At 38.4% G+C, this 57,671-nt stretch carries 55 protein-coding genes, 2 tRNA genes, 1 other RNA gene and 1 pseudogene (2 of these 59 running past the window's edge); 33 read left to right on the forward strand and 26 right to left on the reverse strand.

The features are described 5' to 3' along the window. Window positions 1-1,548 carry the 3' portion of an ABC-F family ATP-binding cassette domain-containing protein gene (locus V3565_RS04100; RefSeq protein WP_455477944.1) on the forward strand. It extends 270 nt beyond the left edge of the window, so only the last 1,548 of its 1,818 coding nucleotides appear in the window; the start codon falls outside the window, past its left edge; it ends in the stop codon at window positions 1,546-1,548. Window positions 1,549-1,550: 2 nt separating this feature from the next. Here V3565_RS04100 and V3565_RS04105 read toward each other — a convergent pair whose 3' ends face one another. Beyond that, on the reverse strand, window positions 1,551-1,808 hold the full coding sequence (locus V3565_RS04105) for a DUF2312 domain-containing protein (RefSeq protein WP_455477945.1): 258 nt from the start codon (window positions 1,806-1,808) through the stop codon (window positions 1,551-1,553). A gap of 233 nt (window positions 1,809-2,041) precedes the next feature. On the opposite strand from V3565_RS04105, the gene V3565_RS04110 reads away from it, so the two are divergent. Together V3565_RS04110 and pyk are read left to right on the forward strand one after the other, a co-directional pair. Continuing rightward, the gene (locus V3565_RS04110; protein ID WP_455477946.1) at window positions 2,042-2,575 is read left to right on the forward strand and encodes a DUF1036 domain-containing protein; all 534 of its coding nucleotides are present in this window, start codon (window positions 2,042-2,044) and stop codon (window positions 2,573-2,575) included. Further along, window positions 2,572-4,008 carry a pyruvate kinase gene (gene pyk, locus V3565_RS04115; protein ID WP_455477947.1) on the forward strand — a complete coding sequence of 479 codons (1,437 nt, stop codon included), beginning with the start codon at window positions 2,572-2,574 and terminating at the stop codon, window positions 4,006-4,008. Before V3565_RS04110 ends, pyk begins: the two co-directional genes overlap by 4 nt. Window positions 4,009-4,143: 135 nt before the next feature. Here pyk and V3565_RS04120 read toward each other — a convergent pair whose 3' ends face one another. Together V3565_RS04120 and V3565_RS04125 are read right to left on the reverse strand one after the other, a co-directional pair. After that, entirely contained in the window at window positions 4,144-4,521 is a 378-nt protein-coding gene (locus V3565_RS04120; RefSeq protein ID WP_455477948.1) for a cell division protein ZapA, read from the reverse strand. A gap of 12 nt (window positions 4,522-4,533) precedes the next feature. Continuing rightward, window positions 4,534-4,809 (reverse strand): DUF4164 domain-containing protein, encoded by a 276-nt coding sequence (locus tag V3565_RS04125; protein ID WP_455477949.1) that lies wholly within the window; start codon window positions 4,807-4,809, stop codon window positions 4,534-4,536. 304 nt (window positions 4,810-5,113) lie between these two features. Here V3565_RS04125 and tkt point away from each other — a divergent pair. The 4 genes and pseudogenes from tkt (at window position 5,114) to V3565_RS04145 (ending at window position 10,681) form a co-directional block, all read left to right on the forward strand. Beyond that, window positions 5,114-7,119: pseudogene (gene tkt / locus V3565_RS04130) on the forward strand (transketolase). After that, complete coding sequence (gene gap / locus V3565_RS04135; protein ID WP_455477950.1) at window positions 7,116-8,123, forward strand: type I glyceraldehyde-3-phosphate dehydrogenase; 1,008 nt, start codon at window positions 7,116-7,118, stop codon at window positions 8,121-8,123. The pseudogene tkt and the gene gap overlap by 4 nt, the downstream one beginning before the upstream one ends. Window positions 8,124-8,367: 244 nt before the next feature. After that, window positions 8,368-9,561, forward strand: coding sequence for a phosphoglycerate kinase (locus V3565_RS04140; RefSeq protein WP_455477951.1), 1,194 nt, complete (start codon window positions 8,368-8,370; stop codon window positions 9,559-9,561). An 88-nt stretch (window positions 9,562-9,649) separates the two neighbouring features. Further along, window positions 9,650-10,681 (forward strand): class I fructose-bisphosphate aldolase, encoded by a 1,032-nt coding sequence (locus V3565_RS04145; RefSeq protein WP_455477952.1) that lies wholly within the window; start codon window positions 9,650-9,652, stop codon window positions 10,679-10,681. 621 nt (window positions 10,682-11,302) lie between these two features. On the opposite strand, the gene rpmE is transcribed toward V3565_RS04145, so the two are convergent. Further along, window positions 11,303-11,524, reverse strand: coding sequence for a 50S ribosomal protein L31 (gene rpmE, locus V3565_RS04150; RefSeq protein WP_455477953.1), 222 nt, complete (start codon window positions 11,522-11,524; stop codon window positions 11,303-11,305). A 190-nt stretch (window positions 11,525-11,714) separates the two neighbouring features. Here rpmE and V3565_RS04155 point away from each other — a divergent pair, with 190 nt between their 5' ends. Further along, complete coding sequence (locus tag V3565_RS04155) at window positions 11,715-13,505, forward strand: ABC transporter transmembrane domain-containing protein (protein WP_455477954.1); 1,791 nt, start codon at window positions 11,715-11,717, stop codon at window positions 13,503-13,505. An 80-nt stretch (window positions 13,506-13,585) separates the two neighbouring features. On the opposite strand, the gene V3565_RS04160 is transcribed toward V3565_RS04155, so the two are convergent. The 4 genes from V3565_RS04160 to V3565_RS04175 all read right to left on the reverse strand — a co-directional run bounded on the left by V3565_RS04160 (window position 13,586) and on the right by V3565_RS04175 (window position 16,912). After that, window positions 13,586-14,377 (reverse strand): inositol monophosphatase family protein, encoded by a 792-nt coding sequence (locus tag V3565_RS04160; RefSeq protein WP_455477955.1) that lies wholly within the window; start codon window positions 14,375-14,377, stop codon window positions 13,586-13,588. An 11-nt stretch (window positions 14,378-14,388) separates the two neighbouring features. Continuing rightward, on the reverse strand, window positions 14,389-14,964 hold the full coding sequence (efp, locus tag V3565_RS04165; protein ID WP_455477956.1) for an elongation factor P: 576 nt from the start codon (window positions 14,962-14,964) through the stop codon (window positions 14,389-14,391). A 224-nt stretch (window positions 14,965-15,188) separates the two neighbouring features. Further along, complete coding sequence (locus tag V3565_RS04170; protein WP_455477957.1) at window positions 15,189-16,232, reverse strand: tetratricopeptide repeat protein; 1,044 nt, start codon at window positions 16,230-16,232, stop codon at window positions 15,189-15,191. Then, entirely contained in the window at window positions 16,229-16,912 is a 684-nt protein-coding gene (locus tag V3565_RS04175) for a thiamine phosphate synthase (RefSeq protein ID WP_455477958.1), read from the reverse strand. The genes V3565_RS04170 and V3565_RS04175 overlap by 4 nt, the downstream gene beginning before the upstream one ends. Window positions 16,913-17,355: 443 nt before the next feature. Between V3565_RS04175 and V3565_RS04180 the strand changes: the two genes are divergently transcribed. The 9 genes from V3565_RS04180 to tolB all read left to right on the forward strand — a co-directional run bounded on the left by V3565_RS04180 (window position 17,356) and on the right by tolB (window position 24,993). Beyond that, window positions 17,356-17,874: a DUF1465 family protein gene (locus V3565_RS04180; protein ID WP_455477959.1), complete on the forward strand. Its 519-nt coding sequence runs from the start codon at window positions 17,356-17,358 to the stop codon at window positions 17,872-17,874. A 184-nt stretch (window positions 17,875-18,058) separates the two neighbouring features. After that, window positions 18,059-18,568, forward strand: coding sequence for a crossover junction endodeoxyribonuclease RuvC (gene ruvC / locus V3565_RS04185; RefSeq protein ID WP_455477960.1), 510 nt, complete (start codon window positions 18,059-18,061; stop codon window positions 18,566-18,568). Then, window positions 18,565-19,182 carry a Holliday junction branch migration protein RuvA gene (ruvA, locus tag V3565_RS04190; RefSeq protein ID WP_455477961.1) on the forward strand — a complete coding sequence of 206 codons (618 nt, stop codon included), beginning with the start codon at window positions 18,565-18,567 and terminating at the stop codon, window positions 19,180-19,182. Before ruvC ends, ruvA begins: the two co-directional genes overlap by 4 nt. 12 nt (window positions 19,183-19,194) lie before the next feature. Then, on the forward strand, window positions 19,195-20,289 hold the full coding sequence (gene ruvB / locus V3565_RS04195) for a Holliday junction branch migration DNA helicase RuvB (RefSeq protein WP_455477962.1): 1,095 nt from the start codon (window positions 19,195-19,197) through the stop codon (window positions 20,287-20,289). Beyond that, the gene (gene ybgC, locus V3565_RS04200; protein WP_455477963.1) at window positions 20,282-20,722 is read left to right on the forward strand and encodes a tol-pal system-associated acyl-CoA thioesterase; all 441 of its coding nucleotides are present in this window, start codon (window positions 20,282-20,284) and stop codon (window positions 20,720-20,722) included. The genes ruvB and ybgC overlap by 8 nt, the downstream gene beginning before the upstream one ends. A 162-nt stretch (window positions 20,723-20,884) precedes the next feature. Further along, entirely contained in the window at window positions 20,885-21,598 is a 714-nt protein-coding gene (gene tolQ, locus V3565_RS04205; protein ID WP_455477964.1) for a protein TolQ, read from the forward strand. 13 nt (window positions 21,599-21,611) lie between these two features. After that, window positions 21,612-22,064 (forward strand): protein TolR, encoded by a 453-nt coding sequence (tolR, locus tag V3565_RS04210; RefSeq protein ID WP_455477965.1) that lies wholly within the window; start codon window positions 21,612-21,614, stop codon window positions 22,062-22,064. A 92-nt stretch (window positions 22,065-22,156) separates the two neighbouring features. Next, complete coding sequence (locus V3565_RS04215; RefSeq protein ID WP_455477966.1) at window positions 22,157-23,626, forward strand: cell envelope biogenesis protein TolA; 1,470 nt, start codon at window positions 22,157-22,159, stop codon at window positions 23,624-23,626. Between the two features lie 44 nt (window positions 23,627-23,670). Then, window positions 23,671-24,993 carry a Tol-Pal system beta propeller repeat protein TolB gene (gene tolB / locus V3565_RS04220; RefSeq protein WP_455477967.1) on the forward strand — a complete coding sequence of 441 codons (1,323 nt, stop codon included), beginning with the start codon at window positions 23,671-23,673 and terminating at the stop codon, window positions 24,991-24,993. Between the two features lie 256 nt (window positions 24,994-25,249). On the opposite strand, the gene V3565_RS04225 is transcribed toward tolB, so the two are convergent. Continuing rightward, on the reverse strand, window positions 25,250-25,996 hold the full coding sequence (locus V3565_RS04225; RefSeq protein ID WP_455477968.1) for a YebC/PmpR family DNA-binding transcriptional regulator: 747 nt from the start codon (window positions 25,994-25,996) through the stop codon (window positions 25,250-25,252). 366 nt (window positions 25,997-26,362) lie between these two features. Here V3565_RS04225 and V3565_RS04230 point away from each other — a divergent pair, with 366 nt between their 5' ends. From V3565_RS04230 to glmM, 6 genes are all read left to right on the forward strand, one after another. Beyond that, on the forward strand, window positions 26,363-27,052 hold the full coding sequence (locus V3565_RS04230; RefSeq protein ID WP_455477969.1) for a DUF1013 domain-containing protein: 690 nt from the start codon (window positions 26,363-26,365) through the stop codon (window positions 27,050-27,052). Window positions 27,053-27,272: 220 nt separating this feature from the next. Continuing rightward, a complete protein-coding gene (gene pal, locus V3565_RS04235; RefSeq protein WP_455477970.1) occupies window positions 27,273-27,797 on the forward strand; it encodes a peptidoglycan-associated lipoprotein Pal in 525 nt (174 codons plus the stop codon). An 83-nt stretch (window positions 27,798-27,880) separates the two neighbouring features. Continuing rightward, window positions 27,881-28,288 carry a hypothetical protein gene (locus tag V3565_RS04240; RefSeq protein ID WP_455477971.1) on the forward strand — a complete coding sequence of 136 codons (408 nt, stop codon included), beginning with the start codon at window positions 27,881-27,883 and terminating at the stop codon, window positions 28,286-28,288. 73 nt (window positions 28,289-28,361) lie between these two features. Continuing rightward, a complete protein-coding gene (tilS, locus tag V3565_RS04245; RefSeq protein WP_455477972.1) occupies window positions 28,362-29,792 on the forward strand; it encodes a tRNA lysidine(34) synthetase TilS in 1,431 nt (476 codons plus the stop codon). A gap of 115 nt (window positions 29,793-29,907) precedes the next feature. After that, entirely contained in the window at window positions 29,908-32,007 is a 2,100-nt protein-coding gene (ftsH, locus tag V3565_RS04250) for an ATP-dependent zinc metalloprotease FtsH (RefSeq protein WP_455477973.1), read from the forward strand. 504 nt (window positions 32,008-32,511) lie between these two features. Further along, entirely contained in the window at window positions 32,512-33,867 is a 1,356-nt protein-coding gene (gene glmM / locus V3565_RS04255) for a phosphoglucosamine mutase (RefSeq protein ID WP_455477974.1), read from the forward strand. A gap of 381 nt (window positions 33,868-34,248) precedes the next feature. Here the strand turns inward: glmM and V3565_RS04260 are convergent, their stop codons facing one another. Both V3565_RS04260 and V3565_RS04265 read right to left on the reverse strand, forming a co-directional pair. Further along, complete coding sequence (locus V3565_RS04260; RefSeq protein WP_455477975.1) at window positions 34,249-34,686, reverse strand: hypothetical protein; 438 nt, start codon at window positions 34,684-34,686, stop codon at window positions 34,249-34,251. 3 nt (window positions 34,687-34,689) lie between these two features. Continuing rightward, complete coding sequence (locus V3565_RS04265; protein WP_455477976.1) at window positions 34,690-35,016, reverse strand: DUF883 family protein; 327 nt, start codon at window positions 35,014-35,016, stop codon at window positions 34,690-34,692. Between the two features lie 474 nt (window positions 35,017-35,490). Between V3565_RS04265 and V3565_RS04270 the strand changes: the two genes are divergently transcribed. Then, window positions 35,491-36,333: a MotA/TolQ/ExbB proton channel family protein gene (locus V3565_RS04270; RefSeq protein ID WP_455477977.1), complete on the forward strand. Its 843-nt coding sequence runs from the start codon at window positions 35,491-35,493 to the stop codon at window positions 36,331-36,333. Continuing rightward, window positions 36,330-36,890 carry a biopolymer transporter ExbD gene (locus tag V3565_RS04275; protein ID WP_455477978.1) on the forward strand — a complete coding sequence of 187 codons (561 nt, stop codon included), beginning with the start codon at window positions 36,330-36,332 and terminating at the stop codon, window positions 36,888-36,890. Before V3565_RS04270 ends, V3565_RS04275 begins: the two co-directional genes overlap by 4 nt. 187 nt (window positions 36,891-37,077) lie before the next feature. Here V3565_RS04275 and dut read toward each other — a convergent pair whose 3' ends face one another. From dut to V3565_RS04295, 4 genes are all read right to left on the reverse strand, one after another. Next, window positions 37,078-37,638, reverse strand: coding sequence for a dUTP diphosphatase (dut, locus tag V3565_RS04280; RefSeq protein ID WP_455477979.1), 561 nt, complete (start codon window positions 37,636-37,638; stop codon window positions 37,078-37,080). A 137-nt stretch (window positions 37,639-37,775) separates the two neighbouring features. Beyond that, the gene (locus tag V3565_RS04285) at window positions 37,776-38,621 is read right to left on the reverse strand and encodes a VIT1/CCC1 transporter family protein (protein WP_455477980.1); all 846 of its coding nucleotides are present in this window, start codon (window positions 38,619-38,621) and stop codon (window positions 37,776-37,778) included. A 719-nt stretch (window positions 38,622-39,340) separates the two neighbouring features. Further along, window positions 39,341-39,913 carry a disulfide bond formation protein B gene (locus tag V3565_RS04290; protein ID WP_455477981.1) on the reverse strand — a complete coding sequence of 191 codons (573 nt, stop codon included), beginning with the start codon at window positions 39,911-39,913 and terminating at the stop codon, window positions 39,341-39,343. Window positions 39,914-39,926: 13 nt separating this feature from the next. Then, window positions 39,927-40,535 carry a YqaA family protein gene (locus V3565_RS04295; protein ID WP_455477982.1) on the reverse strand — a complete coding sequence of 203 codons (609 nt, stop codon included), beginning with the start codon at window positions 40,533-40,535 and terminating at the stop codon, window positions 39,927-39,929. 178 nt (window positions 40,536-40,713) lie between these two features. Here V3565_RS04295 and V3565_RS04300 point away from each other — a divergent pair. After that, a tRNA-Leu gene (locus V3565_RS04300) sits at window positions 40,714-40,798 on the forward strand. A 966-nt stretch (window positions 40,799-41,764) separates the two neighbouring features. After that, the gene (locus V3565_RS04305; protein ID WP_455477983.1) at window positions 41,765-42,355 is read left to right on the forward strand and encodes a hypothetical protein; all 591 of its coding nucleotides are present in this window, start codon (window positions 41,765-41,767) and stop codon (window positions 42,353-42,355) included. Window positions 42,356-43,415: 1,060 nt separating this feature from the next. Here the strand turns inward: V3565_RS04305 and V3565_RS04310 are convergent. From V3565_RS04310 to V3565_RS04325, 4 genes are all read right to left on the reverse strand, one after another. Continuing rightward, entirely contained in the window at window positions 43,416-43,640 is a 225-nt protein-coding gene (locus tag V3565_RS04310; RefSeq protein WP_455477984.1) for a hypothetical protein, read from the reverse strand. A 944-nt stretch (window positions 43,641-44,584) separates the two neighbouring features. After that, window positions 44,585-45,172 (reverse strand): hypothetical protein, encoded by a 588-nt coding sequence (locus tag V3565_RS04315; protein ID WP_455477985.1) that lies wholly within the window; start codon window positions 45,170-45,172, stop codon window positions 44,585-44,587. 109 nt (window positions 45,173-45,281) lie between these two features. After that, complete coding sequence (locus V3565_RS04320) at window positions 45,282-47,267, reverse strand: toprim domain-containing protein (protein WP_455477986.1); 1,986 nt, start codon at window positions 47,265-47,267, stop codon at window positions 45,282-45,284. Between the two features lies 1 nt (window position 47,268). Then, the gene (locus tag V3565_RS04325; protein ID WP_455477987.1) at window positions 47,269-48,303 is read right to left on the reverse strand and encodes a YdaU family protein; all 1,035 of its coding nucleotides are present in this window, start codon (window positions 48,301-48,303) and stop codon (window positions 47,269-47,271) included. 455 nt (window positions 48,304-48,758) lie between these two features. Between V3565_RS04325 and V3565_RS04330 the strand changes: the two genes are divergently transcribed. The 4 genes from V3565_RS04330 to V3565_RS04345 all read left to right on the forward strand — a co-directional run bounded on the left by V3565_RS04330 (window position 48,759) and on the right by V3565_RS04345 (window position 51,316). After that, on the forward strand, window positions 48,759-49,076 hold the full coding sequence (locus tag V3565_RS04330) for an XRE family transcriptional regulator (protein ID WP_455477988.1): 318 nt from the start codon (window positions 48,759-48,761) through the stop codon (window positions 49,074-49,076). Window positions 49,077-49,394: 318 nt separating this feature from the next. Then, window positions 49,395-49,784: a hypothetical protein gene (locus V3565_RS04335; RefSeq protein WP_455477989.1), complete on the forward strand. Its 390-nt coding sequence runs from the start codon at window positions 49,395-49,397 to the stop codon at window positions 49,782-49,784. 6 nt (window positions 49,785-49,790) lie between these two features. Then, the gene (locus tag V3565_RS04340; protein ID WP_455477990.1) at window positions 49,791-49,988 is read left to right on the forward strand and encodes a hypothetical protein; all 198 of its coding nucleotides are present in this window, start codon (window positions 49,791-49,793) and stop codon (window positions 49,986-49,988) included. A 560-nt stretch (window positions 49,989-50,548) separates the two neighbouring features. Next, entirely contained in the window at window positions 50,549-51,316 is a 768-nt protein-coding gene (locus tag V3565_RS04345) for a lambda exonuclease family protein (protein ID WP_455477991.1), read from the forward strand. Window positions 51,317-51,330: 14 nt separating this feature from the next. Here the strand turns inward: V3565_RS04345 and V3565_RS04350 are convergent. Next, window positions 51,331-51,405, reverse strand: a tRNA-Thr gene (locus tag V3565_RS04350). 165 nt (window positions 51,406-51,570) lie between these two features. Between V3565_RS04350 and V3565_RS04355 the strand changes: the two genes are divergently transcribed. Beyond that, entirely contained in the window at window positions 51,571-51,723 is a 153-nt protein-coding gene (locus tag V3565_RS04355) for a hypothetical protein (protein ID WP_455477992.1), read from the forward strand. 143 nt (window positions 51,724-51,866) lie between these two features. Then, window positions 51,867-53,162 (forward strand): UDP-N-acetylglucosamine 1-carboxyvinyltransferase, encoded by a 1,296-nt coding sequence (gene murA, locus V3565_RS04360; protein ID WP_455477993.1) that lies wholly within the window; start codon window positions 51,867-51,869, stop codon window positions 53,160-53,162. A gap of 343 nt (window positions 53,163-53,505) precedes the next feature. Here the strand turns inward: murA and V3565_RS04365 are convergent, their stop codons facing one another. The 6 genes from V3565_RS04365 to V3565_RS04390 all read right to left on the reverse strand — a co-directional run. Beyond that, entirely contained in the window at window positions 53,506-54,327 is an 822-nt protein-coding gene (locus V3565_RS04365; protein WP_455477994.1) for a TIGR00282 family metallophosphoesterase, read from the reverse strand. A gap of 10 nt (window positions 54,328-54,337) precedes the next feature. Beyond that, a complete protein-coding gene (locus V3565_RS04370; protein WP_455477995.1) occupies window positions 54,338-54,952 on the reverse strand; it encodes a 5-formyltetrahydrofolate cyclo-ligase in 615 nt (204 codons plus the stop codon). Window positions 54,953-55,084: 132 nt separating this feature from the next. After that, window positions 55,085-55,245, reverse strand: a non-coding RNA gene (gene ssrS, locus V3565_RS04375) — 6S RNA. A 123-nt stretch (window positions 55,246-55,368) separates the two neighbouring features. Then, window positions 55,369-56,139 (reverse strand): tetratricopeptide repeat protein, encoded by a 771-nt coding sequence (locus V3565_RS04380; RefSeq protein ID WP_455477996.1) that lies wholly within the window; start codon window positions 56,137-56,139, stop codon window positions 55,369-55,371. Between the two features lie 128 nt (window positions 56,140-56,267). Further along, on the reverse strand, window positions 56,268-56,393 hold the full coding sequence (gene ykgO, locus V3565_RS04385; RefSeq protein ID WP_332065818.1) for a type B 50S ribosomal protein L36: 126 nt from the start codon (window positions 56,391-56,393) through the stop codon (window positions 56,268-56,270). A 555-nt stretch (window positions 56,394-56,948) separates the two neighbouring features. Continuing rightward, window positions 56,949-57,671 carry the 3' portion of a 5-(carboxyamino)imidazole ribonucleotide synthase gene (locus V3565_RS04390; protein WP_455477997.1) on the reverse strand. It continues 438 nt past the right edge of the window, so the window shows 723 of its 1,161 coding nt (coding positions 439-1,161); its start codon lies beyond the right edge, outside the window; its stop codon occupies window positions 56,949-56,951.

The raw sequence follows: 57,671 nt of genomic DNA on the forward strand, positions 1-57,671 counted from the left end.
GCTGGTTTAGGCGATATACCAGATATACAATGGGTTAACACACTTCTGACAGATCTTGGTTTTTCAGGTGCCGAGAAGTTGGCATCACTTTCTGGTGGTGAAAAACGGCGTGTTTCATTATTGCAGGCAATTGCTGCAAAGCCAGATATTCTTCTGTTGGATGAACCAACCAATCATCTTGATTTATTGACTATTGAATGGCTTGAGGGTGTTTTGTGTTCTTTGCGTTCAGCAATTGTAGTCATTTCACATGATCGGCGTTTTTTAGAAAATGTTACACGTTCAACGGTGTGGCTTGATCGTGGTACGACAAAAAGATTGGAAAAGAGTTTCTCTGAGTTTGAAAATTGGCGTGACAAGGTGCTCGAAGAAGAAATAAGGGAGCAGCATAAATTAGGGAGACAGATTGCACGTGAAGAACAGTGGTTGCGCTATGGAGTAACAGGACGTCGTAAGCGTAATGTGCGGCGTTTGGGTGAATTAAAAGAATTGCGACAGCTTCATAGAACTTATCAAGGGCCATCTGGAGGTGTGCTTTTAGCAGCTGCTAAAAGTCATGATTCTGGTCAATTGGTACTTGAAGCTAAGCGGATTTCTAAATCTTATGGTGATCGCGTTGTCGTAAAAGATTTATCTTTGCGTATTCAGCGTGGCGATAGGATTGGTTTAGTTGGCCCTAACGGTATAGGAAAAACAACGTTGCTTTCCGTTTTGATCGGACAAGAAGCAGTTGATAGTGGGACAGTTAAGCATGGATATAATTTATCTTTAGCGCTTCTCGATCAGCAACGGACTTTGAATGAAGAAGAAACTCTAGCACAATATTTAACAGGTGGTAGGGGTGATAGTCTCTTGATCAATGGGCAAGAGCGGCATGTTGTTTCTTACATGAAAGACTTTTTGTTTTTGCCTGAACAAGCACGCACACCACTCAAAGAATTGTCAGGTGGAGAAAGAGCGCGTTTAATGCTGGCTCGGCTTTTTTCACAGCCTGCAAATTTTTTGGTTTTAGATGAGCCAACTAATGATTTGGATATGGAAACATTAGATTTATTGCAAGAATTTATTGCTGATTTTGTTGGGACGGTATTGTTGGTAAGCCATGACAGGGATTTCTTAGATCGGACCATGACCCATATTTTGGCGCCTCATGGTGATGGCCAATGGATTTTGTATGCTGGTGGCTATAGTGATATGATGGCACAAGGCAAGAAAGAGGCATTGTTACGTCGTAAAGATCCATCACATATTCATGCACGAGAGAATATAAGACACATTTCACCACAAGAAAGAATAAAATCGCGCAAATTGTCTTACAAACAAGTTTATGCACTAGAAAAGTTGCCTGAACAAATTACTGTTTTGCAAAACGAAATAAAACAGATTGAACAAGAACTCTCTGATCCGACACTGTATCACTGTGATAAAGCTCGTTTTGAGTGTTTATCGATAGCGCTAGAAAGGAAGAAAAATTCCTGTACGCAAAAAGAAGAAGAATGGTTAGAACTTGAACTTTTACGTGAAGAAATAGAAAAGCAAAAGAATTAATCTTAATCCATACCGAGTGCATTCTTATACAGTTGGATAATTGCTTCTTCTTCCATCCTCTCATGGTCTTCTTTTTTGCGTAATCGTATAATGCTCCGTACAGCTTTGCTATCAAAACCAGATCCTTTAAGTTCAGCATAAACCTCTTTAATATCATCAGAAATTGTTTTTTTCTCTTCTTCCAATCGTTCAATGCGTTCGATAAAAGAACGCAGTTGGTTTGCGGATATGGCGTGTGTTTGATCAGTCACTGTGTCCATTGTCTTTTTCTCCGGATTATGTATTTTGAAGCTATTTTTTTGACGATAAATTTGTTTTTGGATACTTGATAAACGGGCAATGAATCAAGATGTATGCTTTTTACAAATTGATCTTAAATATTTTGTAAAAATTTAGGATATGCACATTGACAAAAAAGACAGACAGAAGAAGAAATAGATTGAAGATATGTCTTCAAATATTGAAAATTTCTTAAAAAAATATAAGAAGAGATATGTCTTGTTTTAAGATTTTACGTTATAAAGGTGGCTGTGTGGTTATCAAAGAACAGGAATGGATATTTCAAAGAGCGTTTAGAATTTTCTTTTTTGTTGTTCTTCTCTTGTTTTTGTTTGTTAATTTTGCAAAAGCTGATTTCCGAGTTTGTAATACGACGCAGAATCCTGTTGGTGTTGCCCTTGGCTATCGTACGCTTTCTGGCTGGGTGAGTGAGGGTTGGTGGGTCGTTCCAATCACGGGATGTAAAACTTTAATAGAGGGGCCTCTTTCTTCACGGTTTTATTATTTTTATGCTGAAAGCGCACAGAAAAAGGGTGGTTGGCCAGGTTCTGTAGCTATGTGTGTGCAAGACAGTCAGTTTACTATTCAAGGAGTTCATGATTGCTTTGCTAGGGGATTTCAAAAAGTTGGGTTTAAAGAAATTGATACAGGCAATCAAATAAGTTGGATGGTGCAGTTGACTGATATGGATTTGTTTAGTGATTCGGTTTTACCATCTTCTGCTTTTACAGGAATTTCTTCGCCGTGAAACGTGCACGTAAAGTAAAAATTATTGCTACTCTTGGTCCTTCTTCTTTTTCAGTTTCGATGATTGAAAAGCTTTTTATGGCAGGAGCAGATGTTTTTCGTATAAATATGAGCCATACTGATAGTGAAATGATGTGCAGTTTGGTAAAGCGAATTCGGGAAGTCGAGCAGGTTGTCCGTCGGCCAATTGGTATTCTGGTAGATTTGCAGGGAAGAAAATTGCGAGTTGGCTGTTTTGCTAATGGTCAAGAAGAGCTTGTAATTGGGCAAAAATTTACATTGGATGATCGTGAGGTTCTCGGCGATGCACAGCGTGTTTTTTTTCCACATAAGGAAGTTATAGCAGCTGTCAGACCAGGTGATCGTTTGTTGATTAATGATGGAAAGTTAGAACTACGCGCTGAAGTGTGTGACGGTCATTCTCTTCAGTGTCGTGTAGTTGCTGGAACTCATATTTCTGATCGCAAAGGAGTTAGCTTTCCTGATACAGTTTTGCCTTTTGGCTCTATGGCTCCAAAGGATAAAGCTGATCTTCAGGTTATTTTAGAACAGCCAGTTGATTGGGTTGCGCTCTCTTTTATCCAGCATCCCGAAGATATTATTGCAGTGCGTCAGTTAACAAAGAGCAAAGTGTCTTTGATGGCTAAGATCGAAAAACCTCAAGCCTTGGAGCATATAGAAAAAATTATTGATATTTCTGATGGCATCATGATTGCTCGTGGAGACCTTGGGATAGAAATGCCGTTGGAAAAAGTTCCCGCTATTCAGATGGAGCTGATAAAAGCTTGCCGTTTGGCGGGAAAGCCTGTTGTTGTCGCTACGCAAATGCTTGAAACAATGATTACATCATCTGTGCCAACACGAGCAGAAGTTTCTGATGTAGCTACGGCAGTTTATGCTGGAACTGATGCTGTTATGTTGTCTGCTGAATCAGCATCTGGTCTTTATCCTGAAGAAGCAGTAGGTATGATGGATCGGATTGCTCGTCAAATTGAACAAGATCGTTCTTATGCAGTTATGATCAGCGCGCAACATCCTGTTCCGGAATCAACCGGTACGGATGCAATTTCCTTAGCGGCGCGCCAAATTGCTGAGACGCTTCAATTGTCTGCTATTGTTGCTTATACAGCTTCAGGCAAAACAGGGATACGTATCTCTCGTGAGCGTCCCAATAGGCCAATTATTGTACTATCACCAGTCGTAGAAACAGCGCGACGGTTAGCTTTAGTTTGGGGTCTTCATTGTTTAGTTACGGAAGATGCAAAGAATTTAGAGGATATGGTTGATCGTGCCGCTGCAATTTCTTTTCAAGAAGGTTTTTGTTGTGAAGGGGATAAGTTTATCGTTACAGCTGGATTTCCGTTTGGAACACCTGGTGCTACGAATTTGTTGCGGATTGCTGCTGTTTCGCAAGATGGGACAAAAAGTGTTTAATAGGTGTATATGCTATTCTTTTTTTTCCAAGAGAATATTTAAGCGCGTTTGTTGATTTCTGGTTTATATAATTTTTTTATATCCGCGTTTTGGTCAAATTATGCAATTGCCAATTCTTTAAGAATTGGATCATTTTTACGAACTTTTATTTTCTTGAAGATCAATATTATTTTGCTCATATTTGAGCAGTTGGTTGGTAAGATCCTTAATCCGCTCTGTTGTATCGCGTATAATTTTGTCCATGATGCGATTTTTTTCATTATGTTGTCGTAAGAGAATATTGTAATTTTCTTGTAATTTTTTATTTTCTCGCGTTATTTCTTCCATTTCATCGATAACCATTATTCCAGCCATAACAGATAAACGATGATCACCGATTTCACCAAAATTTGTCTTGAGATGTGTGATATACTGATCTAATTTAGCTGCAAGCTCAATCAGATGATCTTCTTGTCCTTTATCGCAAGCCATACGATAAACTTTACCATCAATTGTGACAGAAACGGTTTCCATATTTTCAAACCTTTATCTATCAATTACAACACGAATTGTTTCCATGACTTTAACCAATCGTTTAGAAACTTCTTTGTTAGCGATTTCTAGCCGTTCGATGTGTGCTTCGGCTTTGTCAAGCGCTTGTGCAAGTCGGCTGCGATCAGTATTCATTCGTTGAATTTCTTCTTCGCATTCGTTCGTTTTATCAATGACGGCACCACGATTTACAATAGTTATTTCTAGGGTTCTCAGTGCTTTTTCTAATTGCTCTAGGGCATGTGGTAGAACCGTAGTTTCTTGGTTCATGATGATTATATCCTTTGATTAATTGTATCCTTTATCAGTCTTTCATGCAAAAACGAATCATTTATTTTTTTTCTTGTACATATTCTATTTTTAAGTGTGTAGTATGTATTTATCAAGCAAAGTAGGGAATACATGTTAATTAAAAGCTGGATTTTTTAAAAGTGTTAGCATAAATGATACGTGCGTGAAGAATTTTTAGTGATCGAGAGGTATACACAGACAATTTAAACAAAATAATAGTGTTTCGCAGGAAATTTCAGGACAAAATAAAAAAACAACGAGTTTTAAAAGTGGTCTATCATTCATGACAAATACTGAACAACAGAATCAAATGGCGAATGCTATCCGTTTTCTTGCTATTGATGCAATTGAAAAAGCAAATTCTGGTCATCCTGGTTTGCCAATGGGAGCAGCTGATATTGCCACTGTTCTTTATACAAAATTTCTTGCCCATGATCCCAAAAACCCTTGTTGGCCTAACCGTGATCGCTTTGTATTGTCAGCTGGGCATGGCTCCATGCTGCTTTACGCTTTATTGTATCTGTCTGGTTATGAAGATATCTCTCTCGAAGATCTTAAAAATTTTCGCCAAGTAGGATCTAAGCTTGCAGGGCATCCAGAATATGGATTTGCTGGAGGTATTGAAACCACAACCGGACCACTCGGACAGGGACTGGCTAATGCTGTGGGAATGGCTCTTGGTGAGCGCTTGCAAAATGCACGTTTTGGTGATTTAATCAACCATTATACTTATGCTCTGATTGGTGATGGGTGCCTTATGGAAGGTATTTCTCAAGAAGCCATATCACTTGCCGGTCATTTGAAACTAAATAAGCTGATTGTGCTTTGGGATGATAATAATATTTCAATTGATGGAGCGATTTCCCTTGCTGATAGTACAGATCAAATAGCGCGTTTTAAAGCCTCTGGGTGGAATACCCTTAAAATTGATGGGCATAACCAAGCAGCTATTGCGCGCGCTATTGAAACTGCACAAGTCTCCGATAAACCAACTCTAATCGCCTGTAAAACAATTATTGGATTTGGAGCACCAAATAAAGCGGGGAGTGATAAAGCCCATGGTGCGCCGTTAGGGGCACAGGAAGTAGCTATAACTCGTCTTTCTTTGGGGTGGAATTCAGAGCCTTTCGTTGTCCCATCTGATATTCTTGATAATTGGCGCTTAGCAGGTCTTAATGCCGCTAAAAAACGACAAGAATGGGAAACGAAATTGGCAGATTTACCAGTGTCAGAGCAAGCGGAATTTAAGAGATTGATGCGGGGTGATCTCGTTGGGAAATTTGATGGCGTTCTCGATGCTTATAAACGGAAATTGGCTGAGGATTGTCCTTGCGTTGCTACGCGTAAAGCTTCTGAGATGGCTTTAGAAGTTATCAATGAGGTTGTGATAGAAACTATCGGTGGTTCTGCTGACTTAACCGGATCCAATAATACAAAAAGCAGTCAGATGAAGGCTATTTCTGCTGATGATTTTTCAGGCCGCTATTTGCACTATGGCATTCGTGAACATGCTATGGGGGCGGTTATGAATGGTCTTGCTCTTTATGGTGGCTTTATACCTTATGGAGGGACTTTTTTATGCTTTTCGGATTATATGCGCCCCGCAATGCGCCTGTCTTCTCTTATGGGCTTGCGGGTTATTTATGTCATGACCCATGATTCAATTGGTCTTGGTGAAGATGGGCCTACGCACCAGCCAGTGGAGCATTTGGCCGCATTGCGTGCACTTCCCAATCATTTTGTTTTTAGGCCTGCTGATGCTATGGAAACATTGGAATGTTGGCAATTGGCTTTAAAAGCACACAATACACCTTCTACTTTGGCTTTGAGCCGACAAAATTTACCGTTCTTGCGGCAAGATTATGCAGAAGAAAATTTATGTGCGTTAGGCGCTTATGAGCTTTTGACAGCCAGCGATGATGCCCAAGTGACACTGTTCGCTTCTGGATCAGAATTGCAAATTGCAGTGGAAGCACATGCTTTGTTAGAAAAAAATGATATTCCAACGCGGGTGATTTCTGTACCTTGTTTTGAATTATTTGCTCAACAATCTCTTTCGTATCAACGCGCTTTAATTGGAGATTCACCTGTTAAAATTGCCATTGAAGCCGCGGTTCGGCAAGGATGGGATCGTTTTATTGGTAGTGATGGTGTGTTTATTGGTATGGACGGATTTGGCGCAAGTGGGAAGGCTGAGGCGCTTTATGCGCATTTTGGTATCACATGTGAGAATGTGGTGGTTATTGTTGAAGAAAAGCTTAAAAAATCAATAAGGAAAATGTGACATGACTGTTCGCGTTGCAATTAATGGGTTTGGTCGTATTGGGCGCAATATCTTGCGTGCTATTGTTGAAAGTGGACGAAAAGATATTGAAGTTGTAGCAATTAATGATTTGGCTTCAGTAGAGGCAAATGCTCACTTGTTGCGTTATGATTCAGTTCATGGACGTTTTCCAAGTACAGTTAGTGTTATAGGTGATGCAATTGATGTTGGGTCTGGTCCGATAAAAGTGATCGCAGAGCGCGATCCAACACAATTGCCTTGGAAAGATTTAGGTATTGATGTTGCTTTAGAATGTACAGGCATCTTTACTGCGCGTGATAAAGCAAGTGCTCATTTAGATGCAGGTGCAAAACGTGTTCTCGTTTCTGCACCTTCAGAAGGTGCAGATCTCACTGTGGTATATGGAGTTAATCATCAGTCCTTGAATAAAGAGCATAGAGTTGTTTCAAATGCCTCTTGCACAACCAATTGCTTAGTGCCTATTGTACAAGTATTGCACAATACAGTTGGAATTGAAAATGGCTTTATGACAACAATCCATTCTTATACAGGAGATCAACCTGTTTTAGACACGATGCATCGTGATCTTTATCGTGCCCGTGCAGCTGCCCTTTCTATGATCCCTACATCAACAGGAGCAGCAAAAGCCGTGGGACTGGTTTTGCCAGAGTTAGAAGGATTGCTCGATGGTGTGTCGATTCGTGTTCCAACGCCTAATGTTTCCGTTGTTGATTTGACATTTACAGCTAAGCGTTCCACGACAGTTGAAGAAATTAATATGGCTATTTGTACCTCTGCACAAGGACAGCTTAAGGGCATTTTGGACTATACAGAAGAAAAGCTTGTAAGTTGTGATTTGAATCATAATTCACATTCAGCCATTTTCCACAATGATCAAACAAAAGTCATAGATGGTAAGCTTTGTCGTATTCTCGCTTGGTATGACAATGAGTGGGGTTTTTCAAACCGTATGAGCGATACAGCTGTGGCCTTTGCAAAAGCAGTGTAAGGTAAGAGATTGCTGGCTTTTTTTGCAACAAAAGGTAAAAATTTATGAGACAGGAAGCAGCAAAGGCATTATTCGTGAGCAAAAAAGGGGATATTGTTTGAAAAAGTAAGATTGGATAGAGGAAAGGTTTAGAAGACATAGGCTATAGGAGATCTCTTTCTTGGGCACATATAAAGCTTGGGCAAAGATAAAGTCGAGCAAGTAGGTTTGTTTGAAACAACAGTAAAGTGAAGAGAGAGAAGTGATGGGTTTTCGTACACTTGATGATGTTGATGTCTCTGGAAAACGTGTTTTTGTGCGGGTGGATTTTAATGTTCCAATGTCGCAAGGGAAGGTATACGATGATACACGTCTTAAAAGACATAAAGAAACACTTGCTGAACTGCAAAAACGTGGTGCTAAGATTATTCTTCTTTCTCACTGTGGTCGTCCTAACGGGCAGATAGAACCAGAGTTTTCATTGCGTCCCGTTGTTGAGGTTCTAGAAAAAGTAATGGATCAACCGATAGCTTTTGCCAATGATTGTATTGGTGCATCCGTACAGGCAGCTGTCGAAGTATTGCAAAGTGGTTCTATACTACTGCTTGAAAATGTGCGTTTTCATGCCGGTGAAGAAAAGAATGATTGTTCTTTTACCGAAGCTTTAGCCAAAAATGGGGATATATACATCAATGATGCTTTTTCAGTCTCTCATCGTGCGCATGCTTCAGTAGAGGGAATAACTCATTTATTGCCCTCTTATGCCGGACGTTCTCTCCAGCGCGAATTGCAGGCGTTAGAACAAGGGCTTGAAAATCCAACGCATCCAGTAGTCGCTATTATTGGAGGTGCAAAGGTTTCAAGTAAGCTTTTTGTGCTCAATCATTTGGTTGAAAAGGTTGATCATTTAGTGATTGGTGGTGGAATGGCCAACAGTTTTTTGGCCGCGCAGGGTATCCATGTTGGTAAGTCATTATGTGAATATACATTGATGGAAACGGTAAAAAAAATCACTCAAAAAGCACAAGAATGCCAATGTGAGATTTTGTTGCCTATAGATGCAGTGGTAGGTTTTCGTCTTGAAAAAGATGCGCCACATCGTCTTTATGATGTTGAAGATATTCCTGAAAATGGGATTATCCTCGATATTGGTATACGATCCATTGCTCATATTAATACAGTCATTGATAAGGCAGCTACCCTCGTGTGGAATGGCCCACTTGGTCTTTTTGAGATGTCCCCCTTTGATCATGGAACAATTGTAGTTGCGCGCCATGCAGCAGAACGCAGCCAGAAGGGACAATTGATTTCAATAGCTGGAGGAGGAGATACAGTTTTTGCACTTAATCACGCGGGTGTTTCTAGTGATTTTACCTATCTTTCAACAGCAGGAGGAGCTTTTTTGGAATGGATGGAAGGTAAGGTGCTTCCTGGTATTCTTGCTCTCATGCAGGATTAAAGGGTGAAGTGGATCGTATCTTTGTCAAGTAATGTGGCTGGGATTATTGCTCATTTTTAAAAATTAAGACAGGAAAGAGGAATTTTTTATGAATAAACATCTTGAAGATACCGCATCTGCTTTGGTTTGTACAGGTAAAGGTATTTTAGCAGCAGATGAAAGTACCGCTACGATTGGAAAGCGTTTTGAGAGCATTGGCATTGAGTCTAATGAAAATAACCGCCGTGCTTATCGTGAGATGCTATTTACAGCAAAAGAAGCTATGGAAAGTGCTATTTCTGGTGTTATCTTATTTGATGAAACTCTTCGTCAGAAAGCATCCACTGGACAAATGTTGGTTGATCTGATTCGCGATTCTGGTGCGTTGCCTGGTATTAAAGTCGATACTGGTGCTAAACCATTAGCAGCTTTCCCGCAAGAAATGATTACAGAAGGATTAGATGGTCTTCGTGATCGTTTAAAGGATTATTATGATTTGGGGGCGCGTTTTGCGAAATGGCGTGCGGTAATTGCAATTGATACACATACTCTTCCAACAAAAGGAGCTATAAGCCAAAATGCACAAGCATTAGCTCGTTATGCATCTTTGTGTCAGGAAGTCGGTATTGTACCAATTGTTGAACCAGAAGTGCTGATGGATGGACAATCACGCCAGCATTCAATTACACGTTGTTTTGAGGTTACAAAAGCTGTTTTACAAACTGTGTTTAAAGAATTGTTTGAGGCACGCGTTCTTTTCGAAGGCATGATTTTAAAGCCAAATATGGTGGTTGATGGAAAAGATGCACGGACTGCTTCTGTTGAAGAAGTCGCTGAAAAAACAGTCCGTGTTCTTAAACAAACTGTTCCTGCAGCTGTTCCAGGAATAGCCTTCCTTTCTGGAGGACAGTCTGATGAAGAAGCAACAGCTCATTTATCAGCTATGAATGCTTTTGGATCACTGCCTTGGAAATTGACTTTTTCTTATGGGCGGGCGTTGCAAGCAGCTGCATTAAAAGCTTGGGGAGGAAAACAGGAAAATATTGCCGTTGCACAAAAGGCTTTTTGTCATCGCGCACGAATGAATCATCTTGCTGCTTTGGGACAGTGGACAAAAGAACAGGAAAAATCTTGTATTTGAATAACGCCAAGATTTGTACCAGACCAAATATAAATTTTGCATATTCTACATGATTTGTAAGATTTTCATGGTGATGAGATGAGGGTAGTGCCTTTGGTTGAAAACTGCTCTCAAAGCATTGCAAATGAATCAATTAATTGATGCGTAGATATGAATCATAGATTCTATACTGTATCAGATTATTTGATATTGCGATATTTTTCGCTGTTTGACTATTGCTTAGTACTCATAAAAATGAATTGAGCGCAATCAAAGGTTTCCGATTTAAGGTGGGTTGTCTGCAGCTTATGATCATTTGTACATAAGAATAGTGCAAATAGTTGCAGGCTAGTAAATATAAATTATGCAGTTGGTTGATAGCTGTCGAGCATTGAGATAATATTTATGCATACGACCGATATCGCTTAATATCATACCACTTACGGAGCGTATCAAAAAATTACCGAAGTAATAAAGGGGAAATTCTTTGATAAAATTTGTTTTATCTATGGGAGATAATTTCACAAAGTAAGATTTTGTTCCTAAAAACACTCTACGGACTGCCAAAAATAATCCCACTATCTTCAATAGCTAGTTATTTTGTTGGCAGTTTTATAGCTTCCTACCGTAGAAGATACGATTTTACATGCCGATATTACCAAAGCGATTTTTGAATTTAGAAACGCGTCCACCACGATCTACCAGTGTTTGAGATCCTCCTGTCCACGCTGGATGAGTTTTTGGATCAATGTCTAGATTAAGGGTATCACCTTCTTTTCCCCAAGTTGAACGAGTCGCATATTTTGTGCCGTCCGTCATAACAACGGTAATTTTGTGATAGTCTGGATGAATATTCGCTTTCATGTTGCAAACCTTTTGCTTTTATACAACGAAATGGTACAAGCTTTATTTTTTAAGTGCGCTTTTTTCGTCTTTTTGATAAACTCATTAAAGTTCCATTTCTATAACTGAGCATGCATCAAAAAACAAGAGTTCAAGGTGTATCGTTGTCTCAAGAGTTATCAATAACCTCATAAGTGAGCGAACCACTGTGATGTCATTCAATTATTCAGAAAAATCTACAAAACCTTCATTATTTTCACTTTTAAGTTTGAGCCCTTATATTGGGCGTCATCGTTGGCTTATTTTCTTTGCTTTTTTGGCTTTACTTGTTGCTGCCTTTGTTATGCTTGCTTTCCCTGTTGCTATTCGTCAAATGCTTGATCATGGTTTTTTGGCTTCGAATTATGGAAACATCAATTTTTACTTTGCTATTTTATTGGTGTTGGCTTTGCTTCTTGCACTTGCTTCAGCCTGCCGTTATTACTGTGTTATCACTTTTGGAGAACGAATTGTTGCAGATTTGCGGCGTGATGTTTTTGTGCATATCACGCAACTTTCATCTGCATTTTTTGATAGTTCCCATTCTGGTGATATTGTTTCACGGCTGTTAACGGATACAACTCAAATAAAATTAGCTATCGGTTCTACCGCTTCTATTGCTTTGCGTCAAATGATTGTGGTGATCGGAGCAATTGTCATGATGGTGATTACAAATGCTAAATTATCTCTACTTGTTTTGCTTGCCATTCCCTTTATTGCCATTCCATTGGTTATCTTTGGACGAAAAGTTCGCACACGCACGCGAATTGCGCAAGATCGTTTGGCAGATGCCAACGCCTTAGCAACTGAGCAGGTAAGCTCCATTCGTATTATGCAAGCTTTTAATGCTGAAAAACACATTTCCGCGCGTTTTTCAGCATTGGTGGAATGTGCTTTTCAGGCTGCTCGTGCTTCTGTTACTTTACGTGCCTTTTTTACAGGATTTGCAATTTTTTGGGTTTTTAGCAGTGTTGTGGCTGTTTTATGGATCGGATCTCATGATGTCTTGGGTGGTACAATGTCTGGTGGCGAATTAGGTCAATTTGTTCTTTATGCAATTTTTGGAGCCTCGACCTTTGCACAGTTATCAGAAGTTGGTGCAGAATTAATGCAAGCAGGCGGTGCTGCTGAACGGTTAGCTGAATTGTTGCAAGAACAGCCAACTATTTCGTCGCCAAGACTTCCTTTACCATTAAAAAAACCAGTTCAAGGATCAATTATTTTTGATAAGGTTGATTTTAGCTATCCTGTTAGACCACAAAAACAGGTTTTGCACTCCCTTTCTTTTTCTGTAAAAGCAGGCGAAACTGTTGCTTTTGTTGGTGTTTCAGGTGCAGGAAAAAGCACTATTTTTTCTTTGATCCTTCGTTTCTATGATCCAACAAGTGGTCAAATTCGATTTGATAACACGGAAGTCAGTAACCTTTCTCTTCATGATTTACGGAAATCAATTTCTTACGTTCCACAAAATGTTACTATTTTTGATGGAACATTACGTGATAACATTACTTTTGGTGCAGAAAATATTAATGAAGAGCAAATCATCGCTGCAGTTAAAACAGCTAATGCACTTGAATTTATAGAAAATTTACCAGAAGGATTGGACACTAAAGTTGGAGAACGTGGTGCTATGCTTTCTGGTGGGCAAAAACAACGTATTGGTATTGCTAGAGCACTTTTAAGAAACGCTCCCCTGTTGCTGCTTGATGAAGCAACGTCAGCTTTAGATGCAAACAGTGAAAAGCTGGTACAAGAAGCTTTAGAAGGATTAATGCAAAATCGAACAACATTGGTGATTGCGCACCGTTTAGCAACGATTTTAAAAGCAAATCGTATTCTTGTGATAGATAAAGGAACACTCGTTGAAGAAGGAACACACGCAGAACTCGTCGCACAAAACGGAGTTTATGCACATTTTGCTAAATTGCAATTCTCTCCTAAACAACTCTTAGCATTATCATAAATTGAGCGTTGCGTATTAAAGAAAATACAGTAGCTATACTACCGATTATTACTCATTTTTTTGAATATCTTTCGTAAGGCTCAAATACCTTTTTTTAGAGTTTTTTCCAATTTGGTATGAATAAATTCATTTCCAGCAATGATATTTTTTTTACAAAATATATCGTTACCACCTTCCTTATCAGTGATAAAACCACCTGCTTCACGAACCATTAGCATTCCTGCAGCCATATCCCAAATTTGGAGATTGTCTTCCCAAAATCCATCTGTTCTTCCAGCCGCTACATAAGCTAAGTCAAGAGCAGCAGCTCCAAAACGACGGATACCAGCAACTTCAGCCATCACATTGCGCAATTCAATAAGATATGTTCCATGGTTAGAACGCCCTAAATGGGGCATTCCTGTTGCAATGACACAATCTTCTAATTTGCGTCGTGCAGAAACGCGGCAACGCCTGTCATTTAAAAAAGCACCACCCCCACGTTCAGCGGTAAATAGTTCATCACTGGCAGGATTATAAATTACACCAGCAACGATCCGTCCTTGACTTTCCAAAGCAATGGAAACAGCAAAAAAGGGAATACCATGTAAAAAATTTGTTGTTCCATCTAAAGGATCTACAATAAAACGATGCTGAGAATCTTCTCCAATAATTTCTTCAGATTCTTCCATTAAAAAACCAAATTTTGGTCGTGCTTTGATTAATTCATTGAAAATAATCTTTTCAGCTTTTCGATCTGCTTGGCTCACATAATCTGCTGGTCCTTTTAAAGACACCTGTAAATTCTGTACTTCGCCATAATCTCGTATCAAAGAGCGCCCAGCTTTCATTGCGGCTTGCACCATGACATTCATGATTGCAGAATGAGCCATATCTTATCCCTTTATTTATCTTTATCATTTGCGCGACGTAAATAAATCAATTCGTTGGTGTCAACAATAATACGCTCACCAGCATTAATAAAAGGTGGTACGAGAATACGGATACCGTTTTCAAGAATTGCAGGCTTGTAAGAGGATGTAACTGTTTGCCCTTTGAGTGCTGGGTCAGCTTCAGCAATTGTTACAGTAACTTGATCTGGAAGCGATATACCGATTGGCTTTTCTTGATAGAGTTCAACGGTTACGGTCATCCCATCTTGTAAAAAGGCAGCACGCTCACCAACAAAATCTTTTTGTAATTCAAGCTGTTCATAGGATTGGGAATCCATAAAAACCAAAGCATCTCCTTGCTGATAAAGGAAAGTAAAATCCTTTTGTTCAAGACGCACTCTTTCAACAGTTTCAGCTGCGCGAAACCGTTCATTTAGCTTTGTACCATCGATGACATTTTTCATTTCGACTTGATTAAATGCTCCACCTTTCCCTGGTTTGACGGCATTGCATTTAACAGCTACCCACAGGCTCCCTTGATGTTCGATTACATTACCGGGACGAATTTCATTGCCATTAATTTTCATAGTTCATACCCAATTTCATTTTTGCAAAAAGAGCTATTTTAATTATCCTCCTAGCAAAATTTTTCGTTATCTTGGCAGAAAGATAAAAACAAAAACAGTCTTTGTGTATCTTATGCTTATAAGCTTTTTGCAAGACCATAAAAATAGCTTAGACGCAAGTCTTTAAAAGATTTTTTTAGGGAATACTTATGTAAAAAAAGAACACTATTTTTGTTAAGAATGCGTTAAAGAACAGGAAGAAATTTTCTTGCTTCTTTGCGTGCGGTCTCTAGCTGTGTTTCATCCATACCTTCAAGCATACTTTCAAGATCGGGGGCGTGAGCTTTTGCTTGCTTTGCAACCATATACCATGCGGCAGCCATAATGATATCGCCTTTTGTTCCTATTCCATCTCGATACAGTCTTGCTAGATTGATCTGTGCTGGTATAGCCATATTGATAGCATTGGTAAGAAAAAGATGAAAAGCACGTTGAAAATCAGGCTCGCCCCCACGTCCTTGCACAAGCCATTCTGCTAAAAGAATTTGTGCCATGACGTGTTTATTTTTGGCAGCAACTTCCATCAATTTTCGTGCATTCTTATCATCTTTTGGCCGTGTTAAAGTTCCTGCAGAAAGAATCTTTGCTGCAGCAAAAGCAGATTCAGGATCACCAAGTGTAGCACCTTTTAAGAACCATTTTAGTGCTTGTTCTGCCGCTTCATTTTCGCGGTTTTGTAAAAAAACACCTGAGAGAATTTGCTGTTCTTGTGTGGCTTTATCAAGAAGTAATTGTCCATAATAAAAATACGCTTCTTTTACCCCAGCTTCTGCGGATTGTTTAATAAATTTTTCACCAAGATCTTTATTTGGTTCGACAAAATTACCATTAATTAGCATGAGCCCGTATCGTAATTGCGCGTGTGGCTCGCCTTGTTTTGCTGCGCGTCCAAACCACAGAGCAGCACGTGCTCCGTCAGCAGCAACGGCATATCCTTCCATATAAATTTGAGCAACCAAGGTTTGGGCAAATGGGTCGTTTTGTTCAGCACGTTTAAGCGCTTCATGGAAGGCTTGTAAGTAATAGCCTTGGACGTAATAATCATAGGCTTGATCGTATTGTCCTATTTTTAAGGGGCGGACAGGTTCTTCAGTGTTTGCAGTGTTTTGAATAGCATTGGAAGGATGTGTAGAATTTGATAATTTTTCAGTATTTTCAGAAGAATATGCAGCAGTGATCGTAAGCAACACCGATGCCAAGACAAGAAGCCTAAAGCCTTTCTTTATCATGGATATTCCTTTTTCATACACAAGGAGTAATTTTTACATTTTTCTTTTATCATATCAAGTATGATCAAAGGATTATCATGGGCAAAAATCATTTCTTCTACAGCAATAAATTCGCATGCTGTTTGCAAAGCTTCATCAAAAGTTGTAAAATCGCTTCCAGCTTGGACAATAGCTGGGATTTCCATAATTTCTGCCCACCATTGTGCTAACTGGATATTTCGAGGGTGAGCGTGGGGTTTTTTGTCAGCGCCTAATTTGCCAAATAATAGGTAATCAACACCATATTCTGCAACAATCATAGCAGAATGGCGATCCCGTAAATTACCGGAACCTATGATTTTTTGTTCTTTCTTTTGATTTTTTAAGATGTCAAGTGTGTCAAAATTGCTCTCCAGATGTAAGCCATCAGCCTTAATTCGTCCAGCAACTCGGCTTGCTTCAGCAACAAGAAGGGCAGCACCATTATGCTGAATGTCGTGAGCGTAGATTTGCGCTTGTTTTTGTAAAAAAGATTCATCTTGTTGAACATTTTGAGAGTCGTATAGAATCACGCATGCAAAAGATTTTGTTTGCATGATTTTGCGAAAAAAATCGGGGTGTAAGATCCGTCTAACATCCATCGACAAAACTAACTGAGGAAAAAGAGAATGCGCAGTCGGTTTGCTCTTTTGTTTTGTCATACGTAATCCTTAATTTTATAAAATAAACCCTAACTCTTAAAAAGAGCAGACTCGCTTATACATCTTCTTTGCTAAAGTAGGCTACTGTTTTCATTATTTAGTTTTTTGATGATTTTCATAAACTTTATTCCAGTTTGCATGAATGCGTAGCTTTATGTCTCAAAAAAATCTTCTTTAGCTCTTTTAGATAAATACAGCTTATCATTTATGTAAGGTATCAACTTCAGCGGTATCTAAGAAGATACGCAAACTAATTGTTTTAGAATGTCATTTAATGGTACGCTTTATGGCATTTTAACCTTAGTTCTAAGAATGCATTGCGCAACAGATTTAAAAAAGCTACTTAATTAAAAAAAAGGGGTGTTTTATGCAGTAAGGAAAGAAACTTTTTAACTCTCTATTCGTTGGGTATCGTAATTTTACTGATATTGGAGTGTAAAATCATGAGTACACGTAAACATCCATATGATGAACCCATTATCATGATTGAGCATAATGCTTTTGAAAGTGCTTTTAATCGTCTCTATGAAGAGACAATGGCTATGATTGAAGAAACAGCAGCGTATATTGGCGCAGAAGGAAAAGTCGCTGCACGTTCGTTTCCAACAGAAATTTCTACAATTTATGCAAAGGAAGCAATGTATTTAAGTACACGGCTTATGCAAATAGCGTCTCAACTTCTTCTTCTGCGTGCAGAGCGTGAAGGAGAGATGTCTTCAGAACAAACACAAAAAGAGATAGCAAAAATATCACTGCACACGCCAACGTTAAAATTAGAAAGCAAACACTGGCAAAAATTACCAGAAGTTTTCCGCAATCTTGTAGTCCGTTCATTGCGTTTGGAAGAACGAATGCAGTATATGAACTACAGCAAAGAAGGTGTGTCTTCTTGTAGCTTGGAAGGGGATAATTTAGTGAATAAACAGATAGAATTGCTTAAAACAGCTTTTCAGCATTCTTAGAGAATTTTGCATTTTTTATCTTTTTCCTCTCTATTTTTGCTGAGGATCTTAATCCATTTGAGCTAAGAGAATCTTGATAATTTTCTTTTATATTTTTACACTATACCTATTTAAATATTTTGTATTCTTTATTTGCCTAGCAAGCATCTATTAAAATACATAAAAATAGCATAGGCTTGTTTTTATGGCAGAGACGATTCGTATTATGGGTGTTGATCCTGGATTGCGTAAAACAGGATGGGGAGTTATTGATCTCTCTGGTAATCACCTGCACTTCATCGCAGCAGGTACACTGTCTTCTAATGTACAGTGCGATCTCGCTTCTAGATTGTGTCAATTGCACAAAGGGCTATCAGATATTTTGCATAAATTTATGCCTCATGAAGCTGCTGTGGAACATGTATTTGTTAACAAAGATGCTACAGCGACTCTAAAACTTGGTCAAGCGCGCGCTATCGCACTTCTCGCTCCCGCACAAGCAAATATTCCAGTTTTTGAATATGCCCCAAATAAAGTGAAAAAATCAGTTATTGGTGTTGGTCATGGAGCTAAGGAGCAAATTCATATGATGGTTAAAGTTCTTCTTCCACGCGCTGAATTTGACAGCAGTGATGCAGCTGATGCGCTTGCACTGGCTATTTGCCACAGTAACCACCGCATCAGCATATCTTATCGTTCAAGGATTATGGCATGATCGGTAAATTAAAGGGTACCCTTGAACATATCTTTGATGATTATATCATTCTTGATGTCCATGGTGTAGGTTATGTTGTTTTTATATCAAATCGTCTTCGTTCTTCTTTACCAGCCATTGGTGAAAATGTAAGTTTGTTTATTGAAACATATGTTCGTGAAGATGTTATACGTCTTTTTGGTTTTGCCGTAAAAGCTGAGAAAGAGTGGTTTTGTCTTTTGCAAAATGTTCCAGGTGTTGGAGCAAAGGTTGCCCTAGCTATTTTAGGTATTTTGTCACCAGATGAACTAGCGCAAGCGATTGCATTAAACGATGTATCAATGATTAGTCGTGCTCCAGGAGTGGGGAAAAAAGTAAGCGAAAGAATTGTGAGGGAACTCAAAAGTAAAGCACTTCCATTTAATGATAATATACCCCAATCTGTCTCATATTCTCGTATAGAAGTAGCCAATCAACCTCTTCATGATGCACTATCAGCTTTGGTCAAACTCGGTTTTGAACGTGATCAAGTGTCCAGTGCTCTTGCTGCAGCGATGAATGCCCTTGAAGGGGAAACTATTTCTTCGGCATTGCTTATTCGCCATAGTCTCAAATTGCTTTCTCCTCCCACTTAATACAAGGTCAAAATGCATAAAGATGAAGACAAACGCCTTCTCAGTAGTGGCTCCCTTCCCAACGATCCGGATCGTTCTTTAAGACCGCAGGTTCTCGATGATTTTATCGGTCAAGAAGCAGCGCGCGCCAATTTAAAAATATTCATTGAAGCAGCAAAAGTACGCCAAGAAGCACTTGATCATGTCTTATTTGTAGGGCCACCTGGCTTGGGAAAAACAACGCTTTCACAAATTATGGCAAAAGAATTAGGAGTTAACTTTCGTTCTACTTCAGGCCCAGTTATTGCTAAAGCAGGAGATTTGGCCGCACTTTTAACAAATTTAGAAGAACGTGATGTTCTCTTTATTGATGAGATTCATCGTTTAAGTCCAGCAATTGAAGAAATTCTTTATCCAGCAATGGAGGATTATCAACTCGATCTTATTATCGGTGAGGGGCCTGCAGCTCGTTCAGTTAAAATTGACTTAGCCAAATTCACTTTAGTTGCTGCAACCACGCGTTTAGGACTTTTAACAACACCATTACGAGATCGTTTTGGTATTCCAGTCCGGTTAAATTTTTATACCGTAGAAGAATTAGAATATATCGTTCAGCGCAATGCTCGTCTTTTATCAATGCAGATCAGTGATGATGGTGCTCATGAAATTGCACGACGTGCCCGTGGTACTCCAAGGATTGCAGGGAGGCTTTTACGTAGAGTTTGTGATTTTGCTTTGGTTAAACGAGCAGAAAAAATTGATTGTAGAGTTGCCGATGAAGCTCTCTCTCGTCTTGAAGTTGATAATTTAGGTCTTGATCCATTGGATCGTCGCTATTTATTGCTGATTGCAGAGACTTTTTTAGGTGGTCCAGTGGGGATTGAAACAATTGCAGCGGCTTTATCAGAACCACGTGATGCTATAGAAGATATTATTGAACCCTATCTTTTACAACAAGGCTTTCTTCAACGAACTGCTCGCGGGCGAATTATCACAGAAAAAGCTTGGAGCCATTTAGGACTTTGTGCCCCAGTTTCCACGATTTTAACACAAAAACACGTTCAATTGTCTGCTACACAAGATAATTCTTCAATACAAACTAATTTATGGGATGAAGTAGATGACTGAAATACACTCTTGCAAGGAAAGTCATATAAACGATTTTAGTTATCTGCAGATCAGAGTTTATGTTGCTGATACAGATTTTTCCGGTGTGGTTTATCACGCGCGCTATCTCGAGTTTTTTGAACGGGGTCGTTCAGAATTTTTACGGGATACAGGGGTTAATAATCATGCGTTAGCGTCTGGAGATCAGGGCGAAAAATTATTTTTTGTTGTGCGTCATATGGATATACATTTTTCTAAGCCAGCACAAGTGGATAATCTTTTAACAATTAAAACAAGGATTAATCGTGTGCAAGGAGCGCGGTTTTTGATGGATCAGTATATTTTATATAATGATACAATTTTAGTATCCGCAAAAGTCGAAATTGCTCTCATTAATAAAGAAGGAAAACCACGACGTTTACCGAAAGGCCTTTTTTCGAATATTCTTTCTTAAAAAGATGTCTCATTTAAAAAGCGGTATTGTATAGTTCTTTTATCAGTAGATTAAGATTTGTTTTCTTAAATTTAGAAACTATTTCTTAAATTTAGAAACTATAAAATAACTCGTTTTATTGAATTTTAATAAATGAATCTTTCATTTATAGGGATAAAAATTATGCCGCACACAGAATTTGTAAATCCAGAAACAATTGGAGTACTGAGCTTGTTTATGCAAGCCAGTTGGGTTGTTAAAGCTGTCATGATTGGGTTATTGTTGGCTTCCGTGTGGAGTTGGGCAATTATTTTTGATAAAATATTAACTTATCGGAAAATCCGGCGTGAAATAAAACAGTTTGAGCGTGTCTTTTGGTCGGGGAAGCCTTTAGAAGATCTTTATGTAGCGTATAAAAATCAGCATATTACTGGTATCTCAGCAGTTTTTATGGCTGCAATGACGGAATGGAAAAAATCTCTTGCAAAAGGAATCCATACATCCGTAAGCCTACAAAACAGGATTGATAAAGCTATGGATCTCACCTTAGGACGGGAGAGTGCAAAAATAGAATCAAAATTAAACTTTTTAGCCACACTGGGATCAGCAGGCCCTTTTATCGGGCTTTTTGGAACGGTCGTTGGTATTATGAGTTCCTTTCTTTCTATTTCAGCAGCTCAAAATACTTCGCTAGCAGTCGTAGCACCGGGCATTGCAGAGGCACTTTTGGCTACAGCCATCGGTTTATTTGCGGCGATCCCAGCAGTTATTGCTTATAATAAATTGGTTCATGAAAGTGTTCAGATAATAACGCAAATAGAAAACTTTGCTGATGAATTTTCAACAATTATATCAAGGCGCATTGATGAGACATTAACATCTCATTCATCATCATAAAGGAGATCTATTTATGGGAATTTCTGTTGCTTCTTCTTGTGGGAAAAAGGCGCAGAGGCGTCGACGTTCGCACAGCAAACTTATGAGTGAGATTAACGTAACACCCTTTGTTGATGTTATGCTCGTCTTGTTAATTATTTTTATGGTCTCTGCTCCACTTTTGGTCAATGGTGTTCCTCTTGATTTACCTCACAGTCAAGCTAAACCAGTGAAAATGAATAGTTCACCACTCACTGTTTCCCTTGATGCGCAGGGGCGTCTAGCTATCAATCAAGATTATTACGATACATCGGAAGCTCTGATTGCACAACTCAAAGCGCAATTGATGAATGATTCTACTAAAAAGGATCAACGTATCTTTGTGCGTGCTGCCAAAAATGTTGAATATCAACAGGTATTACAACTTCTCGCCAATATTCAAAAAGCAGGGTTTTCACAAGTTGCTTTAGCAAGTTTGACTGAATAAGAGTATCGTAAATTGAAATTGTAGTAAATTGTCGCACATTATGTGTAAAAATAATAGGTAGTAATTAAAAATAAAACACGCAAGGCATAGAGATGGACAAAGACCCTTATCATAATATGAAACAAGGTTTGGTGTTATCTCTTGTAGCACATGCGCTCCTACTTAGTTTAGGAGTTGTGCACATCACTACTCACCTTCGTTTACCGCCACAACAACTAGAAACAATTCCAATAACTCTTGCCTCTCTTGATCAAGAGCTATCCTTGCAACAAGGTGAATTAAATGTTTCTGAACGTGAAATTTCAGCAGTAAAACCAACGATCAAACCACAAGAAAAAGAAGAAGCACAGCATGTTGGAGATGGACAGGTCGATAATTTCATACGCTTTAATCCAAAAGAAAAACTACGGCACGTTGAGACAACACTTCCATTATCGGGAGAAGAGCCCGCGCTAGAGAAAAATTTATTATCTCTCCAAGAAGAATCACCAAAAACAAAAGCAGAGAGCGTTTTAAACTCTCCACCAGAAGATGCTGCTGAGACTGCTCCAGAAGTTACTCCAGCATCTCCACCAGAAGATGCTGCTGAGACTGCTCCAGAAGTTACTCCAGCATCTCCACCAGAAGATGCTGCTGAGACTGCTCCAGAAGTTACTCCAGCATCTCCACCAGAAGATGTTGCTAAGACTGCTTCAGAAGTTACTCCAGCATCTCCACCAGAAGATGTTGCTGAGACTGCTCCAGAAGTTACTCCAGCATCTCCACCAGAAGATGTTGCTGAGACTGCTCCAGAAGTTACTCCAGCATCTCCACCAGAAGATGTTGCTAAGACTGCTCCAGAAGTTACTCCAGCATCTCCACCAGAAGATGTTGCTAAGACTGCTCCAGAAGTTACTCCAGCATCTCCACCAGAAGATGTTGCTAAGACTGTGCTAAAAGAATCGGATTCTATAGAACGAGAAATGTCTGCACAGAAAACATCAATACGCCAACAAGATACAATTACACTGCCAAATAAATCTCCTCTTCCGCAGTTTAAGCCGAAACCTGCTAAACAATCTATGACCAAAGATAAAAAAACTGTAAAAAAAGAACAGCAACAAGTCACTGAAGAGACAATTGAGCATATTTTAGCAATGGAAGAAAAAAATCTGCTGAATCGTACACGCACTCAAGGAGGTGGGGCAAAGCGATCAAGCCAACCAGAAGCTTTAGGAGCTCAAAAAAATATTGGTGATAACACAAAAATGGCACAAACTTTGGTCAGCATCGCTGGTGGGTGTATTCAAAAAAAACTTAAACTTGTTGCTCTTGGTGGAAATTTAAAGAATCGTCCAGTTGTGCGTTTGCGATTTTATTTAAATCGCAAAGGAATGGTTGTCGGAGATCCGATTATTGACCCAATAAGTGGTGAAGAGAGTCAGCAAGACATTATGATACGACAGGTGTATGCAGCTGTTTTTTCATGCCAACCTTATGCTGATCTTCCACGTGATCAGTATGATTTGTGGGGACAAGGTTTCGATTTTGATGTTGATCCACTGCAAGAGATAACGCGATGATATGTAGATATATTTCCCCTTATAGTGAAAGGATATACTTCATTATGGCTATGACGAGACACATGTTTTTCTTTCGGTTGTTGATTACTATAGGCTTGTGGCTTTCGGGTTTTTCATCTGTTCATGCACAGCTAAAAGGTACCATTTCCAGCGCTGATTTTAATCCTATTCCAATCGCCATTACAGATTTTGTTGCCAACGATTCGATAGGGGGAAAGATAGCTGCTGTCATAACTGCGGATCTTGAACGGTCGGGACTTTTCTTGCCACTCGATAAAGTATCTTTTTTTGAACAAGCTCCTGATCCTAATAGTCAACCATCTTTTTTGAATTGGCAAAAAATAAATGCTCAAGGTTTGGTTACTGGACAAGTTATAAGAGAAACTGATGGACGGTTGAGAGTAGATTTTCGTTTATGGGATGTTTTTGGACATCGGCAAATCAAAGGACGGCGCTTTTATACAGCAACAGAACGTTGGCGGCGTGTTGCTCATATGATTTCAGACGAGATTTACAGTGTAATGACAGGGGAAAGCGGTTATTTTGATACAAGGATTGTTTTCATTGATGAAACAGGTCCCTACAACGCACGCATTAAACGTTTAGCGATTATGGACCAAGATGGAGCCAATTTGATTTATATTTCCGATGGTAGTGAATTGGTGCTAACGCCGCGCTTTTCACCTAAGCGACAAGAAATTACTTATATGGCTTATGAGCACAATAAAACACCCCATGTTTATTTGCAACAAATTGAAATGGGACAAAGGGAATTAATAGGAACCTTCGATAATATGACAATTGCTCCACGGTTTTCTCCTGATGGACAAAAGGTCATTATGAGTTTGTTGCAAAAAAATGGTAGCGCAAACCTTTATACTATGGATTTACGCACCCGTACGATGACGCGTCTGACAACTACTTCAGCCATCGATACATCAGCTTCTTATTCACCAGATGGGACAAAAATTGTTTTTTCATCGGATCGTAACGGAAAGCCGCAAATTTATATAATGGATGCGGATGGCAATAACCTTAAACGTATTTCTGCAAATGATGGTAGTTATTCGACGCCTATTTGGTCACCACGTGGTGATTATATCGCTTTTACCAAACAATCTGAGGGACAATTTTCTATTGGTGTTATGCACCCTGATGGAAAAGGAGAACGGATTTTAACAACGGGTTTTCACAATGAAGGCCCGACTTGGGCTCCTAATGGTCGTGTGCTGATGTTCTTTCGCAAAAATCCTGGTATGGGCCCAAAGATTTACACGATTGATATTACTGGACGCAATGAACGCCAGCTGCCTACGCCTAATGATGCTTCTGATCCAGCGTGGTCGCCATTGCTAAATATTCAATAAAAACAAACAGTGCGTGCTTCTGGTTGAAGAGGCAGTGTGTATTGTTATGGGTGATAAAATTTTTTGAGAAAGACTGTCTGGAGAGAGGATGATTTTTAAGCTTCTTCTAGATTTTGTTAAAATCTCTTAAGAGTACAAACAAAATGCCCCGCTCTGAAGTGGGGCTTTTTTATGCGTCTGAGTAAAATAATAGTCTATGATATCCATGGAAAGACTAACCTGATGATAGTGTTTAGAGATGATCATATGAGACAGATCAAGAAGAGAGTTTCATCAAAATTTCATCGCTAACATCAAAATTGGCATAAACATTTTGAACGTCATCATCTTCCTCTAATGTCGAGATAAGTCGTAGAATTGACAAAGCTTTTTCTTCATCAACCGGTGCAAGAGTCATCGCTTTCCAAACAGTCTTGATCGATTCTGCTTCACCAAGTTTTGCTTCAAGTATTTTAGAAACTTCACCAATATTTTCAAATGCGCAGGTGATATGATGCCCAGTCTCTTCTGATTGCACATCTTCAGCGCCGGCCTCAATCGCTGCATCCATTATGTGTTCAGCAGTTCCTGCTTCGGATTTATAAATTATTTCCCCGATCCGATTAAACATAAAACTTACAGATCCTGTTTCTCCCAGTGCACCACCTGATTTGGTAAAAGCAGCACGCACGTTTGAAGCGGTGCGGTTGCGATTATCTGTTAAGGCTTCAACAATGACTGCAACGCCCCCCGGACCATATCCTTCGTAACGTACTTCATCATAATGTTCGACATCATTGCCTGAAGCTTTCTTAATTGCTCGTTCAATATTATCTTTTGGCATTGACTGCGCTTTAGCATTTTGTACAGCAAGCCTTAAACGCGGATTCATTGCTGGATCGGGAGCGCCTTGTTTGGCTGCAACTGTGATTTCGCGCGCGAGCTTGGAAAATATTTTCGAACGCATCGCATCTTGACGTCCTTTACGGTGCATAATATTTTTAAATTGTGAATGGCCTGCCATGGCTTCCCTTTCAATTTAGGGGAAAATGTCCCCTTTATTTAGGCGTTAAAACACATATCCCAATAAAACAAATATGCCGACAAATGCACTGCAGCATAGGATGAGTGGATTGAATATACTCTTTATAAGAAAATTCGCTTTAAAGGTAAAGATACTCTCTTTAAGATCATCTCAAGAGAGGTGTCTTGTCGTCAATTAAAAATCGCGCTATAACAAGATGTAATTTCATGGCAAAAGTGGTTTATTCCATATCTCGCCTCATTAGAGCGAGTAAACATAGCTTTATACATAAAGGGAAAATCACTTTTGAGCTCCAGAGAGGGCAATAACCCGCCTTTAAAAGGCGAATAAAAGGATATTATAGAGATGGCAACGCAACTTTTAATGCCCAAAGCTACAGCTGTTTGGCTGGTTGATAACACAGCACTTTCTTTTGATCAGATCGCGGAATTTTGTAAATTACATGTGTTGGAAGTGAAAGCTATTGCAGATGGTGAAGCTGCTCATGGTATTAAAGGATTAGATCCTATCAGTTCTGGGCAGTTAACGCGTAGCGAAATTGCACGTGTGGAAGCTGACAAAGATGCACGCTTGAGAATTTCAGAATCTAGGGTTCGTATCCCTGAGAGAAAACGCAAAGGATCTAGATATATTCCTCTTTCTCGGCGTCAGGATCGGCCAAATGGTATCTTATGGTTGGTTATCAATCATCCTGAGTTAAAAGATGCACAGATTGCGCGGTTGATTGGAACAACAAAATCAACCATTGAACAAATTCGCAACAGAACTCACTGGAATAGTGCTAATTTAGTTCCTCTGGATCCCGTAGGGCTTGGCCTATGTTTACAAATTGATTTGGATTTTGAACTTCAGAAGGCTGCAAAAAGTCGTCCTATCTCTGTTGAAGGTGATAAATCCTTACTTCCTGCATCTGTTACAGAAAATATTGATCTCAATGAAGTTGAAGATGAACAAAATTTCAACAAAAATTTTGATGCCGATAAAGTTTTCGCAAAATTAAATGCACTGCAAAAAAGTAATAAAGATGATGTATAAAATTACGTATCAAAATGTACAAGGTCAACTGTTCGCACTGGCTTTTTAGGCCGTAGATAAAGAAAATATGCATGAGTTTTAGAGATGATCGCGTATACAACGCGATACAATAAGAGAGAAAGTCTTTATGTTTGTTAAAATTGACAGTCATTCTTGAAAGATCATTAAAAATAATGTGTCTTTTCAGCTTTTCTACTGTCACAATAAGGAGAACCAATCCATGAATTCTATCAAAAATATTGTCCTGTATCCCATAGCGGTGGTTCTTTTTTTCTCGCTATTTTTGGTTGGGTGTGGCAAAAAAAATATCAATTCTGGTAATGGCGCTTATTTCAATGGTTCTGATTTGAATCCACAGTTATCAGATTCAAGGCAGGATTTTACTGTCAATGTTGGGGATCGCATTTTCTTTAGTCTTGATTCTTCTTCCATTGAACCTGACGCTCAACGTATTTTGATGCGACAAGCTGAATGGTTGCTTCGTTATCCCTTTTACGCTATTACGATCGAAGGTCATGCTGATGAACGCGGTACGCGTGAATATAATTTGGCACTTGGGCAGCGTCGTGCTGTTGCTGTGCGCGACTATTTAATTTCTCTTGGAGTATCTTCCCAACGGATGAAAACGATTTCTTACGGAAAAGAACGACCTGTAGCGGTGTGTGATGATATCTCTTGTTGGAATCAAAATCGACGCGCTGTGACTACGATCAATTATGGTAGTAGTGACGCATATGGCGATTAAACGTATAGTGATTAAAAATGAATATCAATGGTCTCTGTCTGTCTAGACCATTGGATTTATAAGGGGGAGAAGAAAAGAAAGGTATGTGCACGTATAAAAAATGGAATCGGAAAACCTTCTTCTTTATGTTGATGATTGTGGCGTGTTTTGTATTTACTCGAAGTACAGTGCAAGGGGAAGTGCCGTTTAACAGCCATAATATAACATCTTTTTCTCAAAGTGCAGTTCCTCTTTCCTCAGGTGTGAGATTTCTTGATGAAGATGCAGATGCTCCCATTCAATGTGAAGTTTCTCTTGATGAAGATGCAGATGCTCCCATTCAATGTGAAGTTTCTCCTGACGAAGATGCAGATGCTCCTGTTCAATGTGAAGTTTCTCCTGACGAAGATGCAGATGCTCCCGTTCAATGTGAAGTTTCTCTTGATGAAGATGCAGAGGTTTTTGCTCCAGATGTTGCTGAAAGCCAAGAATTTCTTTTGCAAAAAAAATAGGTAGTCTTCTTTTAAAGAAATGATTTAAATGCGCTTTTGATAAACGTCTTAAGAAGGAGCAGAGTTACGCGCAGTGCTCATTAAATTAGCAGAAAATATCTTTAAATTATCAGATTTCTCTCAGTGTCAGAAACTAATACTTGCAGTTTCTGGGGGTAGTGATTCACTAGCTTTGCTGTTTTTGGTCAGAGATTATTTAAAAAACTTATCTGGCTCTCCAGAAATAATCGTTGTTACTGTTGATCATCAATTACGTAAAGAATCAGCTGACGAAGCGGAAAATGTTGCAGAAATTTGTCATGCTCATCGGATTAAACATATCATTGTGCGGTGGGAAGGAAAAAAGCCCAAAACGCATATTGCTGAAAAAGCACGTGTTGCACGATATGATCTCCTGTTTAGAGAAGCGCAAAAGCAAGGAGCAGCGCTTATTATGACAGGGCATACGCTCAATGATCAGGCTGAAACTTATCAGATGCGTAGCCAACGTCTTTCAAAGAAATTGGGTATTTTACAACAAGAAATTTTTGAAAATATATCAAGCCAGATTTGTTCTGCAAATATTGCAGCAGATGTTGCAGAAAAGCGCTGGGAATTTGGGTATGGGCGCGGTTTATCCTGTATTCCACGTGAGGCATTGTTGCGTCGTGAAGTCCGTTTGATTCGTCCTCTTCTCGGTGTAAATCGCGAAACACTACGTGCTTATTTGCGTTTGCAGGGAACAAAGTGGATTGATGACCCAACAAATGAGGATCTCAATTTTGAACGCGTGCGTGTTCGACAATCTCTTTATCAAAAACAACTGACCGATATTGCAAAAAAAGTTAATCAAGCAACCCTTAAACGTCGTCAACATGCACAGGATATTGCCGATTTAATATTAGCACTAGACATTGATGTCGAATATGGACGTTGTTTTATTGGAAAACCTCCGCTGTTCTTACGGCAACATCCATGTTTTCCTTTTGTTGTCGGACTCTTTGCGGTGCTGATGGGAGGAGGTTTTTATTTACTTTCCTATGAAAAATTAATGATTATCAACCAAAAATTATGTCTAAACTCTCCTAAAAAGCAACGTTTCACTATAGCTGGCTCTGTTGTTGAATATAGCCAAAGCGGAGTCGCATTTTGGCGTGAATCTCGAAATATTCAAGAAGCGATTGTTGATTCAGGGAAAACTGTTTTATGGGATGGTCGTTATCAGATTACCAATCGTGGATCTGATTCTATAAAAGTCGCTCCAGCTAGTCTTGAACATTTGAAATTTATGTTGAAAAATAATGCTTATGATTTCGAACGCCCCCATTTTCCTTCCTTACAGTCTTTGTTGATGATCTCAAATAGCAAAGGATCTGATATCCCAGAGCTTACTTATCAAACGGCTTTCCAAAAAAATGTTATTATCAAGCGAGTTATGGCTCCATTCAATTGGCTTTTGTCAAGTGAAGATGCTGCTCTTGTAAATGTTGTTGAATCTTTTTTTAATACTGATATGAAAATATAAAGAAAATTGCTCGAAAAGATGGTAAATACCTTCTCATATCTTGGCAAGGGATAGACAAGGTTATATGTTTAAGGATAATTCTTTAAGAATCTGTATTTGATTAAGTGGACCCGATATGAATTCCAATTACCGCTCTCTCCTTATTTGGGGAGTTATTGCTTTAATTTTGATTGTGTCATTTTCTTTCTTTAATGGGGAAAGTCAGCGCTCAGGAGGGGGAGAGATCTCTTATTCTGAATTTATGCGAAAAGCCGAGAATAACGAGCTGAAAGCCGTAACTATTCAAGGTCAGAAATTAACAGGACAAACAATTGAAAGCCGAATTATTTCAACTTATGCACCACGTGATCCAGAACTAATACAAAAATTAGAAAGCAGAAATGTCAATGTTAAAGCTGTTCCAGAAAGTTCTGGGAATGGTATTTTTCTTAATCTGTTATTTTCATTATTGCCAGTTATTATTATCGTCGGTGCATGGATATTTTTCATGCGCCAGATGCAAAGCGGGTCGCGCGGTGCAATGGGATTTGGCAAATCAAAAGCAAAATTGCTGAATGAAGCCCAAGGTCGCGTTACCTTTCAGGATGTTGCTGGTGTTGAAGAAGCAAAGCAAGATCTGCAAGAAATTGTAGAATTTTTACGTGAACCACAAAAATTTCAACGTTTAGGAGGGCGTATTCCACGGGGTGTTTTGCTTGTTGGGCCTCCGGGAACTGGTAAAACTTTGCTTGCGCGCTCTGTTGCTGGGGAAGCTAATGTGCCGTTCTTTACAATTTCAGGGTCAGATTTTGTTGAAATGTTTGTTGGTGTTGGTGCAAGTCGCGTACGCGATATGTTCGAACAAGCTAAAAAAAATGCACCTTGTATCATTTTTATCGATGAAATTGATGCCGTTGGACGTCATCGTGGCGCAGGATTAGGAGGGGGAAATGACGAACGCGAGCAAACTTTAAACCAGTTGCTCGTCGAAATGGATGGATTCGAACCCAATGAAAGCATTATTCTTATTGCTGCAACGAATCGTCCTGATGTTCTCGATCCTGCTTTGTTAAGACCAGGGCGTTTTGATAGGCAAGTTGTTGTGCCAAACCCCGATATTTCTGGGCGTGAACAAATCCTCAAAGTTCATGTGCGCAATGTGCCCCTAGCACCTAATGTTGATCTGAAAATCTTAGCAAGAGGAACTCCAGGATTTTCTGGAGCTGATCTTATGAATCTTGTCAATGAAGCTGCTCTTATGGCCGCTAGCCGCAATAAAAGAGTTGTGACTATGCAAGAGTTTGAAGATGCAAAAGATAAGGTTATGATGGGCGCTGAACGTCGTTCAACCGCTATGACACAAGAAGAAAAAGAATTGACCGCATATCATGAAGCAGGACATGCTATTGTAGCTCTTAACGTACCTGCCGCTGATCCTGTGCACAAAGCAACGATTGTGCCAAGAGGGCGAGCTTTGGGAATGGTTATGCAATTGCCTGAGGGTGATCGCTATTCCATGAGTTATCGGTGGATGATTTCTCGTCTGGCTATTATGATGGGGGGAAGAGTAGCCGAAGAATTGAAATTTGGAAAAGAAAATATCACATCTGGCGCTTCGTCTGATATTGAACAAGCTACAAAATTAGCGCGAGCCATGATTACACGGTGGGGATTTTCTGATCTCCTCGGTAATGTTGCTTATGGTGATAATCAAGATGAAGTCTTTTTAGGTCATTCTGTTACGCGGACACAAAATATCTCTGAAGAAACAGCGCGTATGATCGATGCTGAAGTGCGAAAGCTCATCGATGATGCTTATACAAATGCTACAAAAATTTTGAAAACAAAAAAGAAAGAATGGTTCGCTCTTGCTCAAGGTTTGTTGGAATATGAAACTTTAACCGGAGCCGAAATTAACGAAGTTATCGCGGGAAAACCCCCTTCACGAACACAGACAAAAGAAGGTGATTCTCCAAGATCATCGTCCGTTCCTAAAAGTGGAACAAGTAAAGTTGTGGCAAGTGAAATAGGGATAAAAGGTGATATTGAAACAGAGAAAACAAAGTCTGGTGATGTCAAGTTTAAAGAAGCCAAATCGAGTGGCAGTGAGAAAAAAACACGGAGCACAAAAAATACAGCGAAAGCTGCAAATTCTCCTAAGAATAGCATAAACAGTGAAAAAAAGTCGAATGTTGTTGAGCGTAAAGAAAAATCAACACCTTCTGATGATGCTTGATGGGAAATATTCTTTAAAAAACTCTTAGCAAAATTTGTTTAAGAAGGCGCAAGCTAGCTTGCGCCTTTGAAGTAATGTTTGAAAAAATATCTGAAAAGGGGAGATAGGATTTTGTTCATTCAGAAGGATTATATGTGAAAAAATAATTTGCTGTCTCCGGTTTTTCGAAACCTATGAGAAAGAAAGATGCAGTTTTTTGGAATATTATTTGAAATTTTATCTTTTTGACGAAGATATAAGATGGTTCCTTGATAGTATTCAATAAGGTATCACAGATGTCCGCTGGCGTCAGAATAAAGAATTTATTGGTATGTTAGGTATAGCAATATACTTACATTGGAGCCGGTTTGTGAGCCTTATAGGATAGGATATTTGTTCTGGAGGGAGCTTATGGTAGATTCTTTGATCATCTAAAAGAATCAAAAAACGCAAATGATCTCCCCTTATTGGAACAAATTTTATGGCAGCAATGCAAGAAAAAAAGCGCGTATAAAGGAAATCAGGATGGCACAAAAATATTTTGGTACAGACGGAATTCGGGGTAAAGCTAATGTTTTTCCCATGACACCAGATTTTGCCATGAAAGTAGGAATGGCAGTGGGAATTCTCTTTCGATCCCAGCATCAGTCACGGCGTGTGGTTATCGGAAAGGATACCCGTTTATCCTGTTATATGTTAGAAAATGCTTTGGTTTCAGGATTTACTGCTGCTGGAATGGACGCTTTTTTGTTGGGGCCGGTGCCAACGCCCGCTGTTGCTATGCTCTGTCGTTCATTGCGTGCTGATATTGGCGTAATGATTTCTGCTTCTCATAATCCATTCTATGATAATGGTATTAAACTTTTTGGTCCTGATGGGTTTAAGCTTTCAGATGATATGGAAGCACAAATCGAACAATTAATCGATACAGATCTTTCACAATCTTTAGCCAGTTGTGCAGAAATTGGCTACGCAAAGAGAGTTGAAGGCGATATTTACCGCTATATAGAATATGCTAAACGAACCTTGCCACGTGATGTTCGCTTGGATGCTTTACGCATCGTGGTGGATTGTGCCAATGGAGCCGCCTATAAAGCCGCACCGCGTGCTTTATGGGAATTAGGAGCAGAAGTCTTCGCTATTAATGATACGCCCAATGGGCTCAATATCAACAAAAAATGTGGGTCAACCGATTTGACCTCTTTAAAAGAGAAAGTTCATGAAGTGCGTGCCGATGTTGGAATTGCTCTTGATGGCGATGGAGATCGTGTTTTAATTGTCGATGAAAAAGCGCAAACCATTGATGGAGATCAGTTAATCGCGGTCATTGCTGAACACTGGCACAAAACTGGACGATTGCAACGTAATGGCGTTGTCACAACTATTATGTCAAATCTTGGGCTCGAGCGTTTCTTGTCCAGTAAAGGATTGGATCTTGTTCGGACAAATGTTGGAGATCGCCACGTTGTTGATGCGATGCGTCAGAAGGGATACAATGTCGGAGGTGAAGTTTCTGGGCATATTGTGCTGAGTGATTTTGGAACAACAGGCGATGGATTGGTGGCTGCTTTGCAGATTTTAGCCTGTATGCAAGAAAGCCAAACTTCTATGAGTCAGTTGTGTAGGCGGTTTGAGCCGGTGCCACAAATTTTAAAAAATGTAGAAATCAAAAATAAAAATGTGCTGAAAAAGAGTGCAGTTAAAACTGCAATCGGTCAGGCTATACAACGTTTGGGAAAGGACGCACGTCTTGTGATTCGTGCATCAGGAACCGAACCCGTTATCCGTATTATGGCTGAAGGCGATGATCAAGAAGCTTTTGATTCGGTTGTAACAGATATGATTAATGTGATCGTTCATCACGATACTGTCCCAAAATAGAACAATAATGATGAGAAGATCATGAATAGTCTTTTTGGAATTCCTGAATCAATCTCAAACAACAAAGTATGATTACTTTCCAATGGAACTTGGTCTGAATGGTTGTTTTTGTTATTAGCTGAACCAGCAGATAAATTTAGTCCCGTCGGATAGTCTTGAATACAGATTATCTTCAGGATTATCTTTCCCATAAAATGGTGAAATACCAGCTATTGGATTGTTGTCGGCTTTCAAGAATTGAACGTTGCTTTATGAGCGATGAAGGTGGAAGGATGAGGTGTTTCTTCAACATTTATGCGGGCATGGTTTGCAAAAAAGGCGCTCTTTCTTAAGATATAGAGAAAGCGCCTTTAAGGAATAAAATGCTAGAATGCACCTTTATTAAAAGTTGTCTTTTTTGTCTTTTTTCCACAAAAAATAGGTCGCAAGTCCAAGGATTGGAACACCTAATTTAGCAAAAGGAAGATGTTTGCTTAGCAGCGAAATACTTGAAAGCGTTGCATCTGCCATCAGCTTATTGCGCTGTTCTTCCAACTTCTTTTGTTGATCGTAACGCCAAGTCGCGTTGAGGATTTTACTCGCTAAAATACCTAACCCTGTTATAAAAAGCCAAATGAAAAACATTATACTGGCTGCTGTAAGAGGCTTTGTTATCGAACATAATGCGATAAAGCCAATAATACATAAAAATATCAAAGAGATAAGCAGTGAAATTCCAATGATTCCACAAAAAATCGCTTGAAAATACGCTTGCTTGACAGTGCTTTTTAATTCTCCACCAATAAGATGGTTGAAAAGCGGAGCGATAAACGTGTACATTGATTAACGACGCAATAATTGAGCGAGAACAAAGCCAAAGCTTGCTGCAAATAAAACACTTTTACTAGGGTTTTTGCAGACACATTGGTTGAGAGCTTGTTCAAAATTGTTTAGTGTATCTTTTGCTTGAGACACGATCGCTTCACTGCCCTCTTTGGCAGAGCTGTATAGTTTTTCAGCTTTATCTTTGGTTTCGTTTAATTTGCTGGCACCAAGATTTGTTAATGTTGAGGTGATACCAGAAATTTCATTACGTAATTTCTCTAATTGTTCTTGCAGATCTTTTTCTGTCATCATTTTGTTATTTTCTGCTGCTTTGTTGCTTGCCATGATGATATTTCCCTCTCTTAGTCATTGTTACTCATTATTGTATGTTCAATGTGATTATTTGCATTGGAGTAAAAAATTTTTACTGTCTTGGTAACGTTAAATAATTTTCTTAGTTCCATTGTTTGTGCAATTTAAAAGTATTTTTGATAGGTTTGATAAAGTGTATTTTGTTTGGAAATTTTGGTTGTACAAATGAGAAAAGTTGCAGTTATTTCTTGAGATCATTTTGTTCAGAAAATTTCTCCGATAAAAATTCTTTTGGGAAAAGATATTTGTTCAATAAGGTTATCACTTAGAAGAGATAGTCCTTGAAATAAAACTATACTTGATTTATCAAGTTTTATTCCTTAAATCGAACAAAGAATAACACTACGGGGAAGTGTTGTTGTGAAAGAGTAATACACAGTGGTGTGACAAGAGCGGTGACACAACTGTAAAGTCAAAAATGTAAGACCAAAATTGTATGAGATGGAAATGGAATCTGAGACAGTACCCTTAAACAGCACGTCTACTGCATTTGCTACACATGATTTTTCCCCTTTTTCTATGTTTATGGCAGCCGATTGGGTCGTGAAGGCTGTTATTATAACCTTATTACTGGCTTCTATAGTGTCTTGGACAATTGCTTTTGTTAAAATTATCGAAATTACCATTGCAAAACGAAGGGCACGTCATGAACTTAAATTGGTTCTTAATGCCCAAACTCTTACACGTCTTGTTGCTAGCTTGAAAGAAAGCAAAGGAGCCGGCGTGACTTTTTTAAAAGAAACACTGAAAGAAGTTTATTTTTCTACACAGCAGGTCAATTTCTCTGGTTCTGAAAATGCCAGTGGAAAACAATGCGAGCAAGCCGCTGCCTATGAAGACACCATGTCTTATGAGGAGATGACACGAGATGGGAAGATTACTCATGACATTAATGAGGGATTGAAGGAACGGGTACATTCACTTTTGTCGCGCTGCTTGTTAGCTGCAACACGTCGTGTGGCATGTGGAAGCTCTGTGCTCGCAACTATTGGCGCTATTGCTCCTTTCGTTGGTCTTTTCGCAACCGTCTGGGGAATTATGAATTCTTTTATCGGAATTGCCGAATCGCAAACAACACGGCTTGATGTGGTTGCTCCAGGAATTGCCGAAGCCTTGCTTGCAACGGCTATCGGACTTTTTGTAGCTATTCCTGCCGTGGTGATGTACAATAGCCTCATGCATGCTCTTAATGGTTATAGAAATGATCTAGGAGATATCGCCGCTGCTATTGAGAGGCTGTTGAGCCGTGAACTGGATAGATATAGACAGCAGAAAAGTCATAAACAATGAAAGTAAATTTTAACGACGATTGGAACCCCTCTGAAAATGGGTTGCATAACGAAATTAATGTAACGCCCTTTATTGATGTCGTTTTAGTATTGCTTATCGTATTTATGGTAGCTGCGCCTTTGATGACATCCGTTATTCCTGTTCAACTGCCTTCTATAACTCAAGCTGCGCCCGCAGTGCAAGCCGATGAACCTGTCTATGTGACTATGCAAAAAGACAGCTCTCTTTATGTGGGAGATAATCTTGTCAGCCAGACAGAGTTCGTTGAAGCTTTGTCTAAGAAAACAAATCAAAATTTAGATACAAAAATTTTAATAAAAGCTGATGCTGAGATCTCATATGGCATTGTTGTGGATTTGCTCGATAAAATTAAAAATGCTGGATATACCAAAGTTGGTCTGGTAGGCTTGCAAAAATCTTCAAATGCTATTGCAAAAAATACAGAAAATAACGCAACAGATGGCGTAGTTGTAGGGACAGGGGATAATGAGTCAGCGCGGACAATGGGTCATGTAGTCGATGACATGATTAATAATTCAACAGAACCTGTACAGTAAAAAGAAACCTGTATCGTACAGATTTTCCGCGCACAAAGAAATAACTAAGACGCAAAGAACAAACGTTTAAAAACAAACACTTGGCTATACAAAAAGGCATCCAAAAGGCATCCAAATGTATAGAACGTCCACTAAAAAATGTTCAGAAAAAATAGTGATTGAGTAATCGCCTGCTTAATATCCACTTTTAGTCGTGTCCCGTTGAACCAAAACCACCTGTACCACGAATTTTTGCTTTGTCTAGCGATGGAGTACCGTCTTGCGGAGCTGTTTCAATTGCACGAATATTAACTTGAACAATCGGTGCGATAACCATTTGTGCTATGCGCATTCCACGCTGAACAGAAAAATCTTCTTGCCCCAAATTTATGAGAAGAACTTTCACTTCACCACGGTAATCACTATCAATTGTTCCAGGAGTGTTTAAGCATGTGATGCCATGATGAAATGCTAAGCCAGAGCGTGGGCGTATTTGCGCTTCGTAACCATGCGAAAGGTGAAAGATAAGACCTGTTGGAATAAGAGCGCGCTGACCAGGAGCGAGAACAACGGTTTCTCCATCAGCAATAGCTGCTCGTAAATCAAGACCAGCAGAACCAGCTGTGGCATAGTTAGGAAGCTCTAGTCCTTGCCCATGCTCAAGAAGCTGAACCGATAAGGTCATTGGTTGTGAAAAGTGAGAGGGAGAAGGCGATGAAGAAGGAACCTGTTGGCTATTCAGGTGTGTATTAGCTTGCGTATGGGGCATGATCAAGGAATTTCCAAAATATAAAAAGGAACACTACTTTAACAAAAGCCCCCTCACAAAACAAGCAAGTAAAATCCGTAAATCTGAAATGATTCTTGGTGCTTGTTTTGCATTGTTTCTATTCTATGCACATTCAATCATATGCTACCAATAAAAATTCCTGTTGCAAAAACCAAAGCTCCACCAATGATAACTTGCAAAGATGCTCGCCAAAATGGTGTCGACATAAATTTATTTTGGATCCACACAATGGCCAATAGTTCAAAAAATACAATAATAAATGCAGTAATTGTCGCAATATAGAAAGAATTGATTAAGTAAGGAAGAGTGTGACCCAACCCTCCCAATGTTGTCATAATACCGCTGGCTATGCCTCTTTTAAGTGGAGAACCACGACCCGATAACTTACCATCATCATGGGCTGCTTCTGTAAAACCCATTGAAAGTCCTGCACCAATTGAAGCGGATAAACCTATCAAAAAGGTTTGATAGGTATCACCTGTTGCAAAAGCTGCTGCAAAAATTGGTGCAAGGGTGGAAACAGAGCCATCCATTAATCCTGCAAGACCAGGCTGAATCCACGTTAAAAGCATTTGTTTATGTGTTTTCGACGCATCTTGCGTGTGTCGACTTGTTTTCTCTTTTGTTTGAGAATTCGAAGGATGGTGCTTGGGATGGTGCTTGTCTTTTATCAAAGAGAGTTGCGCACACAACGAATCAATACTTTCTATACGATGATCACAGACTGCTGCATGATTCTTGCAGGAAAGGCAAAGAAGTTGCCTATAATTTTGAAGCTCTTGAAGACCCATCGCTGTAAAAATAGCTGCCTGCTTGGAAGAATAAGGCTCTAAAGCCTGCGCATATTTTAAATAGAGGGCTGCATGCTGCTCTTTCGATTTTAGGGAACGGATCATCATTTGTTGTGTTGCGCGAAAAGACAGCGCTTTGCGTTGTACAAATGAAAAGAAGGATTTTAACATTTGCTACATCCCAGTAATTTAGAATAATTCTAAAGATATAGAAAAAGGACAATAAAAGTCAATCTAAAATTCAAAAGTTGAAAAAGGCCTTGATAAGGAAAGAAGGATAAGGGATATCAGTTAGAAAGAAAAGTAAAGTAAAAAAGTGCACCAAAAGTGTGCGCAAAAAATAAGGAATATACAGAAATGTTGTTGATCATGCCAAAAAATCCTGTCGAAGGATCTCACGGCAAAGGGTGATAAAAACCATCTGCTTCCTCATGAACCGCTTTTTTTAAAGAAAATAAACAGTTTAATAAAGAGAATGTATGAGGAAAATTATCTGAAAAGATCTCGCTAATTCTTATGTCGATGCTCTTTATAAATTTAAAGAGAATGATCCTTTGTACAGAATGTTGAGATTTGCATCTCACTGATCTTGTCTTCACATATCCTTTTTTTCACACATAGTTGTCATATTCCATCATATCACGTGAGTTCTGAAACTAGATTATATCAGGGAGCGTGATAAATGAAGGCAAAAAGGAAAATGTGAGAATGTTATCTTGAAAGTCTGACAGAGCACTTTTTTCGCTTTTGTTGTTTGCCTGTTAAGAAAAAGCAAGGAAACTAGAGGATATTTGTGCTGAACAGAACAAAAACAACCAGAACACAAATATTTATAAATACGGGAAATAGGGAGTATTGATGCACAGTATATTTTTGCTTTTTTCGTGCAGTTACAATTTTTTGCAACCTGAAAAGAGCCCTTTTGAAGCAGCATAGAGACTAATAAGCATGTAAAATAAGCTAGCAACAGCATTCCAACCAGCAAACGACAGAGAGAGAAAATGCCCTAATGCTTCAGAACAGGAAGGCGGAAAGCGATTATTCAATTGATCAAGGAGCTGGTTTATATCCGTGACCAACTGTCGTTTAGATGCACCGCAACTCGGTGGAGCAGGCCAAAAGCCATATTCAACACCTACATGATAAATCGCTAAGACAAGGCTGATCGACATTAATACAAAAACGCATAAAAATAAAAGCCGTACCCAAGAAGATGTATTAAAAAACCATGCCCCCAAACCCGCTAAAATTAAAAATGGTATAGCACTATAGTATGGATAACGCTCAATGAGACATAAGTCACAAGGAAGATATCCTCCAATATATTCAAAACTAAGTGCTAAACCAATTGTGGCGGATAAGCAAAAAGCTAGAAAAAAAGCCCATAAACTTTGTTCTTTACTGCTTGGCTCTAAATAAAGATGCTTGTTTAAAGAATGCCGAAAACATGAAATGAAACCCATTGACTATTTTCCCCTAAAATAAATAGTTTTTGCGTAAAAGAACTATAAAAGTTGCATAAATCAATAAGAGGGTAATACAACCACCCAGGATAACCCATTTAAAATGACGGGAAAGAAAGCTTATCGCTTGCAAGCCAAAATGCTGAATCAACCATGCAATAAGATAAAAACGAGCCCCGCGTGCAAAAAAACAGATTATGATAAAAAGTCCAAGATGTACACCCACAACGCCTGCTAAAATCGTGGTAATCTTAATGGGTGGAATATGAAAAAAACCTGAAGTCATCAGCAAGATTACCATAAAATTCAGCGTAATACTGTTTTGTAATGCTTGAAAATTTTCAATTTTACCATAAAATTCCAAAATCGGTTTAGCTATACTGTCATATGCAAAATGACCAATGAACCAACCAAATATACCACCAAAGACAGAACATACAGTGGCAATAAAGGCATAGTAATACGCTTTCTTAGGATGAACAAGAGCCATCGGTATATACAATACATCCGATGGAATCGGAAAAACAGAGTTTTCAATAAAAGCAATAAATCCAAGCCAATGTGGTGCTGTGCGCCGATTCGCCAAAGAAATCGTCCAAAGTTTTAATTTGTTCAATATCATGAAAGATTCCACAAGCTTAGCAGGCAAAAAAACTCTAAAAGTTATACCAAATAAATTAGATAGGACAAAAATAATATGAATTCTCTAAAAAAGAGAAGTCTAGTGTTGACGAATCTATACTTCTTCATATAGTGCGGAGTAATAATGGGCAAGTCTGTCCGTTTTCTATTGTGGCGTTGCGGGTGTGGTGAAACTGGTAGACGCGCCAGACTCAAAATCTGGTTCCGAGAGGAGTGTCGGTTCGAGTCCGACCACCCGCACCATTCTCTCTTTAATAGATAATATATCCCTGTTAGCTTGTCTTTGTCTTGTTTGGTTAATATCTGAACACACCATATGCAATCTCTATGATAATATCTTAGTTTAAGATACATAGTGGGTGGTATAATTGGCACTGTATAGTGGCAGTTAAAAATATAAAACAGTACAGAAATTTTCTAATGGCTCAATCAATGAAAAAAGCCATCTTGTTGAGTGAGCCAGTATGCCATGTAAATAGGTAAGCGCTATATATCAGGACGATAAAGGATAAAATAAGCATATGATCTCATGATATCATAACTGCTCTTAAAATGGCTATAATCCAGAAATGCACACTTGTATCTACAAATGAGCGTTCTCTGTTGCATCAATCGCAAAGATGATTGTGCGACAAAATTGCAAGAACAATGATAATATCATAAGATCCTAGCGATAGTCAAAAATATGAGTTGAGCAAAATACTGTTAGTTTAGTCAAAAATATTTGAGGAAGAGGCTATTATAACATCTTGCTTGGTCGCGGATAGCGGATTATCCACGAAAAGATGCATAAGTTGCTATTGGAATGAAGCTCAATTTTATTGAAAACAAAATCTAATGCACAATTTTAACACATGTTTTAAGTTTATCATTTTTTTCATAACGTATACTTACATATACTCTGAATATTTAATCACAAATACTATAATAAAAGTTAGCAAATGCAGGGCGCTATTGTGAACAACCATGACAGATTATGTCGCTTGTAGATAAACAAAGATAAATGATATTATTCTAAATATAATGCATAGTTATATGGATATGATCGGTAATGAACAACAGCTAATATCAGCTTAATTATTATCGATTTTAACTATTTGTCATGAATATAAATTTTTCAAAAAAAACATTTTGATATATATTTTAATTATTTTAAATTTCAATTATATAGTAAATCATAAATTGATATTTATCAATAAGGTGCTTAAAATGAAATTAATAATTAAACAAATTGTATTTATTCTTTCTTTGTTAATACTTGCCTCTTGTGCAGTTACAAAGCTAAATGGGGTTATTGATCCAAGTTATAGGAATGTAAAACTAAAAAAGATTGTTGTTATGGGTCTTGGTATGTCACTTGCTGAAAAACAAAAACTAGAAAAGACCTTTAAAAAATCTCTTTCCCAGTACAATGTTCAAGTTTTAGGTGGATTAGATATTGCTCCTCCAACTCGAAATTATTCAGACAAACAAGTGTACAATACCGCAAAAAATATGGGTGTTGATGCTATTTTGACTGTTAATGTACATGATCGTAACGTGTCAGAAACACCGATAGTATCAGTCGATACAAGTGGTAGCTTTAAGAGCATACATAGCGTAATCCAACGTAGGACTGTGACAGAACCTGGTATGCGTGTTGATATATCTCTTAAAAGCGCTAAAAACGGAGAAAATATTTGGATAGCTGAGGGGGGTAGTTGGGGAGATGAGTTTACATCATTCTCTCATTTGATAGTTGATGTTGCTCAAACAACAGCAAAAAAATTGTGTCAAGAAGGGCTGATTGCTATAAATTAAGACCGTAGATAAACACAAAAACATCAAAGGGAAAAAAAGCTCTTCCCTTTGATGTTTCATTATATATATAGCAATTTTTGCTGGTTTGCTTGTAAAATTATCAATTGTTGCTTGTTAGCAGATTTACAATTACATTCTCGTTTTGTAGATGAAACCTGATTGGATACGAGTACTTTTCTCAATTTTTTTAAATTATGTGAGTATAAAGTCTAGAGCACAAAACGAATTAGTAGTGATATCCAAGTTTAGCATCATTTTCAGTTCAATAAAAAGTGATAAGTAGATTATCTCTACGCCTATAAGAATTTTGCATATATCTGTCATAACAATTTGCAAAATGTCTTGCCGATTGTACAAGGCATAATCCATTTCAGAACAATAAAATGAGGATTTCGTGTAGTATATGCAATATAATAGCAGATTTGATTATGGTTGGTATTCTTGTTTCTGCTGGCAATACTACCGATGCAATAAATTGTGAAAATATAATTTTAAGGCAAAAAGACCAGAACAGAGCACTATAAACGAATAAAAATCGCCCAAATAAATGCTTGATGAAGCGTTAAATGTTTCATCTGCGAAAAATGAGTATAATATCTAAAAATAAAACTTTATCACTGTTATTAAAATTTTCTTAATAAGATAAGCAATAAATATATTCTTAATACATAGAAATAATAGATAAAATTTAAAAAAATATAAAATAATTATAACATTTATAAAAAATTATACTCATAATTTACTTAGTAATTCTCTAATAAAAAAGACTAATAATAAATTTCGTATAAATAAGCATTTGAGAAAAATAAACCCTTATGCATTAAAATACGTTATAATTATATCTTATCTAAACAGAAATATAGATGAAACAAAAATCCAAACAAAAAGAGCAATATAAAAGATATAATACATAGTTCTATTTTTAATACATAACTATGTATTATAAACTACATTGATTAAATGGTAAATGCAAAATAAGAAAAGTGATTGTGTAAAACACATATAATAAAAATTATAAACTAAATTGTAATGTACAGTAATTTTATATTTATTCATATAATTACTCTGTTATTTCTTCTGATATTTCATTATTAGTTTCAGTCTCTGATGTATTAGATGAATCATTCGATTCGTTAGTCTGTGTATTAATATGTAAATCAGCTTTATAAGCAGTAAAATTTGAAATAAAAGGGTATTGTTGTTGAACAACACGTTCAGATGTTTCAAGAGCAAAAGCTAATCCGCTAGTAATTGCACCAGCTATAAAAAAATATTTAGTATTCATGTTTTTTCCTTTAATGTTTTATTGTTAAAAAAAACATCCATAATGGATTTATATATAATCCATTTTAAATAATTTATAGTAAAAATGCAATAGACATAATAAATAATGAAATTCGTCTATAATTTAATATGTGTTATTCTTTTATTATAGGGGAATTATTTGAAACTATATTTCATTTATTAGTAAAATAAATTTAAAAGATTCATACATGAAATTGTACAAAAATAGATATTTAGAAATTCCTTGTTTGTACCATCTGAAATATAAGTATAAGAGTGGAAAATTCAGCAAATACTGTATGCGTGAGAGCCCCAAGAGAGGATGAATTCAGTAAAAAATTGCAGTAGGTAAGAAGAATTGCAGAAGAAGAATTGCAGTAGGTAAGAAGATTGTAGTTTCTACATCCTATACTGTTTGGTTGCTGTATCTATGATGGATGATTTTTGTCGTTCTAGTATTAAACGATGATTATCTATGAGAGTGGATGAGAAGATAAAGTTATGCCAAAGCAAAAGGAAATAAAAACTCTATAGTGATTGAGAAAGTCATGAGACAAAATAACTAGGAAATACTGATTCGACAGATCAGGATTGTGATGATGTTTATAAATTTTCAATATTGCTGTGCTTTTGCATTTAAATAGTCCCTTAATCGCGTGTATGGTTTATTCTCAAATTATTTTTTAATGTATATATTCATTTCCCTATTGAGTGGTTGTTGAATGGTTTTGGCTGATTGATAATGAAGAGTGCTTGAAATCAGGAAATGCTACAGGGTTAAGTGGTTTGACTTAATATTTGTAACGATTCAGTGAGAGTAATAATTAAAGTGTTAGTGCCATTTTGTCTTTTTTTGAGTTTGTTCCGTGCAATATTTATTGCTATCATAATCAATTCGTTATGTAATGCCCCCAATTTGCCGTGCTTCTGTTTAAAGGGGAAAGATCATTCAGGGTATTTACGGCTTGCATATCCCCAATGAGATGCCAATAGGTTTAGACAATCTCGTAAATGATCAGCAAGTGAGTTTTGTTTGCGTTTTAAAGGACTTAAATCTTTTATCGCCTGACCGTGACCAACAACTTGCTCAACCAGTGAATAACCAAGGACACCAAGCAGAACCTTGATTTTTTGTAAATGATTTGCTGCCTCTATTTGGCATTCAATTGGATGGATATAACTCTTGTTACTGTCAACCTTTTGACGCGTGTAATCAGGACTCATATGGAGATCAGCCCGACTTTGCCGCCAGTAAGCATAAAAATGTTCCGCTGCTCTATATTGCGCCTTACTGATATGACCTTTCATATATAAAAGTGCAATGGGACGGCTGTGGACATTAGTAATGGCGACAATGGTCCGTGGATTGCTAGAATTTTCTGGATATGATGGCTGAAAATACGGATTACTCGTTTCAATAGGGACTTCTTCTGTTTTTAAGTGACCAATGTGCTGTTTCTCTTTATTGGAAAAGGAAGAAGAGTAGGCTGATTTGCTTCTTTTTTTATTATCTTTTTGTTCTTTATGGTTCATGTTAGTTCCTTAAAATACTAATCTGGTTATGTGCGGAAAGAGATGGAGTGCTGTTTATTAGCTGTTGGAGAAGAGAGTGCGAATATTATCTTAAAGAGATGGTATATCCCTAGGAAGTCGCGTTTTGTTTTGTGTCGAAAGGCTCCATGGGAGTCATTTCTTGGTTTTTTTTGTTGGTACATGCAAGATAATTTCGTGAATGCAGGGCGAACTCAGAAGAACAACGATAACGATAAGTCTGTTGGTCAAACCAAAGACCAATTTTTCCTTCAAAATCTCCTGAACGTTGCTTGGCAATATTCATAATTACACCTGGGCGTTTGGATAGATTTGCTTTTTCTTCCGCTTGCGATGATGCAAAAATCTTGTCCTCTAACGACCGATTGCGCCAAATGGTAATAATGTTAAATGCGTTGGCGCCAATTTCTGAAGCCCCTTTAATATCTTCAGCGTTGGGGATATCTTTCTCTAATCCACCTTTGCGTGTATGAGCAACAAGATGAATGTGAACAGCGTTTAAAATCGCCCAGTCAACCATTTTATAAATCGCTTGTTCTTGCTCTACATAGTTGTCTGAAGCGATGCCTAGCCGCATTAAGCTGTCAATGATAAATTGATCACAACCATAGCGCGCGCGGCAATAGTCAAAAACATTGAGCAAAGTGTCGATACTCGATTTACCAACATGCTCATAAAGGATAAGACCATTATCTAAAAAACGCAGAATCTGATCAATCATGTCGCTTGTCGGCTGCTCTAAGCCTCCCGTTTGTTTCGTTAAACGGCGCAGAGATTGTTCTCCCTTCATCTCTAATGAAGCTAAGCAAATGCGGCTATTTTGTGCAATCCAATGGGGAATACAGTCTGACAATAGTTGACTCTTGCCTACACCACTTGCTCCGCTCCAGAGCGTTAATTCCGCCGGACGAAAATAAAGCTTGCCGTTTAGTTTAGGGTAAGGAACCGTGTAGCCAAGATGCTGTTCAGGAACCGGCCAAAATAGTTTTATTACTTTATCTTTATATTCCGAGGCGTGTCGTAATCCCTCCGGTGCAAAATTTTTTGCTGCTGAAAAAGCTGCAGCAATGGCGGTCGCATCAACACCCGCGGTTAAACATTCATTCGCATCCTTATGGGGTAAGCATACACGGTAACAACGATGACGACCAAGGCGATGAGCAATTTCACGCGCCGCTTCTTCCCCAGGAGAGTCCATATCCGTGGCTAAAAAAATAGTCTCAAAAGGTTCTAAATTATCAAATTCATTTTCAATCCAATTTTGTTTACCTTTGCTGCCTCCTCCAAACGGAACTGAAACCGCCGGATATCCATAGGCAGCTAACGAAAGTGCATCAATTTCTCCTTCAGTTATGACGATTGTACGATTTGTGAAAGGAGGAGAATTATTTACCAAAACAGAAGCTCTATCTGTTGCAGCAAGGGGATGATGAAGAGAAATGGGTGGCTTGTTTACCAAACCAGAAGGTCGATCCGTTACAGCAAGAGGATAATTCATCAGGATAATAGCTTGCCAGCCAAATAAAATTGGCTCACATTGCGATGCTGTCGGTTTTGCTTTTGCATCTGCTTGTGCTAGCCGCTCTTTGACTAAAGCAAGTGTACCGTCAGGCTTATAAAATGGGAAAATGATTTTTTTTCCATCTTCTCCTACGCGGTAACGCTTTAAAATATCAAGGGGAATACAGCGCTCTTTGTGTAGGTAAGTTTTTACCAAATTTTGCGGTGAATTTGCAACTGGAAGTGGTGGACGTCGATACGAACGATGAGGTGCCATAAAAGGCCTAGGACGGGGTATATTGAGATAAGTGCGTGCTTCCTCTAATGCTTGAGAGAGGCTTATCCCTTTGACCGCACACCAAAGATCTAAAAGATCACCTCCAATGCCTTCCGCAAAATCATACCAAAGACCCGCTTTATGCCCGTTTAAACACACTGATAAACTTTGACCAGCTTCACCTTGAATGTTGCCTACAATCCAATCATTGCCACGTTTACGACCTTGTGGAAGAAGCATTGCTGCAATCGATCCAGCTTGAGACGAAAGCTTTTGTTTTATCTCACAAATTGTACTCATGTTAATTCGTGCGGTAGTTAATGAGACTCTGGTAAAGAGCATCATCGTTGTTATAGCGTTGTTTGGTAACAGAATGAGAGGGAAGAATAGCCAGTCTTTCCTGATTTTCTTTTATTCGTTCAATTTCACGGCGAAACCAATTGCGCCACGTGGCTTGCCAATCTGCTTTAAGCGCCTCTTTCCCGCTCTTTGCTTGCCAATAATCACGAAATTTTTTTTCTTGCCAATGTGCTTGCTCTTCACTCAAACCTTCCGAGATTGCCGCATCAATGTCTGCGATCCAGTCAGCCGGAAGACGTGTGCCCTTTGGTGAAGTTGTTTGTCTACTCATTTTCCCAACAGGAGGGGAAGCGTTTTTCATGCCTCCAATTGGGGCGCAAATTTTCTCCGCGCTTCCAACAGGGGCGCAAATATCCCCCGCGCTTCCAACAGGGGAAGAACAATGCTCTGTTGCCTCTTGTCTGGTGTCCGTAAAGGGCAAAGAAAGGTGCGGAAATGTTTCTGCTTGCACACTTTCTTCTTTTTCCATACAGGAAGCAACCAATTTCTTTTCTGAAACACCGTTAGGTGTTTCCTTTTCTTCTTCTTTCTGAGCTTTTAAATTAGGTTCATCATCTCTTGCCTTTTCGTTGAGCAGTTGTTGAAATTGGGCATTGATTTTTTTGCGTTTTTGTGCCGAAGAACGTCCAGCAAATGATTTTTGTTCAAGCAATTTTTTGCGCTCGTGGAATACATTTTCGCAGCGCTTATTCCAGAGCCCGTCTGCTAAATTCAAAATTTTTCCCTCTCGTATTAGCATTTCTAATGCATTCACAAAAGTTCTCTTGTCACAACCACAAAGACGCGCTAAACGTTCAACTGATAACTTTAAAGGATGTCCCCGTGCATACATTTCATTGAGTAAAATCGTGTAAATTCCAATTTCATGTGCGCGCATTCCACGCACCCCGCCGAGAAAGTCATTCTGATACCAACAAACATAAGGAAGAGTTGACGATTCGTAGTAGGGAGTTTCTTGTTGATTGGCGTGTTTCATACTTCAATCTACTTTCTTCTTTTTTTATATATTTTCATCCGCAATCAAATAAGAAACAGTGTTTTTGTGTTTATTGGTATTCGATTAAAGGTTATGTTGTAATAAAGTGTTTTTTGTTTTATTGCGGTTTGTTCTTTTAGATGACAGCTCTTTAGCTATTTATTTATGAATTCTCAAAGCTGATTAGACGTATTTTAATCTACGCAATCCGACAGTTTGAGAGCGCGTAAATAATGAAGGATAAATAGTACAATATTCTAAACGCATAGGTTTTCGGAGGTGCCTTTTTGCATTCTTTGGGGTGATATAAATTGTCTTTGTAATTTAAAAACAAGCTTTTATTCCTCTCCCAAAAAATAGAGTGCTTTTTTAATTTTATCCTCTTTAAAGGATAATGCAAGTCTATTTTGCAAAAGGACGTGTCTTTTTTTTTAAGACACGCTATATGGTGAAACATGAATATCAATGGTTGGCGTCAAAGATTGCACGCAGCACTTGAAAAAAGTGGACGGTCAAAAAGGTCTATTTCTCTTGCAGCCGGAAAGGGGGCTGGGTATCTTCATTCCATTCTTACTGAAGGGAAAGAGCCAACTATTGAGTCACTTGCTCGCGTCTGTCATGAAATTAATGTCAGTATGAATTATATCCTTTGTGGAGATGGTGCTAGTTTTGAAGATAAAGAATTCATTGATCTTATTTCAAAACTTTCTCCGGAGGAGCGTCAGGCGATTTTAACTCTCTTGCGTCGATCAATTGGCGAAGCAGAAGAATAACGCTTTTCTGTGTCTTTTGATCCAGAGTGCACCAATATTGTATCAATTCTAAATCACTCATTTTAGCTCTCCTGCCTGTTTGTGGTTGTGTTGAGTAAGAACAAATAAAGAACAATGCGAGAACAATAGGTGAACAAAGTATGACAGGTTTTTATTCACACATACTGGTTGAATATCGTAAACACTGAAAATATATCTTTTATTAAGGATAAAATCATTGACATATCTCCCATAGAGGATATAAGACTAACGCTATATTTAACTATGTCAAGATAAAGCATTGCTTTATTAACTATCTCAAAGAAAAGGAGGGGGATTATGAAAAATATTTCATTCGTTAAAGAGGATGAGATTATTGTCATTCTTTGTGATGATGAAAATAATGATGTCTATGAAGGGCCTATCGATCAAGCAGAAGAAGTACTTGAGCTTGTCGAAGAGCGTGATACTGTTCATCGAATCCTGCGACTCGATCTCACAACACTTCATGCAGATGATGTGAGCGAACAACTTGCTGATATATATGTGCAAAACAACGAAATTAATGAACAAAATACACAACTTCAGCCTTTTATTCTCAATAGCGACGCTTATCACACATATTTAGATGAAAAAGTTGCTCGCGATTACGAAAATAATCTCTATGGATCATATGAAAAACAGCATCGATTGCGTTCGTGTGATGTGCTAAATGATTATTGGTGGTAATAGATCATGCCAAGTTATCTCAAAACTATATATCGGGGAGTCCCTCTTTATTACGCTGGAAATACCCAAAATATAATCAGACTCGATCCACAAAAACATAAAGCGGTGCTTTTCATATCACAAAAAGCTGCAGAGTATATGGCAGGAAATCTAGCTAAAAAATATCTCCGAAACGATTTTTTCGTTGTTCAACAATCTGATTGAAGATCATCCGCATTTCGGTCAATAAATCAAAAAATATTCAATTTTAGCACTTCTTTAATTCGGTCGATCAGTAATTTGGTCGATCGTTTTTCTAAGACAGGATATAAAAGGCTCAAGAAAATTTCATAAAAAAAGTAAGGGGTTGTGCTTTATGGAATGAGCAAAGGGGGTAAATCAAAAAATACAGGCATTGTCCGCAAAATGCTGAGAAAATAACTAGATCATACAAAAACCGAGAAGAGTATATATGGCACACCATACAATAAAAAATGTGCCAAAAAAATATGAAAATTTCTGCTCTTTATCAGAAAATAAAATGTGGATACCACATGAAAAAGAGAAAATACTCTAAAGTAAGCAAGTAAGCAAGCGAGCAAGTGAGCAAGTAAGCAAGTGAGCAAGTGAGCAAGCGAGCAAGTGAGCAAAAGTCGCTTCCAATAAATTGCAGAAAATAAAATTCAAGATAATCAATCCAACTCTTTATCACTCGCAAAGTATTTTAAAAATAAGAGCGCAATGCAAAAAAAGCGCTCAAAAATGGATGGGGGTACAAATTTATTATGCCAATTATTGTCAATTGTGTGCAGGGAACTTCAGAGTGGCATCAAGCGCGAAAAGGTTTAATTACCGCTTCTTTATTTGAAATGGTCGTGGCAAGAAAAAAACAAGGACAGAAAACCCAAAAATACTATTCTGTCATGATGAAACTGGCTGGGGAAAGAATCACTGGAAAAACCGTGGAAGAGGGAACAACCATTGCTATGAGGCGTGGGACAGAATTAGAACCAAGCGCACGGCAGCTCTATGGAATGCTCACTAACACAGAACCCGAATGTGTCGGGTTCGTTTTGGCTGATGATCGCATGAAAGGCTTTTCTCCAGATGCTTTTATCGGAACAAATGGGCTATTAGAAATCAAAACCAAAAAACCAGAAATCCTGATTCCTTATTTTTATCAAAAAGGCTTCCCTGAGGAGCATAAAGCACAGTGTCAGGGAGGTTTATGGATTGCTCAACGTGAATGGGTGGATTTGATGCTTTATTGGCCTGATATGCCGCCTTTGATTAAGCGTGCTTACCGTGATGAAGCCTATATTCGTAAACTCGAAAGTGAAATTGCCCGTTTTAATGAGACCTTAGAAAAAATGGTACATCAGATTAAAAATGCAGATGCAAGAGAAGAAAAATACATGGGAACTATTTTAGGAGCAGAAGGCGATTTTGCAAAAAATTTGGGATGGGACGAGTATCAAGGACAAGAATCACACCGCCAAAAAATACGAAAACAAGTTGTTAATAAAATGCGAACAAGAATTATCAAAAGATAAAGATAACAAAATAATGGTGCTGCGAGAGAGGATCGAACTCTCGACCTCTCCCTTACCAAGGGAGTGCTCTACCACTGAGCTACCGCAGCATCTTTAAATCCATGCGCCGCCTTGTGCCATATTGTAAAAAAATAGGCAAGAGAGCATTTGTCTATGCTTGCAAGAAAATTAATCTTGTGTCATGACGGGTTAGCCTTACATAACAGCAACGCATGGTTCTGATAAGACAAACACTGCTCAAAGACTGTACAATAATGATACATTTGCATCCAAATACAACAGAAGACAAAATTAACTCCCAAAGCGAAAAAGAAAAAAAACGCCAAGAAAGACTGGCACAGCAATTGCGAGAAAATTTAAAACGCAGAAAAGAACAAAATCGAAAAAGATCACAAAAAGAAGCTTGAAAAGACTTCTAATTTTGTTTTTTTTACGGCATCTATGCAACCTCTCTTTCAAAGATTCGTTCTAAAATTATGGCAAGACAATAACTTCCCAAAGAGTCAAAGTCTTTGGAAGGGGTAGCTCAAAGGGAAAGAGTAAAACTACTATGGATTCTATTCAGATCGTTGGCGGAAAAAGCCTAAGAGGAGAAATTCCTATCTCAGGCGCAAAAAACGCCGCATTGCCTCTTATGATTGCCTCTTTGCTGACAGAGGATACTCTTACTTTAGATAATATTCCTCATCTCGCAGATGTCGAGTTGTTAATCCGTATCCTGAATAATCACGGTGTCGGATATACCGTCGAAGGACAGAAAGAGCATCACGATTGTGTCGGAGCAAGAACAATCCATTTTACTGCACAAAAAATAACAACAACACGTGCACCATACGAACTCGTTAAAAAAATGAGGGCAAGCTTTTGGGTGATCGGGCCGCTGCTCGCACGATGCAGAGAAGCCTATATCTCATTGCCGGGAGGATGCACTATCGGAACGAGACCTGTCGATTTTATCCTCGAGGGACTAAAAGCTCTAGGCGCACAGGTTACTATCGAAAATGGATATGTACATGCTAAAGCGCAAAAAGGACTCAAAGGAGCACAGTACCGATTCCCTAAAGTTACTGTTGGTGGAACTCACGTTATGCTCATGGCAGCTGCAACCGCAAACGGAACAACTATACTGGAAAATGCCGCTCGTGAGCCAGAAGTCATAAATCTTATCCAAGCTCTTAATGCAATGGGCGCAAAAATAACCGGGGAAGGAACAGAAACAATAACTATAAAGGGCGTCGAAAAACTCAATGGCGCAAGAGTACGTGTCATCGCTGACAGAATCGAAGCAGGTACTTATGCTATGGTCGCTGCTATGACCGGAGGAGACGTCTTCCTAAAAAATGCAGATCATAATCATCTTACAAAAGTGATTGAGATTCTAAAAAAAACAGGCCTCGATATCAATATAAAACCTGAAGGAATTCACGTTAAACGAAATCAGCGGAAAACAAAAATAATGCCTGTGGATATCTCAACAGGCCCTTATCCCGCTTTTCCAACCGATCTGCAGGCGCAATTTATGGCGCTGATGACCTGTGCTCAGGGAACTTCTCGTATCACCGAAACTATTTTCGAAAATCGATTCATGCATGTGCAAGAACTAACTCGTCTAGGCGCTCAGATCAAACTCGATGGACAGACAGCAACCGTCTATGGAACCAAAAATTTGCAAGGTGCTCAAGTCATGGCAACAGATTTACGTGCTTCCGTTTCTCTTGTGATTGCCGCACTCGCCGCAAAAGGAGAAACTGTCGTAAATCGTGTGTACCATCTCGATCGTGGATTCGAACGCTTGGAAGAAAAATTAGCTAGGTGTGGTGCTATCATTCAACGAATAATAGTTTAAGTCTTCAAGAAAATTAATGGTATAGACGATTGCTGAATGCGTCTTCTTAAGAGAACATTCAAGGAATGATGCGATGGGAAACAAAATGTCTTATAAAATACTCGCATGAGAAAAATAACTGGACGATGCAGAAAAATCATGGGAGAAAAGGACTGTAATGAATTATAAAAAAACTGCTCATAGCGCCTGTTTTAGTCTTAAACAATAGTACAAAAAAGCTAATCTCACATAATGTTGGCGGTAACTGTACAAGTCGCATTCCAAAAAATATTATACTATAAAGAAAAGCACGAATAAAATATTCTGTCAGAAGACATCCTGTTAAAAAATATCCTAAAAAATGTTACCAAAAATCCGGAATTTCAGGTTTTAAATGTGGTCCAATACGCACTGCAGAGACTTGCTTGGCTAAACCCGTACGATCCGAAATTTCAACCGCTAAGCCGCAAAGTGTTGCAGGACCACGGGCAGGTTCATAACGATTCTGCTTCTTCTTATAAAGAAAACGGTGTAGTGGCTCTTCTTTGTCCATGCCAATAGACGAATTATAATCGCCACACATACCGGCATCCGACAAATAAGCACTGCCACCCTCTAAAATTTGAGCATCAGCCGTGGGAATATGCGTGTGCGTTCCAACAATAACACTAACGCGCCCATCAAGAAAATGACCAAAACACTGTTTCTCACTCGTGGTTTCTGCGTGAAAGTCAAAAATAATTGCGTCTACATGCTCATTGAGAGAACAGGAAAATAAAATCTTTTCAGCCGTTTCAAATGGATCATCTACCTTGCACGGCATAAAAATAGCTCCCAAAATATTGGCAACAAGAACACGAGCACCATTCTTCGCTGTAAAAATATTCGAACCCCTCCCCGGAGTGCCTTTAGCAAAATTAGCTGGACGCAAAAAACGATCATTCTCATGCGCATATTGAAATGTTTCTTGGCATTCAAATGCATGGTTGCCTGTTGTAACAACATCAACCCCTATCGATAAAAGATCTTGATAAATCTCTTGGCTAATGCCAAAACCACCAGATGCGTTTTCACCATTGACCACAACAAAATCAAGCCGCCACATCTCAATTAACCGTGGAAGTTCTTCAAAAACAACCGAACAACCCGTTGTGCCGACAATGTCACCCAAAAATAAAAATCGCATAAAAATTCAATCACATTCTAGCTTCTATGAAACCTTCTTCTGTAAAAATTTTACTCACAATCAGATCATGCTCCGCATGAGGAATATTATCAACTTTTTGACACGAAAAGCCTAAACCCAATAAATGAGTCTGGTACCCTTGTTTTGTAAGTGATGCAACCGTACGGTCATAGTATCCTCCTCCATAACCAAGACGGTGACAATCACTGTCAAACGCTGAAAGTGGGACAATAATAAAATTGGGAACAATAATTGCATCTTCTGGACTAGGGCCAAAGGTGCCAAACCGCATGGGTTCTAAAACTGTGCTATCGGAAAATGAACGAAAAACCATGGTTTTTGAATCAAGTATTGCAGGTAATGCTAAAATACCACCTCGCAACGTTATTGCATTGAACAGAGGGCGCGGGTCTATCTCTGATTTAATTGGCCAATAACCCGCCAAAATCATGCAGGAAAAATCTTCAACTATTTGCTCAAAGTAATGGAGCAGGTGGGTGCAGGCTCGATGCGAAAAAATGTCGCGTTTGCGTGCTGAAAGAGCGTCGCGTTGCGAGAGGCCGAGCTGGCGTAAATGTGACCGAATAGAGAAAGGAGATTGTGGGTACTCAGAAATGTCGGACATTGTCGGGTCAATTCTTACATAAATTACCACAAATTGCTATAAATTCATGAAAAAACATGAAGCTAATAAAAAATGCGGTGATTGGATTATAAAACAAGGAATTACAATGATCTTCTTTCTCTATAAAATAGGTGGTGATCCACAACAGCCGATGGAAAAGGTCGATCCCAAGAACCTAACAAAGTAGGTGGGTGCCATATGAAAAAGCCCACGAGCCTTCTCAGGGACAGCTCCCTTGGAAATCAATAAGGTCTCAGGAATATATTATTTCCTGTCGAGAAGCGCAGAACACCAAAAAGACATTATAAAGCAGTTCGAAATTTTCTGCTAGACATAAAATAAAATCAATGCAGAATCTCTTTATTTTAAGGAAATATCTTGGAATGTGATATAATACTCAGATCCCTATACAATACTTAGATCCCTTGTGGGGATTGTTGATCCAAGAGAACTTCAAGACGCTTTTGAATTTTTTGCATTTGTGGATAATAATGGAGAACCGTTTCATAGGCCTTAATCGCTAATTTTGGGCGTTCGGTGGCTTCCATGGTAACGCCAAGCTCAAAAAAAGCCATGTAATTGCGAGGTTCAATTTTTAGAGCGTGGCTTAAATCTAGCATAGCGAGTTTAAAATCACTTAGTTGAATATGTATCCATGCACGCCTAATCCAAGCCGCAGCATAGCTGGGGGATAGAGAAAGGACATTGTCAATATAATCAAGAGCAAGACCATAATTATCTGCGTTAATCGCATTTTCAGCCCACAACATTAAAAGATCAATCGTTTCGCTGCCCGATTCTGACCATAAACGTTGAAGCTGGTTACTAATATTTTTGGCTTTGTCAACATTGGCACAGAATTTCAACTCTTTAAGTAAACGTGAAATCTCAGCCTCTTTGCGCTGCTTGCGTCTGTCAGTCTGCAAATAATTATGGGCCGAATCAAAATCTTCAATAACAGTGACTGCAGAGTCAGCTACAGGAGGCGTCGAAAGAGGCTGGTTTGGTATTATGTCATCTAAAGATAAAAGCAACTGTGGAGAGGGATCCTCAAGAAGCAATGAAGGAGGATTTTCACTGTAGCTAGAAGAAGAAAGACATAAAAAAAGAAAAAAAACTACAAAAATATGCCGAAAAACAGAAAAAATCCACAATCGAAAAGCCTTTAAAAACACAAAATGTTCCATGAAGATAAGTCCTCAATAGATCAAAATATCAAAGAACAAACCATCGCAACAAAACAAAAGCTTTCAAAAAAACAAAATGACCAAGATACCTAAAAAGAGAAATACCTAAAAAGTAGGTGAAAAAATCACTAACCTTGACGTGCTCTAAAACGTGGATTGCTTTTATTAAGAATGTAAACACGACCCTTACGACGCACCAAACGATTGTTACGGTGGCGTTCCTTTAGTGCTTTAAGCGAATTTTTAATCTTCATTATACTCACCGTTTATAGATAATCATGTGACCCAATGCACAAAGCTACTGCTACAATGATAACATCACAATCTTGATATTACAATTCCGATCTTACAATTTCAGCGAAACAGTACCAAAACGCTACAGTAACAATGTACCGAAATGTACATACTACACTATACACTTTATTTACTGTGATAACAAAAAATGCACCCTTGAAACAAAAGTACACACCAACACAATAAGTAAGTGAAAATTACAAGAAATCTACTGATCTGTTAACAAAAAGTCCTATTTTTGTCAAGCAATCATACTTCCAATATAAATTCCTATGAGGTCGAGGAAGAACGTTGAAAAATAAACTGAAAATTCCGCAGTCTACGTAATATAAGAAAAATTGTTGCCTCAAAAAAAATGAAAATGGTGCTGTGAAAAAATCTCGTAAAGATGTCGTAAAATAACCTGTTCCTATATCTAATCATTCATGATAATCAATGGTATTAAATATGACAGTTGCAACTCTTAAAAACTTTACGAAACAATATCAAAACATATAAAATCTGTTTCAGAGATACTATCGTTCATATCTGCTGGCTGCCCCCGTTAATTGAATGATATGCCCCATTTTTCGAGTCGGTTGAATGGATTTCTTGCCATATAAATGCACCGATGTGCGATCTTGTGTAAGAAAATATTTGAAATCATTAAGATTTTTACCAAGCAAATTGATCATTTCACAATCGCTATGCCTATATGTACTGCCCAAAGAAAGACCGCAAATAGCACGAATATGTTGCTCAAATTGTGAAGTTACACACGCTTTTTGTGTCCAATGACCAGAATTGTGTACGCGAGGTGCAAATTCATTTACCAAAAGATTGCCATCTGTTAATACAAAAAATTCAATACAAAGAACACCAACATAGTTAAGGGCATCCATAACCATTACGCTTATATCTTGTGCCGCTTTTTGAACAGTCAGTGGAGCACGAGAAGGCACAAATGTTTTATGAAGAATGCCGCTTTTATGCTGATTTTCAGGGCAGTCATAAAAAATATGGTCCCCCGTTTGCGTGCGCGCCGAAATAATCGAAATCTCTGATAAAAAAGGAACAATTTCTTCCAAAATTAAAGGCTGTTCTTGAAAAAAAGTTAAAGCTTCCTCAATCGTTTGTTCATTCGGACGATCCAACATTATTTGATTTTTTCCATCATAGCCAAAACGTCGCGTTTTCAAAAGACCTCGTCCGCCTAATGTAGAAAGTCCAGACATCAGAGAAGAATGATCCTCAACAGC

The organism is Bartonella sp. B10, from assembly GCF_053794435.1.

What these genes read in the sequence shown, in the direction of transcription:
- V3565_RS04105 (WP_455477945.1), bottom strand. Translation starts at nt 1,808, where the DNA reads ATGGACACAGTGACTGATCAAACACACGCCATATCCGCAAACCAACTG.
- V3565_RS04110 (WP_455477946.1), top strand. Translation starts at nt 2,042, where the DNA reads ATGTCTTGTTTTAAGATTTTACGTTATAAAGGTGGCTGTGTGGTTATC.
- V3565_RS04120 (WP_455477948.1), bottom strand. Translation starts at nt 4,521, where the DNA reads ATGGAAACCGTTTCTGTCACAATTGATGGTAAAGTTTATCGTATGGCT.
- V3565_RS04125 (WP_455477949.1), bottom strand. Translation starts at nt 4,809, where the DNA reads ATGAACCAAGAAACTACGGTTCTACCACATGCCCTAGAGCAATTAGAA.
- gap (WP_455477950.1), top strand. Translation starts at nt 7,116, where the DNA reads ATGACTGTTCGCGTTGCAATTAATGGGTTTGGTCGTATTGGGCGCAAT.
- V3565_RS04140 (WP_455477951.1), top strand. Translation starts at nt 8,368, where the DNA reads ATGGGTTTTCGTACACTTGATGATGTTGATGTCTCTGGAAAACGTGTT.
- V3565_RS04145 (WP_455477952.1), top strand. Translation starts at nt 9,650, where the DNA reads ATGAATAAACATCTTGAAGATACCGCATCTGCTTTGGTTTGTACAGGT.
- rpmE (WP_455477953.1), bottom strand. Translation starts at nt 11,524, where the DNA reads ATGAAAGCGAATATTCATCCAGACTATCACAAAATTACCGTTGTTATG.
- V3565_RS04155 (WP_455477954.1), top strand. Translation starts at nt 11,715, where the DNA reads ATGTCATTCAATTATTCAGAAAAATCTACAAAACCTTCATTATTTTCA.
- V3565_RS04160 (WP_455477955.1), bottom strand. Translation starts at nt 14,377, where the DNA reads ATGGCTCATTCTGCAATCATGAATGTCATGGTGCAAGCCGCAATGAAA.
- efp (WP_455477956.1), bottom strand. Translation starts at nt 14,964, where the DNA reads ATGAAAATTAATGGCAATGAAATTCGTCCCGGTAATGTAATCGAACAT.
- V3565_RS04170 (WP_455477957.1), bottom strand. Translation starts at nt 16,232, where the DNA reads ATGATAAAGAAAGGCTTTAGGCTTCTTGTCTTGGCATCGGTGTTGCTT.
- V3565_RS04175 (WP_455477958.1), bottom strand. Translation starts at nt 16,912, where the DNA reads ATGACAAAACAAAAGAGCAAACCGACTGCGCATTCTCTTTTTCCTCAG.
- V3565_RS04180 (WP_455477959.1), top strand. Translation starts at nt 17,356, where the DNA reads ATGAGTACACGTAAACATCCATATGATGAACCCATTATCATGATTGAG.
- ruvC (WP_455477960.1), top strand. Translation starts at nt 18,059, where the DNA reads ATGGCAGAGACGATTCGTATTATGGGTGTTGATCCTGGATTGCGTAAA.
- ruvA (WP_455477961.1), top strand. Translation starts at nt 18,565, where the DNA reads ATGATCGGTAAATTAAAGGGTACCCTTGAACATATCTTTGATGATTAT.
- ruvB (WP_455477962.1), top strand. Translation starts at nt 19,195, where the DNA reads ATGCATAAAGATGAAGACAAACGCCTTCTCAGTAGTGGCTCCCTTCCC.
- ybgC (WP_455477963.1), top strand. Translation starts at nt 20,282, where the DNA reads ATGACTGAAATACACTCTTGCAAGGAAAGTCATATAAACGATTTTAGT.
- tolQ (WP_455477964.1), top strand. Translation starts at nt 20,885, where the DNA reads ATGCCGCACACAGAATTTGTAAATCCAGAAACAATTGGAGTACTGAGC.
- tolR (WP_455477965.1), top strand. Translation starts at nt 21,612, where the DNA reads ATGGGAATTTCTGTTGCTTCTTCTTGTGGGAAAAAGGCGCAGAGGCGT.
- V3565_RS04215 (WP_455477966.1), top strand. Translation starts at nt 22,157, where the DNA reads ATGGACAAAGACCCTTATCATAATATGAAACAAGGTTTGGTGTTATCT.
- tolB (WP_455477967.1), top strand. Translation starts at nt 23,671, where the DNA reads ATGGCTATGACGAGACACATGTTTTTCTTTCGGTTGTTGATTACTATA.
- V3565_RS04225 (WP_455477968.1), bottom strand. Translation starts at nt 25,996, where the DNA reads ATGGCAGGCCATTCACAATTTAAAAATATTATGCACCGTAAAGGACGT.
- V3565_RS04230 (WP_455477969.1), top strand. Translation starts at nt 26,363, where the DNA reads ATGGCAACGCAACTTTTAATGCCCAAAGCTACAGCTGTTTGGCTGGTT.
- pal (WP_455477970.1), top strand. Translation starts at nt 27,273, where the DNA reads ATGAATTCTATCAAAAATATTGTCCTGTATCCCATAGCGGTGGTTCTT.
- V3565_RS04240 (WP_455477971.1), top strand. Translation starts at nt 27,881, where the DNA reads ATGTGCACGTATAAAAAATGGAATCGGAAAACCTTCTTCTTTATGTTG.
- ftsH (WP_455477973.1), top strand. Translation starts at nt 29,908, where the DNA reads ATGAATTCCAATTACCGCTCTCTCCTTATTTGGGGAGTTATTGCTTTA.
- glmM (WP_455477974.1), top strand. Translation starts at nt 32,512, where the DNA reads ATGGCACAAAAATATTTTGGTACAGACGGAATTCGGGGTAAAGCTAAT.
- V3565_RS04260 (WP_455477975.1), bottom strand. Translation starts at nt 34,686, where the DNA reads ATGTACACGTTTATCGCTCCGCTTTTCAACCATCTTATTGGTGGAGAA.
- V3565_RS04265 (WP_455477976.1), bottom strand. Translation starts at nt 35,016, where the DNA reads ATGGCAAGCAACAAAGCAGCAGAAAATAACAAAATGATGACAGAAAAA.
- V3565_RS04270 (WP_455477977.1), top strand. Translation starts at nt 35,491, where the DNA reads ATGGAATCTGAGACAGTACCCTTAAACAGCACGTCTACTGCATTTGCT.
- V3565_RS04275 (WP_455477978.1), top strand. Translation starts at nt 36,330, where the DNA reads ATGAAAGTAAATTTTAACGACGATTGGAACCCCTCTGAAAATGGGTTG.
- dut (WP_455477979.1), bottom strand. Translation starts at nt 37,638, where the DNA reads ATGCCCCATACGCAAGCTAATACACACCTGAATAGCCAACAGGTTCCT.
- V3565_RS04285 (WP_455477980.1), bottom strand. Translation starts at nt 38,621, where the DNA reads ATGTTAAAATCCTTCTTTTCATTTGTACAACGCAAAGCGCTGTCTTTT.
- V3565_RS04290 (WP_455477981.1), bottom strand. Translation starts at nt 39,913, where the DNA reads ATGGGTTTCATTTCATGTTTTCGGCATTCTTTAAACAAGCATCTTTAT.
- V3565_RS04295 (WP_455477982.1), bottom strand. Translation starts at nt 40,535, where the DNA reads ATGATATTGAACAAATTAAAACTTTGGACGATTTCTTTGGCGAATCGG.
- V3565_RS04305 (WP_455477983.1), top strand. Translation starts at nt 41,765, where the DNA reads ATGAAATTAATAATTAAACAAATTGTATTTATTCTTTCTTTGTTAATA.
- V3565_RS04310 (WP_455477984.1), bottom strand. Translation starts at nt 43,640, where the DNA reads ATGAATACTAAATATTTTTTTATAGCTGGTGCAATTACTAGCGGATTA.
- V3565_RS04315 (WP_455477985.1), bottom strand. Translation starts at nt 45,172, where the DNA reads ATGAACCATAAAGAACAAAAAGATAATAAAAAAAGAAGCAAATCAGCC.
- V3565_RS04320 (WP_455477986.1), bottom strand. Translation starts at nt 47,267, where the DNA reads ATGAGTACAATTTGTGAGATAAAACAAAAGCTTTCGTCTCAAGCTGGA.
- V3565_RS04325 (WP_455477987.1), bottom strand. Translation starts at nt 48,303, where the DNA reads ATGAAACACGCCAATCAACAAGAAACTCCCTACTACGAATCGTCAACT.
- V3565_RS04330 (WP_455477988.1), top strand. Translation starts at nt 48,759, where the DNA reads ATGAATATCAATGGTTGGCGTCAAAGATTGCACGCAGCACTTGAAAAA.
- V3565_RS04335 (WP_455477989.1), top strand. Translation starts at nt 49,395, where the DNA reads ATGAAAAATATTTCATTCGTTAAAGAGGATGAGATTATTGTCATTCTT.
- V3565_RS04340 (WP_455477990.1), top strand. Translation starts at nt 49,791, where the DNA reads ATGCCAAGTTATCTCAAAACTATATATCGGGGAGTCCCTCTTTATTAC.
- V3565_RS04345 (WP_455477991.1), top strand. Translation starts at nt 50,549, where the DNA reads ATGCCAATTATTGTCAATTGTGTGCAGGGAACTTCAGAGTGGCATCAA.
- V3565_RS04355 (WP_455477992.1), top strand. Translation starts at nt 51,571, where the DNA reads ATGATACATTTGCATCCAAATACAACAGAAGACAAAATTAACTCCCAA.
- murA (WP_455477993.1), top strand. Translation starts at nt 51,867, where the DNA reads ATGGATTCTATTCAGATCGTTGGCGGAAAAAGCCTAAGAGGAGAAATT.
- V3565_RS04365 (WP_455477994.1), bottom strand. Translation starts at nt 54,327, where the DNA reads ATGCGATTTTTATTTTTGGGTGACATTGTCGGCACAACGGGTTGTTCG.
- V3565_RS04370 (WP_455477995.1), bottom strand. Translation starts at nt 54,952, where the DNA reads ATGTCCGACATTTCTGAGTACCCACAATCTCCTTTCTCTATTCGGTCA.
- V3565_RS04380 (WP_455477996.1), bottom strand. Translation starts at nt 56,139, where the DNA reads ATGGAACATTTTGTGTTTTTAAAGGCTTTTCGATTGTGGATTTTTTCT.
- ykgO (WP_332065818.1), bottom strand. Translation starts at nt 56,393, where the DNA reads ATGAAGATTAAAAATTCGCTTAAAGCACTAAAGGAACGCCACCGTAAC.